The following is a 55272-nucleotide window of genomic DNA, read 5'->3' on the forward strand; positions in this document are numbered from 1 at the left end:
TCGACCACGACTTCGACGCGCTGGCCGCCCTCGGTGATGATGAGCACCACGGCGGCTGGATCGGTGTTGGTGATGGATGCCGCATTGACCGCCGGCGCGGCAAGCAGCGGGACAAGCAGAACGGCGGCAAATCTTGCCATCATATGCGGCGGCGCTGACGCGCCCTCCCCTCGAAAGATCGGTGCTGCCCTCGGCAGCGATCCCGATGGAAGGGATCATGCACATAGACCTGTGAATGATGGCTGAATAAGCTGTTCAGCTCTCCGCTGCCCGCCCGCGCAGTTGGCGTACCGGCCGCTCTTCTTCCTCCACCGGTCTATCCTTGGAATTCTCATCGCCGCCAGCATGCTCCTTAACCGCATTGGGAAAGACGGGGGCAGCCTCCCGATGGATGGTAAGGTTGCTCTGTGGCAGCGGGATTTCTATGCCTTCCGCCTTGAAGCGCTTGAGGATCTCGATCCTGAGATTGTTGCGCACCGTCAGGCCGTCGCCCATGTCGGCGAGGAAGAAGCGAAGCTCGAAATCGAGCGAATAGGGGCCGAAGCGCAGGAATTCGACATGCGGCTCGGGATTGCGCATGACGAGCGGAATCTTCGCGGTCAACTCCAAGAGAATATCCATCACCATCTGCGGATCGGCGTCGTAGCTGACGGAGACCGGGATTTCCGAACGGCCGATCTTGTTGCGATGCGTCCAATTGCCGACGAGGCCGTTGATCAGTTCCGAATTCGGCACGATGATCGCCTGCTTGCGGAAAGTCTCGATCTCGGTGGCCCGCACCGAGATCCGCTTGACGATACCTTCGGCCGTACCGGAGACGACGTGATCGCCGACCTTGAACGGCCGCTCGACCAGCAGGATCAGGCCGGAGACGAAGTTGGAGACGATGTTCTGCAGGCCGAAACCGATACCGACCGAAAGCGCCGAGGCGACAAGCGCGAAGCTCGACAGATCGATGCCGGCGGCGGAAACGCCGATGATCGCGGCAATGCCGACGCCGAGATAACCGATGCCTGTCTTGACCGAATTTCGCACGCCGAGATCGACATGGCTTCGCGCCATGACATTGCCGTCGAGCCAGCGCTGCAGCCAGCGCGTCAGCAGGTAGACGCCGGCAAAGAGCAGGACGCCGGTGCAGATTCCGAGCAGCGAGATGCTGATGCCGCCGAGCTTGACCTCAGTGAACAGCCGGAAGGCGATAAGCTGCAGATCCTGTACATGGAAGCCCCAGAGCAGCAGGATCAGCGGAATGCCGACGAGCAGCGCCACCGCATACATGGCAAGGCCGACGAGCAGGCCGACCTGGTCTATCGCCACCGGCCCGAGGTTGAAGCGCCGCGCCAGGAAGCGCGCGAAGAAGGTGTCGCCGAAGCTTTCCTGCCGCGAGATCGCCTTGCCGGAGAGCAGGCCGACATACATGGTTGCGACGACTGCGCCGGTGATGATGAGCTGCGTGGCGACGAAGCGGGCAAGTCCGACGTAGCCGGCAAGTGCCGTAACGATCAAAGCGGCACCGACGACGCGCAGGATGATCGCCATGCCGCGCGGCCAATGTCTGCCAGGCGCGTCGGGATCGCCGCTTCTCGCCAACATCGGCTTGCCGAAGGAGACCGCGATCAGGATGATGCCGATGATGAGCGCGGCGATCAGACTTCTGACGACCGTCAGCACCAGCGGTGAGCCCATCGCTTCGCCGATGCTGCTGAAGAGATAGTCGAGCCCGTTGATGACTGCCATCGCCAGCAGGCAATAACCGATTGAGCGCGCGCCGAGGTTGGAAAGCTTGACGAGCCGCCAGCGCGGTTCGTGCGGCGCAAAGATGGCATTGATGAAGCGACCGACAAAATAGACGAGTCCGATTGTTCCGAACAGCGCGCCGATGACCGGCGCGATATCCGGCCGCAGCACGTTGAAACTGTTGAGGAAGAAGAAGGAGGTGACGAGCAGCACCGCCAGCGCCAGCGTGCGGATCAGCGTCGACCAGAAGGCGATCGACAGCCGGCCGATATAAGAAGGGTTCTCGACCGCCTCGTCCCGGCGCAGATAAGAGCCGAACAGTCGGTAGCTGCCGGAAAGCAGAATGAGCGCCGAAGCGAGCGACAGGAAGATCGCCGCGAACAGCGGGAAGCGCTTGAACTTCCAGACGAAGGTGGCCCAGCTCGACAGCGCCGTGGCAAATTCGCCAGTCTCCCGTACGAAGGCAGTCGCAGCATCGTCAAGGACGGAAACCGAGATTTCGGTGCGCCTGAAAAGCGTATCGGCGAAAAGCTGCCGCCGCATCTCGATGATCTCGTTCATGAGCTTCGTCACCGCGATCGACAGGTTTTCGGCGTCACCGGTCACCGCATTGATCTGCGCGCGCTCGGCGGCAAGCGCGTTACGCTCGTCGGTGACGATCTGCGCCTCGGGCGGCTGCCCATCCTTCGGCGGCTCGCCGATCTCGGTCAACCGGTTCTTGATCTGGTCGAAACGCGGCCTCAGGTTGACCGATATGGTGATGACGGCGCGGCTGAGTTCGTCGGCTTTGGTCGCAAGCCCGACCAGCGCATCGTCATTATCGGCGTTCTCCTTGACGCTGTCCTGCAGCGAACCAAGCTGGACCTTCGCCTTCTCGATCTCCTTCGCCGCCTGGGCGGAAGGAGTATCGACAGGCGGCGTCTCTGCTGCCGCCTGCGGCTGCGGTTCCTGCGCGAAGGCTGCTGCGCTCTCAAAATGCGCACCGGCGAGCGCCAGCGTCATGAGAAGAATGGTGCGAAGCAGGATGGATCTCAGCCGCAAAAAGGCCTCCGGAAAGGTTGTCATCGAAATTGAATGCTCGCTTTTCATCGCAAAGAAAGGCGACAGAAAGGCGGGAGATGCCTAAAGCGCCCTGCACCGAGCCTGTTCCATGCCGCGCACGTTCGTCCAAACAGCTCAGAACCCCGCGCCAGGCTTGGAGAGATAGTCGAGTTCTGCTGCCGTCGATTCCCGCCCGAGCATGGCATTGCGGTGAGGAAAGCGCCCGTAGGCGGCGATTATCTCATGGTGGCGGATCGCATAATCGAGATATTCCTCGTCGCCAAGCGCGGTGAACAGTGCCACCGAACGCGCCTGCTCATCGAGATTCTCGGCATGTTCGAAGGGCAGATAGAAGAAGGTCCGGCATGCATGTTCCACCGCCTGGTCGGCGCCGGCCGCAAGCGCAAGCTTGGCTTCCCGAAGCGCCAGCCCGTCGGTAGCAACGGCAAGCCCAGTGCCGCGATAGATGTTGCGGGGAAACTGATCGAGCACGATGACGGCCGCCAGCCGGCTCATCGGATCGGCCCGCCATTCGTCGCCGACGCCTGCGGCAAGCGCCAGATGCGTATCGCGGAATATATCACGGATCTCGACATCGAGTTCCGGCGGCGGGCGAAACCATAGCTCGCGGCCGCATCGAACGAACCAGAAATCGTAGACTTCGCGAGGTGTGCGGATCGTTGTCATGCTTTCCTCCCGTCGCGTTAGGTTCATGATGTTATGCCGGCAAGCTCTTGTAAAAATAGGACAAGGGGGCACCTTCTCCCGTTGGGTAGAAGAGGGAGTCGAGACGTTGCCGCGAATCTCTTCTCCCCTCGGGGAGAAGGTGCCGGCAGGCGGATGAGGGGGCCGCGGGCACACCCTTTATCGTGACCTTCCACCTCTACCTACTTCTCCTCATGCAACGAGAACACTAGCATCGCCCTCGTCCCTTCATGCCTGGGGTCGTAAGCGAAATCCGATTTCAAGCTCGCGGCCATCGCCGTCAAAATGCGTGTTCCGAGCCCCGTTCCCCTGGCTGAGCCCTCTGGATCGAACCCCGCTCCATCATCCTCGACGATGACGTGCAATTCTCCGTCCGTCTGGTCGACAAAAACGCGGATCTCGCCCGAGACGCTCTCGGGATAGGCATATTTGAAAGCATTGGTGACGAGTTCACTGACGATCAACCCGAGCGTGATCACCTTGTCAGTCGCCAGATTGACCGGTTTTGCGGTCAGCACGATACGGTGCGGCCGCTTGTCGTCGCGCATCGAAGCTTCGAGTTCGGTCAGCAGGCTGTTCAGATATTCATCCACCTGCACCGAGCCGACCTGCCGGTTGGTGTAGAGCCGGCGATGCACGCTGGCGATGGCGTTGATGCGCATCTGCGTCTCGTGCAGCGCGTCGATCGCCACCTGGTCCCTGGTCATGGAAGATTGCATGCGGATCAGCGCGCCGACCAGGCCGAGGCTGTTGGCGATGCGGTGATTGACTTCGGCAAGCAGCAACTCGGCATGGTCGCGCTGCTGGCGGATCACCTCCTGCGCCTGCGCCGTCTCGCGGCGGAAGCGCGCCCGCTCCAGCGCCTGTTCGAGGGCGGCGGCGAGCAGGTCGAAATAATCGGCCGAAATCCCCTTCAGCATGTAGTCATCGGCGCCCGCCTTCAGCGCCGCGACCGCGATGCTGGTGTCATCCGACCCCGTTGCATAAATGACCGGCGGATGATCCGGCACGGACGTGATGCAGGGCAGAATGTCGAGTCCGGTCTCGCCGCTCAGGAGATGATCGAGCACGACGGCGTCGATGCTGCCCTCGGCGATCCGCGCAAGGCCGGCAGCACCATTCTGCGCCCACTCGACCGAAAAGCCGCGCCGCGCAAGGTTCTTCTGCATCAGGAGGGCGAGCCCTTCGTCGTCGTCGATATAGAGGATGTGGATCAGGCCATCCGCATCGCCGCTAGAATTGCTCATTCGGTCTCCCGGCGTTCTCTCTAAGCAACGACGGCCGCAAGGGTCCGAGTCGTCGGCATGGGCACTGTCGTATTGCATTGACCGCCTGAGGTAAACATCGCTGATCCCTCGCTCATGTCGCAGGTGGTTAGCTCTTCTGGAATTTCCGGTGGCCGGAGACTTCGGCGCCAGCCTCCTTCGGCAATTGCAGGAAACGCAGCGACGAGACGATGCCGATCGCGCCAATCACGACGAAGGCCCAGCGGAAATCGGCCAAGACGGGATTGGCCGCACCCCTGAGAGCAGAGGAAATGTTGAGCACGGCGGCGGCCACCGCAACGCCGAGCAGCATCGACATCTGCTGCAGCATGCTCGACAGCGTCGAGGCCGAGCTTCGCTGCGCCGGGCCGATGTCGGCAAAGGCGAGCGTGTTCAGCGCCGTGAACTCCATCGACCGCGACAGGCCGGCGAGGAAGAGCAGCGCATGCATGAAAAACGGCGGCGTGTCAGGCGTCAGGAAACCGCAGGCAACGATCGAAAGGGCCGCGATCAGCCCATTGAGCCCGAGCACGGTGCGGAAGCCGAAGAAGCGTAAGAGCGGCGTCGTCACCGCCTTCATGCTGAAATTGCCGAGAAAATAGACGAGCAGATAGGTGCCGGCGGCAATCGAGCTCAGCCCGAAGCCAAGCTGGAACAGAAGGGGCAGCAGGAAAGGCGTCGCATTGATCGCCGTCCGGCATGCCGTGCCCGCCGAAAGCGTCGACATCGAGAAGGTCTGGACGCGGAAGGCCGAGAGGTCGAGCAGCGGATTGTCGACGGCGAGGAAATGCCGCGTCGCCATGACAGAGAGCATCATGCCCGCCGCCAGCAATGAGATGACGGGCCAAAGCCCGCCTTCCCATTTGACCGAAAGCTCCAAGGCCGCGAGCAACAGGGTCAGTCCGGCCGCGCTCAGGATAAAGCCGAGAATATCCAGCCGGCCGGGATTGGCCTCGCGCTGTTCGGGCACGAAGCGCAGCACCAGCCCCATACCGATGATGCCGATCGGGATGTTGATCAGGAAATTCCAATGCCAACTGGCATAGGTGGTGATGAAGCCGCCGAGTACGGGCCCGACCACGGGCGCCGTCAGCGCCGGCCAGGTGATCAGCGCGATTGCCTGCACGAGTTCAGACTTGCGGGCGTTTTTCAGCACGATGATGCGACCGACCGGCGTCATCAGCGCGCTGCCCGCCCCCTGCAGCGCACGCCACAGCACGAATTCCGTGAGGCTGCCGGAGAGCCCGCAGAACAGCGAAGCGCCGGTGAAGACGCCGATCGACACCAGGAAGACGCGGCGCGCGCCGAAGCGGTCACCGAGCCAGCCTGACAATGGAATGAAGGCCGCCATCGTCAGCATGTAGACGGTGATGCCGATGCTCATCGACACCGGCTGCACGCCGAAGCTTGCCGCCATCTGCGGCAGCGAGGTGGCGACGATGGTGCCGTCGAGGATCTGCATGAAGAAGGAAACGGCAACGACCAGAGCCACGATCTTCGCCTGACGGCCAGTTGCCACCTCTTGCCCGTTCTCGCTCGTCTCTGCCGTTGTCATGAAGCTGCCAATGAAAAATCCGAATGACGCGACAGGCAAGCGGGAAGGAAGCCGATCGGAGATCTGCCGCGCGGGGAGCGTGGATGTGAACCACACATTGGCTGAATACGCCCGTTGCATCACGCCGGAAAGGCTAAATCTAGCACTGGGCGGGAATATTCCCCCGCCCAGCCAAGAAAAAAGCCCCGCCGAAGCGAGGCCCAAGTTTGATCCGCTCCCGGGAAAACAGGAGCGGCGTCGAGGTCCATATCCTGCTGCCCATCCGCCAGCGAGGCCAGATTTCACCGTAGCGGTACGCCCTGCAAACGAAATTTGAGGGATCGGCGTAGGTTTCAGCTGCGAGACTTTGCGCGCTTCGTATTCGGGCGGCCACGCATGGCCGCAGCACCGAGGCGGAAATTCGAGACATTCTTGAGACGGCCGTCCGCCCCCCCGAGCGGGTGAAGCTCGGTTCGTTGCTGGCATCCATCGCTCGCGAAGCGGAGCTGACCGATGCCGAGGCGGAACTGTTCGACCAGTTGCGCGACAAGACGCCGGCAGATCCGATGAGGTTTGAATGATCCTCATCGATACCAACATGATTTCGGAACCATGGAAGCTCACGCCCGATCCGCGTGTGCTGGCGTGGATAGACGCCCAAGCTATCGAAACCCTCTATCTCTCGGCCGTCACAGTCGCTGAGCTGCGTTTCGGCATTGCGGCCATGCCCGCCGGCAAGCGCCGCACCACTCTGCATGACCGGCTGGAGGGCGACGTGCTGCCGTTGTTCGAGGGGCGCGTGCTGCCCTTCGACCTCGGCGCCGCACAAGCCTATGCCGCCCTGATGGCGTAAGCCAAGCCCGCAGGCAAAGCAAACGGCAAGGCCGACGGCTACATCGCCGCCACAGCCGCCGCACACGGCCTCATGGTGGCCACACGCGACACCGGCCCCTTTGAAGCCGCCGGCATCCCCATGATCAATTCATGGGAGGACCGCGGCTGACATCTCCCGCGACCGGCAGAGCGAAAAAGCGGACGGGCTCACAGGGGTCAGATGTAGAGTGGCGCCATCTTTCGCCAGGCGCCGGCGCGGTGGGCGCGGCCGTCCCAAACATGCAGTTGATGGCGGATGTTCTTCTCGCCGAGCAGCCGGCTGAGATAGCGGTTGTTGTCGAGGAAGGGATCGGCATCGCCGATGGTCAGCACGATCTCGATCTCGCGCAGCCGCTCGAGCCGCCAGTCGGCGCCGAGGCCGGGCAGAAAATGCGTCGGCGTGTGGAAATAGATGCTGTCGTCGTAGTAGCCGTCAAACAGGTCGCCGAACACGTCCACCTTCATCGTCAGGTCGTAGCGCCCAGAAAGGCGACGAGCTTACGGAAGAGATGCGGGTGGCGGAAGACAAGGCTCGCCGCCTGGAAGGCGCCGAGGCTACATCCATGCACGACGGTGCAATCATGCGGGTTTTTCGCCGCCATCAGCGGCAGCACCTCGTGGAGGATATAATCCTCCAGCGCCGCATGCCGGCGGATGCGCTCGGCCGGATGATGGTGGAAGCCGTAGAGGCTGTCGGCCGCCAGTCCCTCGATGCAGTAGAGCTGGAGATGGCCGGCGGAGAGCTTATCGGCAAGGCTTCCGACCAAGCCGAGCTGTTCATATTCGAAGAAGCGTCCTTCCCGCGTCGGAAACACCAGCACCTTGGCGCCGGCATGGCCGAACACCAAGATCTCCATCTCCCGATGCAGGCGCCGACTATACCAGCTGAGATATTCGCGGTTCATGTCACCCTGAAGAACTGTCCGATCTTATCGCGGAGAACCGCCTCTTGCTCTGCGCTTCCAGGGTAATCGAAATGACCGGCGTCCAGGATGAAGATTTCATTATATTTCCGTATCGCATTTGCGACAGCGAACTGGCAGGGCGGCGCGACGGCGGGATCGAAAAGCGCCACTGCCGTCAGCATCGGCACATCGATCCGCCGCGCCGCCGTCGCCGCATCGTAGAAGCGCAGCGTCTCCAGCACGTTTTGATGATCCGTCTGATATTCCTGCACCCCTTGCGCGCTGCCGACGCTCGGCAGCTTCAGCCGCAGCGGCTGGTGGCCGAAGCTCGGCAGCGCCAGATGGCCGCGGTCGATGCGCCCGTCATAAGCGATCGCCATTGCCCCGACGCCGCCGCCGAAGCTGATGCCGCTATAGCCGATATGGCCAAAGAGCCAAGGATAGAACGCGACAAGTGTGGAGACGGCAAGCCAGATATCCTCGACGCAGCCGCCGATGATATAGGAGTCCCGATTGTCGATATCGTGCAACACATGCCAGGACGGATTCTGAGAGATCGGCGGATGGCTGCTCAGCGACAATCCACGGCAGCAGGGAAAGATCAGCGCCGTTTCTCTGACCGGCAGATCGAAATCAGGCTGATCCCGCCCGCCGTAACCATGCCCGACGACGAGGCCGCGCTTCACCTGCCCCTCACGCGGCAGCAGCAGCCAGCCGCCGATCCTGAAATCACCGGTCGAGCGATAGACGAGATCGAGCACATGCCAATCCGGATGGCTGAGCGGGCTGCGCGAAAGCATCGGCCGCGGATCGACCGTCAGCGCCCTCCGGTACCGCGCCTCCCAGAATGAGTCGAAGCCGTCGGGCTCCTCCGGCGGCTCGACTGCAAGAAGCTCCTGAAGCCGCATGCCGTAGGTCGGATCGAAGGCAAAGGGATGTATTTTGGGAATGCTCATTCGAGCCTTGTCCCGCGAAAAGGCGGGCCATGCAAGTTTTGCCGCGTACTTACTCGGGGCGACCATCAGCATCGCCACAACACCACCGGACCGCGGCGGAAGCCCGACGACACGTACCATTCGCGCCCATCTGCTGGAGCGGGGCTACCCACTCGCCTGGATCAAGGCATCCGGCTATTGGGTACAGGGTAACGCCGATGCGACTGAGAAATTTGGTTAGGCCGGAACAGCCGACCCGGCCGCCATCCTCTCACGGGGAGACGGCCGGGAAAAAGCGCGGGCTCGCCGGCATTTGCCGACATAAAGGAGAAGACGACATGCCTGAGATCGCGATGGGCGCCCTCATCGAGAATGGAAGCGTTCTCCTCGCAAGGCGAAGTCCCGGGCGCAGGCAGCATCCGGATCGTTGGAGCCTTCCCGGCGGCCAATTTGTGACAAAGTTCGGATGGCAAGGCCAATCCGCCACATCCGCCAGGTTCCATATCTATCGCATCGATCGGTGGCGAGGCTGCCCGCGACCGATTGACGACGAACACACCAAGCTGAAATGGTTTAGCGCCGCCGAAATCAAATGCGAAACGGAGCTGGCTTTGCCTGAGCTCAGTAAAATCCTTGAGTCTGACCATCCAGGGGAACAGCAAAGATTGAGCGCGCGATGGCGTTCTCGAGCTCAGCAGGCAAACCGGGCTGTCACTCAGCCCTGAAGACGGGCTGACACAACCGCGCTCAGACCTTCTCTTTCTTTCTGGTCTTTTCTTTCGGCTCCGCCGGCGCATCCGGTGTCGGCGCCAAAAGCTTGCGCAGTGATGCGATCTTGTCCTTCATCAGCGGCCGGAAGCGCGTCGCGCGATAGGGCATATCGGCGGCACCATAGCCCTCCGGTCCGTCATCATTGCCGCGATGGATTTCCGCAAGCTTCACGCCGATGAAGGTGCCATCGACATAATGGGTATATTCGCCGACCCAGCGGATCGTATAGATCTCGCCCTTGCGGATGAGCTGGTCGATGCTGACATGCTTGAAGGTATCATTGATGCAGACGACCTTCTGGCCGACATGGAATTCATAGCTCATGGATCAGACTTTCCAATAGCAATCCGCCTCGCCGGTCCATAGCGCGTCCGGCGGCCGGGATGAACCCTTTTCTTGGGGCAGGGCCGAATTGCCGCGGCTGCAGCCGCGCCCTCGCCTAGTCGCAATAGACCTTGCCGCTCTTGCGGGAGCGCAGATCGAAATGGAAGTGGTTCCAGTGTTCCGGGTTGCTGCCCGGTCCGAGCACCGTATTGAAATAGCGGCAGCTGTCGCTGCGCACCGCCTTCAAGAGCCGGCCCTCGCGATAGGAGAACAGGCCCTTCTTACGCACGTCGATCGCGTGGCCGTTCTTCAGCACGAACTTGCCGACGTCGATGGCATTGCCGCGGGCGTGTTCTGACATCGGATTATATCTCTGCCGGCTGTTGTTCATGCGGCGGCAGGAATAGCCGCCGAGCGGCTGGATCGTCCTGATGCCGCTCCAGTAGCGGTAGCGGGCCGACGGCGCCAGCTCGTTCTTCACCCACTTGGCGAAGGCAAGCGTCACCTGGCAGTTCAGCGTCACGGCCGGCTTCACGCCGATATTGCCGGAAAGCCCCTTCAACGACACCGGATAGGGCACCTGGCAGGCTGCTCCCTGCGAGATCGGCGGCTTCTCGTCGAAAAGCACACCCATACGCTTCAATTCGCGCCGGCAGGCGAGCTCGGAAGCCGGCATGACGCTCGGGTCGACCGGCGCTGCGGGCTGGCTCATCATCGGGTTGTTCGGCCGGAGCATCGCAACTTCTTCGCTCTCGTCCTCTTCGGGAACGCGGGTCGGTTCCAAGACAGGGCTGCCGTCATTCCAGGCGGGGGCTCGGCTCATCTCAGCCTGGGCTGCCGGCTGCGGCATTGCCCGCGGCGCCGGCCGGCGCACTGGCTGATTGATCTGAGCCGGGTTGTCGGTGCCGATGCCGTCGACGACAGGTTCGCTGGCGTTGCCCTCGGCGATCTGCTGCTGTTGTTCCTGCGCCAGCCCGACGACCGGTTCGGCCCCGAGCTCCTCGTCCATGTTGACACCGCCGGACGGGACAGCAAGGTTCTGCGTGCCGCCCCAGTTGCCGTTCGGCTGGCCTGCCGCCAGCGCCTCATCGCTGTCGATCATCGGCAGCTTTCGGCTCTGGGATTCCGGCGCCGTCAGCGTCCGCGGCGCCTGCGCCGCGTGCCCGGTGCCGGCAAGGTTCGGCGTATCGAGATAATCGACCGAGCCCTGGCTGCTGCCGACCGGCCCGCCGGAAACGGGATATGAGGCTTGAGTTTCCGCAGGCGCAAGGCGCTCCGCCCGCGCCATACGCATGGCGGGCGCCATACGCGCTGCACCGCGAGACGGTGAAATCGAACTGACCCGGGTGCCGTTGTCGACATTGGCCGGTGGCACCAGCCCGTCGCTGATCGAACAAGTGGTCAGCGCCGCCGAGAGCAGAACGGGCAGGAAGGCTCGCCGCGGAAAGGAAACAAACGCCATACTCTTATCGCTTCCATGGGCCGGCCGCAGAGTGACCGAAAAAACTCGGTCCAATTTTAATTAAAAACGGTGAATGAAAACTTACCGGCACAATCTGAAGGCGGTGGAAATGAAAAAGGCCGGTCGCCCGGCCTTTGATTTCTGCTGTTTCTCACGCTGCCCGTGTGTATCGGGTCTCGGCCCGCCGCCCCGCCTCGCGCAGGCGGAAATTCGAAAGCAGCGTCTTCAGCTGCGTGCTTTCGTCGGCGAGCGTGCGGCTGGCCGCCGTCGTCTCCTCGACCATCGCAGCGTTCTGCTGCGTCATCTGGTCCATGTGATTGACGGAGCTGTTGATCTCGTTGAGGCCCGTAGACTGCTCGCGCGCCGCCGTCGCGATCGAGGCGACATGGTCGTTCACCTGGTTGACCAGTGCCTCGATCTCCAGCAGCGCGTCACCTGTCGAGCGCACCAGCGCAACCCCGCCTTCGACTTCCGCAGCCGAGCGGCTGATCAGTTCCTTGATCTCCTTGGCCGCATTGGCGGAACGCTGCGCAAGTTCGCGCACTTCCTGGGCGACGACAGCGAAGCCGCGGCCAGCCTCGCCGGCCCGCGCAGCCTCGACGCCGGCGTTCAGCGCCAGCAGATTCGTCTGGAAGGCGATCTCGTCGATGACAGAGATGATCTGGTTAATGCGGCTGGAGGATTCCTCGATCCGGCCCATCGCGGTCACGGCGTTGCGGACGATGTCGCCGGAGCGGCCGGCGCTCGCCTTGGTTTCGGCCACCATCTCGCGCGCCTCGTTCGCCCGCTCGGACGCGGTCTTGACCGTCGCGGTGATTTCGTCGAGCGCTGCCGCCGTTTCTTCGAGTGCGGCCGCCTGCTGCTCGGTGCGCTTCGACAGGTTACCGGTCGCCTCACTGATGTCGGATGCGCTGTCGTTGACTACCCGGCTTGATTCGGAAATCGCGTGAATGACGCCGTTCAGCGCATCGACGGCCGCGTTGAAATCATTCCTGAGCTTGGCGTAGTCCTCACCGATGTCGCCGATTGCAACGGTGAGGTCGCCGCTTGCAAGCTTCTCCAGGCCGACGCCGAGCGCCTGCATGGCGCGGTTTTGCCGCTCGGAAGCCGAGCGCAGGCTCGCTTCGTTGCCGCGGCGCTCGTCCTCGATCTGCCGCTGCCGCTCGTCTTCGCGGCCGCGTAGCGCCCTGCGTTCGTCGACGGAGTCACGCAGCACCAGCAGCACTTTGGCCATTTGTCCCACCTCGTCGCGGCACTCGCTGCCGGCGATCTCGACGGATGCTTCCTCGGCAGCAATCGCGTTCATCGCCGTCTTCAGCCGGGCAATCGGCGCCGTTACACTGCGGACGATGGCATAGGCGATCGCAATGGTGGCGGCCGCACCAAGCAGGCAGAGCACTGCCGCCCAGATCGCATTTTGGCGATAGAGCGCCGCCAGGTCATCGGCATAGACGCCGGTGCCGACGATCCAGCCCCAGGGTTCGAAACCGGCGACATAGGAATATTTCAGCACCGGCTCATCGGCGCCCGGCTTCGGCCAGTAATAATCAACGAAGCCCTTGCCGTCCTTCTTCACCTTGTTGACGAACTCGACGAACAGGAACTTGCCGGTCGGGTCCTTCATCTGGGAGATATCGGTGCCGTTCAGTTGCGGTTTGATCGGGTGCATCACCATGGCGGGGCGCATGTCGTTGATCCAGAAATAGCCGTCGGCGCCGTAGCGCATGGCGCCGATCACGTCCTTGGCGGCCGCCTGCGCCTGCTCGCGGGTCATCGTGCCCGCCTGTTCCATCTTGTAATATTTGTCGAAGATGCCGAGCGCCGTGGCCTCCATCTTCTCCAGCCCCGCCTTCCGCTCCGCTTCCAGCTCGGAATAGGAAAAGTTCAGAAAGAAGACCATCGTCGCCGCAAGCACGGCAAGCGTGAAGCCGACGAGGCAGTAAAGACGGGTGGAAATCTTGACGTTACGCATGAGGGTTCCCGGCGATTCTTGGATATGAGACCGCTTTCATTGTGAACCACCTCAATTACTGGAGCGTAAAGTTTTATTAGAAGATAATTAAATAACGCAAGCTGAAGTGTCGGTTGTAAAATTCAACTAGCTGAAATCGATTGAGATTTCAGCTCGGTGACGGTCGCGATATTTGCACCGCCGCCTTCGCTGGCACCGAAAGGGATTGGTCGACACAACGAGTTCGCCTAACGTGGCTGCAGAATCGTAACACCCAGCCTGAGGGAACCTTCCATGACCGATGCCGCCAAGCCGAGAGGCGAACTGACGCTGCGCACGCTCGCCATGCCGGGCGATGCCAATCCGGCCGGCGATATTTTCGGCGGCTGGGTCATGGCGCAGATGGACCTTGCCTCCGGTATTCGTGCCGCCGAGCGCGCCAAGGGCCGCGTCGTCACCGCCGCCGTCAAGGAGATGGCCTTCGAACTGCCGGTCAAGATCGGCGATACGCTGTCGGTCTATACCGATATCGACCGCGTCGGGCGCACATCGATTACGCTGATCGTCGAAGCGTGGGCGCACCGCTCGCGTTATGCCAAGATGGAAAAGGTCACCGCCGCCACCTTCATCATGGTGGCGCTCGACGAAGAGGGCAAGCCCAAGCAAGTCCCCGAGGAGTGACAGGCCGGGATCGACACGATGGAAACGGTCAGCTCGCCGGAAGTCTTCCTTCATATCAAGGTGGTGATGGGCATGGTCATCAGCCTTTCGCTTGCAAGGCTGCTCACTGGCGTTGCCGGCATCGTCCAGCATCCGGCCAAGGCGAAGGTTTATCCAATTCACCTCGGCTGGGCGCTGTCGCTGTTCCTCTTCATCATCCATATCTGGTGGTGGGAATATCGCCTGCAGGCCGTGCCCGCCATCGGCTTCGGCATCTATCTCTTCCTCGTCTGCTTCTGCAGCCTGTTCTTCCTGCTCTGCGCCCTGCTCTTCCCGGCGAGCCTCGAGGAATATGGCGGCTACGAGGAATATTTCATTTCACGGCGCAAATGGTTCTTCGGCATCCTCGGCCTGATCTACGCCGTCGATATACTCGATACGGCGATCAAAGGTCCGGAGCGTATCCTCTCGCTCGGCTGGGAATATCCCGCCCGCAATATCGTCTACATCCTGCTCTGCGCCATCGCCGCCTGGACCGCGAACCGCCGCTTCCACACCATCTTCGTCATCGCCAACCTGCTCTACCAGGTGAGCTTCATCTTCAGACTTTACGATGTGTTGGGGTGAGGAGCGATCGGGCGCGGCCCGAGCAATCGATCCAGTGAACCGATTGCAGCGACGAACGCCCTGAGCCTAAAGCGAAGGGCCGGGCAGCGGCTTGCTCCCTTGGCGAAGCACAGGCAAGAGCAGGCGGCCGCCCGACGCATCACCTCCCTCAGAGCGTCCGGCCCTGCAATTGGTTCACCGGCCGATCGATCCCGCTATGCGAAACCACCTCTCACACCTTCAAAAACTGCGACCCCCTATCAAACCCCAGCCCGGGAAATATCTTCCCCGTCAGATCATCCACGCCGACATCGAACTGCCGGTAAAGCATCGCCGCCGCCACCTCGCGCACGTCGGCGGTCGGCATCAGGTCGCGGTCGTCGAGCAGTAGCCCGTCGCCGAGCCCGGGCCAGCGGCCGAGGATACGGCCGCCGTCGATCGCGCCGCCGGCAAGTACGGCGCAGCCGCCGGTTCCGTGGTCGGTGCCGGCGGAGCCGTTCTGGCGGACGGTACGCCCGAATTCGGTCATGGCGAGTACCACCGTCTTTGACCAGATCTCCGAGCCCAGCGTCACCTTCAGCGTGTTGATCGCCTGGGCGAGATCCCCGGCCGGCCGCTTGAACTGGCCGGCCTGGCCGATATGGGTGTCCCAGCCGGTGATCGAGAAGCTGGCGATGCGGTAGTCGCCCTTCAGCATGTTGGCCGCGAGCGCCGCGACGTCGCCGATCTTCTCGCCGCGCTCGCCGTCCGGCTCGACCATCATCGCCGCGCTGTCGGCTCGCGTCGCCTCGGCAAGCGCCTGGGCGAAGGGCGGATCACCGGCATAAAGCCGCGCCAGGAACTGCATCTCGTCACGCGCCGGCGCCAGATTGGAATCCGACGCCCAGACGTCGACATTGTTCGGCCCGGAGAGGATCAGTTCCGTCGACGTGTTGACGTCGATCGCCTTGCGCGCATCCGACCGCGGGATGACGGCGAGCGCCCGGTTCAGCCAGCCAGTCTTTTCCTCGGCGACATGTTCGCCGCCAGACTCAAGCATGTCCTGCCCGTCGAAATGGCTGCGCTGGTCGCGATAGGGCGTCGACACCGCATGGACGAAGGCGAGTTCTCGGCTCTTCCAGAGCGGCATCAGGTCGGCGGCGGCGGGATTGAGGCCGAAATGCCCATCAAGATCGAGAAGTCCGCTGTCCGGCGTCAGCGCCAGGGTCGGCCTGAGCGCAGCAAAGCCGGCATCGCCGTAAGGCTGCACCAGGTCGAGTCCGTCCATTGCGCCGCGCAGGACGATGGTGACGAAACGATTATCGCCCGGCATCGCCGCAAAGGTGACCGGCGTGAAGAGGGGGGCGGCGGCAATACAGCAGGCCGATGTCAGAAAGCCGCGGCGGGAAAGCAAAATCCGGTTCATTGGGAGCCTCCTATCGGCGGTTGAATTCCGGCGATGCCAGCACCAGCGTCAAACCGCTGATCTTGTTCGGCGCCTGCGATACCACGCGGATCGTCTCGTCGCGGGCGGCATCGGCAAGCGTCGATCTCAGGAACTCGCGCGGATCCTCGTCGCGGCCGAACTGCGCCGCGGCCCGCCTTGCCCAGGCCAGGCGCTCGGCGAGCTGGCTGCCGCTGATCCAGGCGGAAAAGCCTTCCTCGAAACCGGCAGGGCTCGGCGGCAGCCAGGTCGGCTGGCCCATGCGCTTCAGCGCCCCCTGCCCCAACGCCCGCGCCGCCCGAAAGGCCTTGAGCCGCTTGTCCCTCGCCTCTCCGGCGGGGTCCGTCGTCACTGGCGCTCCCGCCATGCCGGGCGTATTGGCAGCCATATCGCCCTCATCCGTTCCCTGCTGATTGGCTGCCAGGAAGCTGCCGACGACGCCGTTGACCGGCCCCGCATTCAGCGCCCTCAGGCCGGCAACGATAAAATCGAATGGCTGACGCGCCTTGGCGCCCTCGTTTTGCCAGGCGGCCGGATGGTCGAGCATGGCGGTGTAGACGGCGGTGAGATCGCCATCTGTCTTTCTCCAAGCCGCCGCCATGTCAGAGACCATCCCCTCGTCTGGCTGGTCGGAGACGAAATGCACCGCGAGCTTGTGGCTGATATGCGCCGCCGTCTTCGGATGGACCGAGAGGTCATTGAGCATGTCGAGATAATCTTCGCGCGAGCGCCGGCGCCCGCCATAACTGACGCCGAGCACCTCATGCGTGCCGGGCTCCGAAATGGTCGGCCGAAAGGCGATATCCATCTCCTTGCGGTCGATGGTGAGGCCCGTCAGCACCATGGCCGCGGCGGTAACATCCGCCTGGGTATAGCCGCTGCCGGCCCCGAGCGTGTGCAGTTCCAGGAGTTCGCGTCCGAGATTTTCGTTCAGCCCCTTGTTGCGCTTGACGCCGCCCGCCGAATCCGGCCCGAGCGAATCCGCCTGGTCGAGGTAGATCAGCATGGCGGGATGAGCGGTGGCGCTGCGCAGGAGATTGCCGAACCTGCCCGAAATGAACGGCCGGATTGCCTCGGCCTCGTAGAGCGGCACGATAAGGCGCATCGGCAGGCTCTTGTTGGCGCTGGTGGAGAAATGATCGGTCCAGAAGGTCGAAAGCCGCTCGTAAAAGCCGTAGGGCGACAGCACCGCCTGCATCAGCCGCAGGTTTGCATCGTGCTGGAACTGTTGCTGCGCCTGGCGCTGCACAGCCTTGCGCATCTCGCGCCGCGTCGGATCGTCGGTGACCGTCTTGGCATCTTCGCGGATCTGCTTCAGCTGCGCCTGCAGGCTGAGGATCGCCCGGTGACGCATATCGGGGCCGCCGAGCGGAAAATCCGGCGTTGCCGCCGCGCCTTTGGACAATTGCCCGATCAGCTCGTCCTTGCTTTGCGGCGCCACCTCGCCCGGCCGGAAACCATAACCGAAACGGATCGCCGCCATCGTCGGGAAAGAGAGGCTCATGCCCGATCACCTCCTGATCACTTGATGGTGACAGGCTGACAGCCGATTGCGACGGGAATCTGTAGGAAATGCGGCGATATCACGACATGGACGATTTGTAATCTACTGAAAACGCTCAGGTTTCATGCGCGGAAAATGAAGGATGCTCCGATGTACTGCCGTAGCCGGCTTCAGTTTCAACCCGCCGACGGCTCTGGCATTTCATTCAGCGAGCACTTTCGAACGCGGCTCCCGCCAACGCCCCTCACGATGAGGCTCTCTCGGGCCTTTGGCGGCATCCTCCAGCTTTCCTCGTGCTGAGGTGTGCAGCCCGAGGGCGGAACTCGAAGCACGCGCCTCAACCTTGCTTTTTGCAACTTTTCGCCGCCGCAACACCCGCCTCGTCCTTCGAGGCACCTGCGGATGAGGCTCTTGAGCGCTGGCGCATGCCCTTGCGCCTCTTCATCGTAACAGACGCATCCGCCCGACCGTCTCAAGCCACCCTGCCCCGGCACGCCCACGCCACCGAAGCAAACGATCGCGGCCCATCCGGCTCGCCGGCCTCATAGGCGGCCCGAATGGCGGCGTCGACGGCCTTTTTCTTGTCCGGCTCGAGCCCCGCAACGTACCTGCCGAGCGGCCCTTCGCCGGCCGCGATCGGCTGCCAATAATCGTCGAAGGAAAGATAATCCATCCGCACCAGGAGCGAGGTTTCTTCGACATCGGAAAGGCCTTGCGCGATGAAGGTCTGTTTCATTTCCCCCGGCCGCATCATCGGCTGGAAACAATATCGGCGGCGCAGCGGCAGCGCGTCCTCGTCGAGCATGACGGCCGTATCCCACAGCATTCGCATATTCGACATACCGCCGTAATGGTCCCAGACGGCGGCGGCGACCACGCCGCCGGGGCGGACGACGCGGGCCATCTCGGCCACCGCCTTGCCGGCCTCCGGCACGAAATGCAGCATCAGCAGCGACATCGCCCTGTCGAAACAGCCGTCCTCGAAAGGCAAGGAGCAGGCATCCGCCTGTTGGATCGATATGCGTGGATCGGTATTGGCCCGTTTCGCCGCCTCGACGAAGACAGGAGAATAATCGATGGCGGCGATCTCCCGCAGGCCTGGCGTTTGCGCAAGCGTAAACGCCAGGCTGCCGGTGCCGCAGCCGACGTCGAGCACGCGATCGCCATCCGCCAGCCCGGCAAAATCGATGAGCATCGGCGCCAGCTTCCGGCTCCAGCGGCCCATCAGCCGCTCGTACCCATCCGCACTTTCGACATGAAAACTCGACGGCATGAAAGCCTCCTCCCCCAAGGACGATGGCTGATTATGAACGCGCCATCGGCGGCCGCAAGCGGATAATCGCTGTCGGTCCGCCGGACCTCCTTCTCCCGCATCCTCGGCCCTGCGCCGAGGATCTGCCACCCGTCAACCGCCGTGGAGCGCGTCAGCCGCCAGCTTTATCCAGAACGCTCCAATCAAACCCGCGTGCCCAATCGGCATAACGGTGCCAGCCGACATCAGGAAAATCGCGGCGAAGGAAGGCGATGTCGGCGTCGTAGCCGGTGCGATCGAACCATTCGTACATCCGCGCCGCATCCTCGCTCTGCTGCCGCATCGCGGCAATCGGCAATTCCTGATAGCCGATCGGGCGGCCGAGCACTTCCGATAGGATCTTCACCTGCTCCTCGCCGGACAATTCGTCGCCGGCGATGTCGAAACGCCTGCCGAACACCCGTTCGCGCCGTTCGGCCAAGGCCGCGACGAAGGCGCCGATATCGGCAAGGCAGATCTGCTGCAGCACGCGCCCGGACGGCAGGGCCGCGGCGTAGACGCCCTGGCGCAGCCCGTCGAGAGCCCAGGGCGCCACGGTGTTTTCCATGAAGGCGACGGGCGCGCTGATCGTGTAGGGAACGCCGAGCCCGGCAATATGCTGCTCGACCAGAAACTTGCTGTCGAAATGCGGAATGCCGGTCTTTCTATCGGCGTCGGCGACGGAGGAATAAATCAAGTGCCCGATACCGGCAGCCTTCGCCGCATTCGCGGCGGTGATGCCCTGGCGGGTTTCCGCATCCGTCCCCGCCTCGTAGCTATTGCCCATCAGGAACATCGTATTCACGCCGCTCGCAGCCTGCGTCACCGACCCGGCATCGTCGAGATCACCGGCGACGACTTCGACTCCCGCCGCGGCCAGGCGGCTGGCGCTGTCGCTCTCCGGATTCCGGCAGATCGCCCTGACGCGGTGGCCCCGCGCCAGCAATGCGCGTGCGACCGCGCCGCCCTGCTGTCCGGTCGCGCCCGTTACCAGTACACTTCTTTCCTTGCTCATGTCTCTGCTCCTTGTGGTTGGCGATGAGCCAGAGGTAAGGCTTGCCGCATTGAACCATAATAGCCTAAGAATGAGAAACATCGTGCCACTGGTGAATACAATGCTCGATCTCAACGATATCGTCGTCTTCGCCCGCGTGGTCGAGGCCGGCAGCTTCACCGCCGCCGCCCGCCTGCTTGCCATGCCAAAGACGACGGTCAGCCGTCGTATCGCCGCGCTCGAGCGCGAGTTCGGTGTACGGCTCCTGCAGCGGACCACCCGCAGCCTCAGGCTGACGGATGCGGGACGCCTCTATTACGAGGAGAGCAGTGAGGCGCTTCGCACCCTCGAGCAGGCGAACCTTCGGCTGGCCGAGGCGCGGACCGAGCCCGCCGGCACGATCCGGATCTCCGCGCCCGTCGGCTTCAGCGGTCATTTCCTCTCCGCCACCATGTTCGATTTCCTGGCGACTTACCCGAAAACCAGGGTGGAGTTGCACCTGTCCGACGACCGGCTCAACCTCATCGAGAACGGCATCGACCTCGCCTTCCGCACCGGCATTATGGAGGATTCGACGCTGATCGCCCGCAAGCTCGGCTCGACCTACCGGATTCTCTGTGCCAGCCCCGACTATCTCGCGCGCTGCGGCGCACCGGATCGGCCGGCGGACCTCGCCAGCCACGATTGCGTCATCGCCGGTCCGTCGGCGGCCAATGCGCACTGGGTGCTGGAGGGCGCGGACATTCGGGAAACCGTAGCGGTATCGGGACGCTTCGCCGCCAACGAGATGCAGGCGGTCATGGCCGCCGCGATCGCCGGCTACGGCATCGCGCAACTGCCGCACGGCGCCGCCGCAGCCTGTATTGCCGACGGCCGTTTGCAACGCGTCCTCGACGGCTACACGACCCCAGCCGGCGGCCTGCATGTCGTCTATCCCAGCAGTCAGCACCTGTCGCCGCTGGTCAAGGCATTCGTCCGATTGGCAATCGATCGGCTCAACGTCGGCTATGGCGCATTGAATGCGCCGGCGATCATATCGCAATAAGCCCTGGCCTCGGTGAAAATGCTGCCTGTTTTACCGCCAGAGGAAATCCGGCCCGGTCGTCTGCGAGGTCAGCTTGAGCGTTCCGTCCGGCTGAACGACATAGGTCTCGAAGACGCGGTAGCCGAAGGCGCCGAGAAAAGTGTGCTGGACCACCGTTCCCGGACGATAAGGTGAACGCACGAGTTTTCCGCCATAGGTGAGACTATCCGGAAGAGGCTGCGGTCCGCCGGCGGTGCTGGCGCACGCGGTAAGGGCGAAGAAAACGACAAAGAGCGCGTGCTTCATCCTGGCCTCCCGGTGATAATGGTAACGGAAGAATACAACTTTGCTCACTCAGAAAACAGCGTTTCTGCCTTCGTAGTCTCTGCGCAACGCCTGCGCCCTCGCCAGTGCGCCGGTGATCCTCTCGTCGGTGAAAGGTTTGGCGATCACATCGAGCGCGCCCTCAATGCCGTTTCCGACGCTTTCCGGACTGCCGGTCACGAAGATAACGTCGACGCCGTAGCGGTCGATCAGCCGGCGTGCGAGCTGCGCGCCGCTGACCCCGTCGGCGAGACTGAGATCGACGAGTGCGAGATCGCTTTTCGGAGCATAAGCGAGAGCCTGCTCAATGGTCGAAACCGGCCCGACCGTCTGGTGCCCGGCATCCTGCGCGATACGTTCGAGTTCCAGGGCAATAAAACCCTCGTCTTCAACGATCATGACTTTCATGGATCATCCTCCTCCCATGGCAGGCTCGCCGGTGGATACATCCCCGGTCACCGTCCTAACGCAACTCCCGCTCGAAAGTTTCCGCAGCGAAGGATGGGCGTGCGGAAAATGGTAAGCAATCCCGTAAGGCCATCGCGAGCTACCGCTCGGTGCTGCCGTTGCGCCGGATCTTCCGCTGCAGGAGCAGGATGCCGTAGAGCAACGCTTCGGCCGTCGGCGGGCAGCCGGGAACATAGATGTCGACCGGCACCACCCGGTCGCAGCCGCGCACGACGGAGTAGGAATAATGGTAATAGCCGCCGCCATTGGCGCAGGAGCCCATGGAGATGACATAGCGCGGTTCCGGCATCTGGTCATAAACCTTGCGCAGCGCCGGCGCCATCTTGTTGCACAGCGTACCTGCCACGATCATCAGGTCCGACTGCCTTGGGCTTGCGCGCGGGGCGACGCCGAAGCGCTCGATATCGTAGCGCGGCATGGACATCTGCATCATCTCGATGGCGCCGCAGGCAAGACCGAAGGTCATCCACATCAGTGAGCCGGTGCGCGCCCAGGTGATGAGTTCGTCGGTGCTGGTAACGAGAAAACCCTTGTCGGCAAGCGCGGCATTGATCTTTCCCATCATCGGGTCGCCCTGCCGCTGTTCACCGGGAAACCGGAAATTGCCTGGAGTCGGGTGCGGTTGCGTAAAGGGCGGCACCGTCTTCTCCTCTGAGCCGACCTCCAACGAAGCGGAGACGCCAAAGTTTCTGCCGCACCCGCCCCGGTACAATAGCGAACATTTGCTTCCTATGTTTTTCGGAAGTCCGACGCCGGCACCGGCAGCCGGGATCACTGATCCTTATCGAGGAACCCGCGGATCGCGGCGTCGTTGCGGCATCGCGAGAGCGGCAATTGCCGCACGGAGTGAATACGGGTGATCCCCTCCTCACCGTCCGTGTCAACATCCATGCAGGCGCAGGCATAACCATGCGCGGCATAGGTGTAGACAAATTCGCCGGCCGTCAGGTCGGGGATCTTGTCCATTCCCTCGGCCGCCTTGTAGCCGCTGCCATTGTCCATGATGGTCCAGCCGCCGCCGGCGTCCATGAGCAACCATTTGGCCATCGAGGGATTGTCCAGCCAGCCGCAGCGGCGTTCGGCATGCGCCGCGGCGGGCGCGAGAAGCACCATTAGAACAAGCGCATGCAATCTGGTCATCGGCCCCTCCAAGTCACCTCCCACTATGCATGGTCGGTGCCCGGCAAGGCAACTGGGGTTTTCCAATTGGCCTGGGACGACCTCCATCGGTGTCATCCACCCGCCCTTGCCCTTCGAGGCTCCGGCCTATGATTTCGCCTTTGCTGCTTCCTCCCTGAACGCCGCCTCGCCGGCATCTGACACTTCAACCCATTTCTTGTCTGGCTCGGCGTCGGCAACGTAACTGTCGTGCCAGTTCCACCATTTGTAGGTCGGGGTCTGTGGATAGCCCGCAGGCGAATCCTCCCAGACTTCCTGGCGCCCGAGCGGCGTGATGTCGAGATAATTCCAGGTGCCGCCCATCTGCTCGTCGCCGCGATTGTTGACGAAATAGGTGCGGAAGATGCGCTCGCCGTCACGGTAGAAGACATTGGTGCCGTGCCACTCGTCGACGCCGAAATCCTTGTCGAAGTCGTCGGTGATCGTCACCCACGGCACCGTCCAGCCCATCCGTTCCTTCAGGCGCTCTATGTCGGCCTGCGGCGCGCGCGAGGCGAAGACCAGCGTCGTGTCGCGGGCGTTGAGATGAGCGACATGGGCGACCTGATCGGCCACCATCGAGCAGCCGCGGCAGGCATGCTCGGGCCAGCCGAAGACGCCGGGCTCGTAAAAGGCGCGGTAGACGATGAGCTGGTGCCGGCCCTCGAACAGGTCAAGCAGGCTGATCCTGCCCCGCGGTCCTTCGAAAGCATATTGCTTTTCGACGGCCATCCACGGCATGCGCCGCCGCTCGGCGGCAAGCGCGTCACGGGCACGCGTATGCGCCTTTTCCTTCACGAGAAGCAGCCTGTGAGCCGCCTCCCAGTCCTCCTGCGACACGACGGGCGGCCTCCGCATGGCCTGTCCGCCCTTTCCATTCTGAACTGTTGCAGTCATCGCTTCAATCTCCTCTTTGGGGCGAGTTCCCGCGCCTCCTGTCCGAGAGCCGGTGCATCGCGATTGGTCGCAGATAGTTTCGCATCGGGCATCGAACAGTGGGAGTAACAACTGTGTCTGTTATCCCACGGCCAACGCAGTTGGTCCGTAGGCCAACGCAATGGCTCCGCCCGCGGCCGACGATACCTCCTCAACCAACACAACAGTTGCCAAAACCCACATGTTGACGGAAGCTTCACCAAGGCCATTGGATCACGTGACATGACGACAGAAACCACCTTCACGGAGCAGGCACGGCATGGCAGCGCCAGGATCTGCCGGGGCTGCTGGGATCAGATGCATATGCCGATCCCGATCGGCGGCCCGCTCGCGCTTCCCTTTCGCGCCTTCGGCATTACCCGCAGCAAGATGAATCCCGATATCTGCACGATTTGCGAGCGCTCCTTCCAATATGTGAAGAAGCAGCGCCAGATCACCGTTGACGCCACCATCCTGTTTGCCGATATCAGGGGCTTTACCGATCTTTCCGAGCGTATAGAGGCAGTGCGCTTGAGCGAAATCGTCAGCCTGTTCCAGGATCGCTGCGCCCAGGCGATCTGGGCGCATGACGGCATCGTCAACAAGCAAATGGGCGACGGCCTGATGGCGATCTTCAATTTCCCGATCATCCGCAAGGATCACGCCAGCGCCGCGATCAGCGCCGCCCAGGAGATCCAGCGCAACTGCGCCGCGGCGTTGAGCGGGCTGGCACTCAACGCCCTGTCCGGCCGCACCTTGGGCGTCGGCGTCGGCATCCATTCCGGCGAGGTCCAGATCGGCGAATTCTCGAGCTTCCGCAGCGATTTCACTGCGATCGGCGGCGTCGTCAACCAGGCCGCAAGGCTCGAATCCCAGGCGGCAGCCGGCGAGATCCTGATCTCGGCCGAAACGGCCGCGAAGGCGCCCGAACTCGCGGCAGACGCCGAAACGCGCATGCTGGCGCTGAAGGGCATCGAGCAGCCCGTGCAGGCACGCGTTCTGGTCAAGCGTTGAGCGACGGCGATTGCGGTCTTCTCAAAGCATCATCCCGCCGCCAACATGGCAGCTGCAGCCGGATCTCGTCGCCGGTCAAGTTTCTTCCGTCGATCGCCATGGCCGCCCGACGCCTTCACGACACATCAACCGAAGCGGGTGGTGGCAGCTTCTTGGACTATTAGTTCCCATTGGATCGGCTGTCGCGCTCGTATGGTACTGCAGGGCGTCGACAGCAGATGCTTCCAGGGAGGCCGTCTTCGCTTGAGCAAGGTGTGAGGATGGCCCTCGCGGGTTAGGTGTTGCCTTCGTGGCACGGCCTATCCGCTGAGCGCATTGCGGGATGCGCAGTCCGCTTCCAAGTATCACCGACAGTAAACCGGTGCCTGCCTTCTTAGTGGTCCTGACGAACCACTATCAGCCGGGCAGCTTGCAGCCCTTGCTCATGCCGGCGGACTGTATAGCCGAGACCTTGCCTTTGGATGCTGCAATTTCGCCTTCCTTGTCTCCGCCAGCGACACTGCCGATCGGAACGCCGACGAGGAAGACACCGAAAGCATCGCCATTCGCCGCGCTGATCTGCTGCTTCGACAGGTCGTCGAGCTTCGCCTTCTCTTTCCTCAATTCCGCGGCGAGCGCCCCGCAACTGAGGTTCGTATAGGCCGCCATCGGAATATCGACCTGAACGATGGCGTCAGGACGCTTGGCGCAGCCGGCCAGCGCCGCGGCAGCCGCGAATGCAATGAAAATTTTTCTCATGAAGAATCCCCAATTCCCGCATCAGCTGTAACATTGCTGCGCGCATCGCGGGAGGGGACACCCCCTTCAACCACAGAACTTTTATTTGTCAGGCATGCATTCAGTTGCCGCACGATGGGCTGCCGCGCGCCCTGTGCGTTGAAAAGGGACGGCCGCCGCCGCACGGCCGTTAGCGTGCGGCTCGCGCCTGGAGCTCATCTCCTACCCGCCCCTCGACCATTCGATGGGTTCGACACGTTCGACGACCTTCCTCGATGGGCGCTGGCGTAAGGGATCTCTGGTTCCGAGGATTCCGGAAGGGACCGGCGAGGCTGGCAGATGCCCCGGCTCCTCCTCAGTACTTCATTTTCCGCAGTTCCGGAAAATCATAGTACCGCAGCCGCCTATCGTGGCAACGAAGTTCGTTTTTTTTCACGCCCACGATCATGTTATGTTTTAAAGTAAACCCGATGTAAGACCAATCTGGATTGCTACGCTCCGTGGTCCGCGTACAGTAGGCGCAGGTCTGCTCTTGAGGTTTTAGCGGAACGACGCTGGAAATCTCAGCCCGCAGAAAGTTTCCCGGTTCTATGACGCCGCGGAGAGCGTCAACATTCTCGTGTCGAACGGCACTGGAGGGTGGACGCTGCGAGTCCGCAACGGATTGAGGCAGAGCGGTTTGGCAGCCGGTCAGCGCCAGCAGAGCCGCGCTCGCAAGTATTCTCATTTTCATTTGAATTCTCTGTATCAAAGTTGATGGGGTCATGGCTGCAGACGGCAATGACCCGTCCGAAGCCCTTTGCCCTCTGTCAGGTCTTCATGCCGGTCAGCTCAGGAAACGGGTGGTAGTGAAGCCGCTTATCCTTGCAACGATAGTCATTCGCAGTTGCGCCGAGGATTTGGCCATCCGTGAAGGAGACGCCGAGGTAGGCCCAGTCGCCCCAGCTGCGCTTGGGCACGACCCGCACACAGTAGGCATAGATCTTTTTCTCGGGCTCAAGCAGCACCACACTGGAAATCCGCGCCCAAACCACTTCGCCCGCTTCGTGTCTATAACTCCTCTTGAATACAATATTGATGAAGTTCTGCCGGACGTCACTGGAGGGAGCACGTTGGGAATCCGCAACGGATTGCGATACGGGGGCGTTGCAGCCGGCCAACATCAGCAGGGCAGCGCAAGCAAGGACTTTTATTCTCATTCAGGTGAATCTCCAAAGAATCGGATCGTGATAAACCCTGCGCATTCATACAACCATCGCGGGAATAATATTTGCAATACACAAAAAAACAGTATTTGACGCTGCGCGTTGATCGCGCACCGTGTAAATTTGATTGCATCGCTCTATTTATACAGGTGGGTTTGAAACGGAACTCGTGGTCCCATTCCCATCGTCATCATTGATCGCCACGCCAGCCTCCAGCGCCGCAAGGATGAAAGCCTGCCGCACCGTTTCCGCCGGCATGCGGCCGGCAAGCCAGGCGCGGCAGAAATCGATCGCCCTCTGCTGATGGACGCCGCCATTGACGGGCCAGTCGGAGACGAGTGTGTAAAGCGCATCCTGCGGTGAGCGGAGAACCAGCCGTTCGCCGGTATCAAGTTCGATCGAGATCGGTTTTTTCCAGAAGGCGGAATGGTCGCTAATGGCAGTCGCACCTGCAGCTGAATTGACAGGGAACTAACTGCCGAGGGCCGATACCGGTTCCAGTGCGGGCGAGAGGATGGCAACGGTGCCCCGCCCAAGAGAGCCCATCCTACGGCGCCCCTCCGGGGCCTCGAAGGACGAGGCGGGTGCTCCCGCGGTCAGCCACAAGCCGGGGGATTGTTGAGCCAATCCGAACGATTCATTCGTTTCCCTTTTGTACTCTTTGCCTCTTCCCTTTCGCGCTGACTCTCTCCATATTCGCGCCATGGCCAAATCTCCGAAGAAATCCGCCGCCCCGAATGGCTTCGAGGAAGCCCCGCAGTCGTCCTTCGAGGGAGCCCCTCTCTCCGGCTCCGTCGCCGATTGGGTGAAACAGCTGGAGGCGGACGCCGAAGCGTCCGGCGTCGAAAGCCAGCGCGAAATCGCCTCGAAAGCCGGCAAGCACCGCAAGAAGGTGGAGAATGAGGCGCGCAAGCATTCGGAAGCCGTCAGCGTCAACAAGAACGCGACGGTGAGCAAGACTGCGCGCGGCGTCTCGATCGGTGGTTCCTCCGATCCGAAGACCCGCGCCGCCGCCGGCCTGAACCCGGTGGCGGGTCTCGACATTTCGCTCGAGGATGCCGGCAGCATCTCGCCTGGCGGCGTCACCGCCACTGTCGAGGCGCTGTCTAAGCTGATCGAGAGCGGCAATCCGCTGCACAAGAACGGCAAGATCTGGACGCCGCACCGCCCTGCCCGCCCGGACAAATCCGAGGGCGGCATCACCATCCGCATGGACTCCGAATACAAGCCGGCCGGCGACCAGCCGACGGCAATCCGCGATCTCGTCGAAGGCCTGCAGAGCGGCGAGCGTAGCCAGGTGCTGCTCGGCGTCACCGGCTCGGGCAAGACCTTCACCATGGCCAAGGTGATCGAGGAGACACAGCGCCCGGCTGTCATCCTGGCGCCGAACAAGACGCTGGCCGCCCAGCTCTATTCCGAGTTCAAGAACTTCTTCCCCGACAATGCGGTGGAATATTTCGTTTCCTACTACGATTATTACCAGCCGGAAGCCTATGTGCCGCGCTCCGACACCTATATCGAGAAGGAAAGCTCGATCAACGAGCAGATCGATCGCATGCGCCACTCGGCGACGCGCTCGCTGCTCGAACGCGACGACTGCATCATTGTCGCCTCGGTCTCCTGCATTTATGGTATTGGTTCGGTCGAGACCTATACCGCGATGACCTTCCAGATGAATGTCGGCGATCGGCTGGACCAGCGCCAGCTGCTGGCCGATCTCGTCGCCCAGCAATACAAGCGTCGCGACATGGATTTCACCCGCGGCAGTTTTCGCGTGCGCGGTGACACCATTGAGATCTTCCCCGCCCACTTGGAAGACGCGGCCTGGCGCATAAGCATGTTCGGCGACGAGATCGACGCCATCACCGAGTTCGACCCGCTGACCGGCCAGAAGACCGGCGACCTGAAATCGGTGAAGATCTACGCCAATTCGCACTATGTCACGCCGCGCCCGACGCTGAACGGCGCCATCAAGGCGATAAAGGAGGAACTGCGGCTGCGCCTCGCCGAGCTCGAGAAGGCCGGGCGCCTGCTGGAGGCGCAGCGCCTGGAGCAGCGCACCCGCTACGATATCGAGATGCTGGAAGCCACCGGCTCCTGCCAGGGCATCGAGAACTATTCGCGCTACCTCACCGGTCGCGATCCCGGCGATCCACCGCCGACGCTGTTCGAATACATCCCCGACAATGCCATCGTCTTCATCGACGAAAGCCATGTCACCGTGCCGCAGATCGGCGGCATGTATCGCGGCGACTTCCGCCGCAAGGCGACGCTGGCCGAATACGGCTTCCGCCTGCCCTCCTGCATGGACAACCGGCCGCTGCGCTTCGAGGAATGGGACGCCATGCGCCCCGACACGATCGCCGTTTCGGCCACCCCCGGCGCCTGGGAGATGGAACAGTCCGGCGGCGTCTTCGCCGAACAGGTCATCCGCCCCACAGGCCTGATCGATCCGCCGGTCGAGGTCCGCTCGGCGCGCACCCAGGTCGACGACGTGCTCGGCGAAATCCGCGAAACCGCGGCCAAGGGCTACCGCACCCTGTGCACCGTGCTGACCAAGCGCATGGCCGAGGACCTCACAGAATATCTGCATGAGCAGGGCGTGCGCGTGCGCTACATGCACTCCGACATCGACACGCTGGAGCGTATCGAGATCATCCGCGATCTCCGCCTCGGCGCTTTCGACGTGCTGGTCGGCATCAACCTTTTGCGCGAAGGCCTCGACATCCCCGAATGCGGCTTCGTCGCCATCCTCGACGCCGACAAGGAAGGCTTCCTGCGCTCCGAGACCTCGCTGATTCAGACCATTGGTCGTGCGGCGCGTAACGTCGACGGCAAGGTCATCCTCTATGCCGACAACGTCACCGGCTCCATGCAGCGCGCCATGGATGAAACCGCCCGCCGCCGCGAAAAGCAGATGGCCTATAACCTCGAAAACGGCATCACGCCGGAATCGGTCAAGGCGAAGATCTCCGACATCCTCGACAGCGTCTACGAACGCGACCATGTCCGCGCCGACATCTCGGGCGTCTCGGGCAAGGGCTTCGCCGACGGCGGCAACCTCGTCGGCAACAACCTCCAGGCCCATCTCAACGCGCTCGAAAAGAGCATGCGCGACGCCGCCGCCGACCTCGACTTCGAAAAAGCCGCCCGGCTCCGCGACGAAATCAAACGCCTCAAGGCCGTGGAACTCGCCGCGATGGACGACCCGATGGCGAGGGAAGAAGCCCGCAACCAGGAAGGCGGCAAAAGGAACGGAAAAGCCAACCGCGAGTCCCTTCTCCCCACCGGGGAGAAGGTGCCCGGCAGGACGGATGAGGGGGCCACACCCTCCTACTTCTCCAAACCCACGCTCGACGACATGGGCCCCGGCACCGACACGGCCACCCCGCTGTTCCGCAAGCCCGACCTCGACGAAATGGGCCGCCACGTCGCCACCCCCGCCGGCGATGGCAAGAGCCTCTTCCGCCGCAACACCCTCGACGAAATGACCGTCGGCCGCACGGAAAAGCCGGTAACCCGCCACGTGCCTGACAAGCCCGACGCCGCCAAGGGCACGAAGCGCTTCTCGCCGCTGCTGGAAGGCCAGCCGGAGCGCGACGACGGTGTCAGGCCGGTGGTGCGCGGCCGGGTTGGCGCCGGGAGCTATGAGGAGCCCGGCGAGCAGAAGCGCAAGGGGCGGACGAAGGGGAAGACCGGGCGGCCGGGGCGGTAAAAGGAAGCATATTTCTAGTAGGACTCCGAACAAGCCATGAAAAATTGAGCTTATCGTTGTATAGGAGTCTTGTCTGGGTCCCCAGCAGCGCTAGCCTGCTACAGGGAGCGATCAAAACTATCAACCATTCTGAGCATCAGAACGCCGTACACACACGCAGTCCCCCCTCACCCATAAACAACCCTCTCCTCTCCCTTCGCCAAGGCAAAATAAATCCGCTCTACCCGGCAGGCCGCACTCCTGGCGCTCGCCTCGTACCCCGCAGCCGGCCAGCCGTGGCGCGGGCTGCCGTCGGCTGATATCAGCCAGTACCAGCGCTCGTCGGAGCCGGTGAAATCGATCTTGAAGATCCGCCCCATGCAGGTTTCGCCGTCAAAGCCGATGAAATCGTCGCCCGGCTTTTCCTTCCAGGCGTGGCGCCATTTGCCCCTCGGTCTCTCGCCGCTGACGATCACCTCCCAGTCCTTCCAGCCGTTATAATTCGATCGCGCCGTCAGAGAGCCGTCATAGTGCTTCTGGCCGAACGTCATGCAGCCTTCCAGGAAAACAGCGACGGACTCGCAGACGGTTCTCCACCCATCGTCGTCGCGGGATGTCAGCCTGTAGGCGAGATCATCGGGCACATTGCCCAGTGCCAGGGCGATGGCGAAGACCACGCCTTCCCTGGTCGCCGGTCGGCCGTTCGCCTTGATATCGAGATAGGTGCAGAGGAATTCGGCTACCTCGTCTGCGATCGCATCGATGACACCAGGCTGCCGGCGCTTGCCGATCTCATAGCCGCCGAAATCCCGGATCCGGCGCTGCGTCTGCCTGCGAAGGGCATTGTTGAGGAATGACCGTAACAGCGTTCCGGCATCGTCTGGCATGCGTTGCCCTTCTCCTCGTGTCTTGCCGCATGGTTTCGTGAATGGCTCCCGCCCGAGCCGGTGAAATCAAAGCAATTCCGGACGCAAAACCGCCACGGCCTTTGCCTGACTTGCCCTAGATCAACGTCGGCTCCGGATCGTCCTCGACTTCCTCGATGATCTCGAGCCCGTCATTCCTCGGCGAGCCGGGGCATCGGCCGATCTTCCACATCGTCATCAGCTCGGTCGGGAAAGATCTCAGATGTTCTTATTATGTTCCGTAACAGTATCCGGTCAACAAAGCGTCAGTTGTGCGCTGCTGGAATACGCTTCGCGTCCGGCAGATCGGTTGCGAAGCGGGCGAAATTGTCGGATAACAGCCCCGGCAACTGAAGCCATGAGCGAACGGGAGCAGCCATGCCAGACCTGCGCATCGACCCTTTTCCCCCGCCCGCCGAACTCACCAGCCTCTGGTCCGCAGCCTGGAACATGCCGGAAGCACCTGACTTCTCCCGCATCCTGCCTCGCAGCCTCGCTCACATTGGCGCCTATCACGATGACAGGCTCGTCGGCTTCGTCAATGTCGCCTGGGATGGCGGCATTCATGCCTTTATCCTTGATACCTGCGTTCACCCGGGCATGCGCCGGCAAGGCATTGCGACGCGGCTGGTCAGAGAAGCGACAACGATTGCCCGCGAGCGAGGCGCCGAATGGCTGCACGTCGATTTCGAACCGCACCTCGCCTCCTTCTATCGCAACTGCGAATTCAGGCCGACAGAGGCAGGCCTCATCAAGCTGGCCTGACATGCCGCCCTCCTTCGGTCTGCAAGGCCGGCTGTCACGTCGCGGCATCTCAGAAAATGCCGCTCCACCTCAACGCTCGTTTCGGCTATGATTCTCTGCTCATCGGAGGAGAGCCTGCATGCGTCTGCCAACCGTCATCCTCGCCCTCGCCATCTCGGCGTTCGCGGCCCTGCCCGCCTTGGCGGAGACCTACAAGACGCCGAAGGCGCTGCTCAAGGCGCTTTACAGCTACGACACCGACAGGAGCGACGCCGAGGCGCCCTCGCCCTATTCGATCTTCTTTTCCGACCATCTGAACAGACTTCTCCAAGCCGATCTCGACAACACGCCCGAGGGCGATGTCGGCGCGGTCGATTTCGATCCCGTCATTGCAGGCCAGGATGGCGAGGCAAGCAATGTCAGGATCGGGCAGCCGATCCCGTTGGACGACAAGGCCGAGGTGGAGGTGCAGTTCGACAACGGCAAGGAGGTAACGCTTTTCTACAGCCTGGTGCGCGAGCATGGCGGCTGGAAGGTCGATGACATCGCCGATCAGCAGGGCGACAATCCCTGGAGCCTGAGCGCATTGCTGGGGGATGCGCAGTAAAACCGCAGGCGTCAAAAGAGAGCCCTCATGGTGAGGGCCGTCTCGAACCACGAGGGCGGACGTGCAACTCCTTACCTGTATTCCACAAAGCCCCTATGCTGAATCGAACGCAATGGCGCCGGTGGCCGCCCCCGTCCTTCGAGGCTTCGCCCTGCGGGCTACGCACGTCAGGATGAGGGCCGGAGCAAAGACGGCGCCAAGAACACCGGAGGCAGGCTCTGCGATCCTCTTCACCTGAGGCCTGCCGCTCCGACCGCCGCTCCGCAAAATCCATAGCCGGCCACCGAAGCGACCCTCATCCCGTTTCGGGACGAAATCCCGATATGGCACAGGCGTGCAAGGATCTGCTAACTTTTCGTCAAGTAACTGAATCTTCGGCATTTCCTGTCACGAGAAAGGACATGCCACAATAATGGCGCTTGCATTTTGACCGAAATGATGGCACCAATCCACCTACTCGGGCATTTGCATGCCGGTGACTGGACTGATGTGGTACTCTTCCGTTACGGAAGGGGCGCGGGAATACCCGCCTGCGTAGACGTTCTTTCCCCGTACGTGACTTCTCCGACTGACCCTTCGTCCCAATCGATCGGGGCGAAAGCTAAAGCCGTCCGCTTCCTCTCGGGGGCGCGGATACTAGACAGACTAAGGGAAAAGGACTATCCCAATGGCCACCAAAGGCACCGTAAAATTCTTCAACCAGGACAAGGGTTTTGGTTTCATCACGCCGGACGGCGGCGCAAAGGACGTTTTCGTCCACATCTCTGCGCTGCAGGCTTCTGGCATCCAGTCGCTGCGCGAAGGCCAGCAGGTCACCTTCGACACCGAGCCGGACCGCATGGGCAAAGGCCCGAAGGCTGTTAACATCTCGGCTTCGTAAGCTAGATCATCGCTTCGGCGGCAGGAACGGCGCTCTGAAAAGGGCGCCGTTTTTGTTTGCCACGCTTGGATTTGTCGATCGCAAGGCCAGGTGCTATATGCGCCCTTAATGATGATCTCGCCCGAGCGGCGATGCAGGGCGCCAACATTGAGGCGCCGCGGCTACAAGGAACAATGGATCGTCGATGACTGAGAAGAGGCCGATTTTTGCGGTCGCCCCGATGATCGACTGGACGGATCGGCATTGCCGTTATTTCCACCGCCAGATCAGCCGGCAGGCGCTGCTCTATACCGAGATGGTGGTGGCCGACGCCATCATCCATGGTCCGCGCGAGCGGTTGCTCGGCCATGACGCCGCCGAGCATCCGCTGGCGCTGCAGCTTGGCGGCTCGGATCCGCTCAAACTCGCCGAGGCGGTGAAAATCGCCGAACCCTATCGCTATGACGAGATCAACCTCAATGTCGGCTGCCCGTCCGACCGCGTGCAATCGGGCACCTTCGGCGCCTGCCTGATGCTGACGCCGGAGACGGTGGCCGAATGCGTCGCGGCGATGAAGGCGGTCGCCACCGCGCCGGTGACGGTGAAATGCCGGATCGGCGTCGACGAGCAGGCGCCGGAAGAGGCGCTGCCGGAACTCATCACGCGCGTTCTCGATGCCGGCGCCGACGCGATCTGGATCCATGCCCGCAAGGCCTGGCTGAAGGGCCTGAGTCCTAAGGAGAATCGCGAGATCCCGCCGCTCGACTACGAGATCGTCTACCGGATGAAACAGCGCTGGCCCGATGTGTTCATCGGCATCAACGGCGGCATCCGCACGCTCGACGAGGCCGCCGAGCATCTCGCCCATGTCGACGGCGTCATGCTCGGCCGGGCGGCCTACCAGAACGCGACGATCCTCGCCGACGTCGACCGGCGCTTCTTCGGCGCGCCGGCGGCCGAGCCCGACTGGCAGGCGCTGTGCGACCGGATGATGGCTTATGCCGAGCGCCATATCGCCGGCGGCGGCCGGCTGCAGCAGGTGGCCCGCCACATGGTCGGCCTCTTCACCGGCCTGCCCGGGGCACGGCGCTACCGCCAGATCCTCTCTACCGACGCGGCAAAAAGCGGTGCCGGACCGGAGGTCTTGGCGGCGGCTTTCGCGGCAGTGGACTTTTCCGGCATGGAGACGGAGGCGGTCAGCGCCTGACGTGACGGAACGGTGTCTCTCTTTCACCGGCAAGTCATGGCTGGCGCCTGGAGCGCGCCTTCTCAACGAGCCAGTCGCGGTCGCGCGCTCATTTGGTAAGCTGCGGCTGCCGGCAACGTTCCGTGGCAACAGTCATCATGACCGCGGCATTGGCAGCAATGTCTTCTTCTCAATCCGGCCGGCTACCGAGAAAACCAAAATCTCCGTCTCCCTGCCGATCCTGCTGCCATCCATCAACCTGACGATATCGTCGACGCCGCCGACCGGGCTGCTGTCGATGGCGAGGATGTAATCGCCCTCTTGCAGCCCGCCCTTTGCCGCCGGCCCCTCCGGTTCGACCCTGCGGACGCGGACGGATGTCGTTTGAACCATACCCGCCGCGAGTGCGACCCGTCGCGGCAGCACGATCGTGTCGCCTGCTATGCCGATAAAGGCGCGCCTGACCTGGCCATAGCGAAGAAGCTCCGACACCACGAAATTGGCCGTGTTCGATGCGACGGCAAAGGCGATGCTCTGTGCACCCTGGATGACGGCGGTATTGACGCCGATAACCTCGCCGCCGGAAGACACCAGCGGCCCGCCGGAATTGCCGGGATTGAGCGCGGCATCGGTCTGAATGACATCCTCCATCAGCCGGCCGCTGGCCGCCCGCATCGACCGACCGAGCGCCGAGACGATACCGGCAGTGACGGTCCATTCGAAGCCCAGCGGATTGCCGATCGCGATCGCGATATGGCCCCTGCGCAGACGCTGGGAATCGCCGAGTCTCGCCCAGGCGCCGGTGCTGGCATTGGCCCGAATAAGCGCGATATCGGTATCGATATCCCGACCGAGCACCCGGCCTTCGGTGACGAATCCGTCAGGCGTCGTGATGCGAACCACCTTGGCGTCGTCGACGACATGGCTGTTGGTAATGATCAGTCCGTCGGGCGATACGGCAAAGCCCGACCCATGTCCCTGCCGGCCTCCCACCCGCTCGATCCGGCTGACCGCCGGGCCGACCATGTCGACTGCTCCTGCGATCGACTGCGAATAGGCATCGATCAGCGCCCCGTCTTTCTGGGGCACTATATCCTTATCCATGTAACCCATGTGTTGATCCTCAGGCGGCAGACTTCCCGCCGCCGGCAAAGCAATCGCGGATGCGATCGTCGCCATGACGTTGTTGTGAGGGATTAGATGGTTGGGCGTCGATCCCTGTTCAAGTGAGCGTCAGCGCGCTTCATCCGGCACAAGGTAATGGTGGGCGGAACACACCTACCCGAACGTATAGATTGAACGAACCGGAATAACGTGGCTCATTGCGGACATTGCCCGTTAGCTCGGCCGCCTATACTGCGCTGCCGAGCTACCGTGATCAAAGAATGTCGCGGCGCGAAAGCAGTCGGGTAAGGACCGCCCTATTGCGTCGCCGTCACCGGTTAACAGGGCTCTGAGGGTTCTGGCAACTGATCATGCAAACTTCTGTCATATCAATAGAGTAAAACGAGGCATTCAATAAGAACATCATCATATTGTCGCTTCCATCCCCCAGCGCGACTTTCTTATCCTGTCATTGGCGTCACGGCGCTCGTGGCGCTGCCAATCCCGCCTGCAGCAGCCTGTTTAGTCAGATCCAACCACAAGGAGCCATGAGATGAGCACAGTTACAACGAAGGACGGCGTCGAGATTTTCTACAAGGATTGGGGGCCGAAGAGCGCCCAGCCGATCATGTTCCATCACGGCTGGCCGCTGTGCTCCGACGACTGGGACGCGCAGATGCTCTTCTTCCTCGACAAGGGTTACCGCGTCATCGCCCATGATCGGCGTGGCCACGGCCGCTCCACCCAGGTGGCCGACGGCCACGATATGGATCATTACGCTGCCGATGCCGCAGCCGTCGTCGATCATCTCGATCTCAGGAATACCATCCATGTCGGCCATTCCACCGGCGGCGGCGAAGCGACCCACTATGTCGCCCGCCACGGCCAGCCACAGGGCCGAGTCGCCAAGCTCGTCATTATCGGCGCCGTTCCGCCGATCATGGTAAAAACCGATGCCAATCCCGGCGGCCTGCCGATCGAAGTCTTCGACGACCTGCGCAGACAGCTCGCTGCTAACCGCGCCCAATTCTATCATGACCTTCCCGCCGGCCCGTTCTACAGCTTCAATCGGCCGGGGGCGAAAGTGTCGGAACCGGTCATCAACAATTGGTGGCGCCAGGGCATGATCGGCGGCGCCAAGGCGCATTACGACGGTATCAAGGCCTTCTCGGAAACCGACTTCACCGAAGACCTGAAGATCATCACGGTTCCGACCCTCGTCATGCATGGCGACGACGACCAGATCGTGCCGATCGCCGACTCCGCGTTGCTTTCGTCGAAACTTCTGCAGAATGCGACGCTGAAGGTCTACGAGAAATTCCCGCACGGCATGTGCACGACCCATGCCGATATCATTAATCCCGACATCCTCGCCTTCATCAAAGGCTGATCCGACGTGTCGCCGGGCGCTGGGAAGGCGTCCGCCGGCCGCGCCGCATTTCGGCAAAACGGTTTTATCATGAAACCGTTTTCGTCGATTTGCGTTTAGCCGCCATGACAAGAGAACGTGAACCCTCATCAAAGGCTTACCGTCAGGATCGTTTCGAAAATACCGAGCGAGCCGCAAAGGAAACCATCGAGGCGGAGCAGCGGGCTCGCCGGGAAAAGACCAAACGCCTGAAAGAGTTGCGCCTGTCGCAGCAGGGCGGTAAGGATCCCGCGGCCAAATAGAGATCTTCTCCCCGCCTATTCCATCAGGTCGAGGCGCCGATTGATTTCAACTTGATCCCTTGGCGTCGCGCCTGCCGTGGCTGCCATATTGTTCTGATTTCGGACGTTCGCCCATCTTGCAGAGCAAAGGCTGCGAAATTATCTTTTTGCACAATAGCGATTCACGGCATCCCAAAAGGGCTGATTGCGATGTCAGACAAGCTTTTCAGCACGCGTGACGAACCACTCGCCTCCGCAGATCTGGATATTTGCAGGCGTGTGCATGAAGCCCTGTGTAGCGGGCTCGATATTGACAGATCAGGCGGGGACGCCGATCGTCTCGGAGCTCTGATCATCGAGCTTTATCGGCAGGGTGTGCATGATGAAGACCAGCTTCGACTGCTTGCTGGTGGGAAGCGCGTCTGACCGCGCGCGTCAGTTTCCTCGCGAAACCTCTGCCCATGATCCCCGCTTCAGACGCACAAAGGGCGCGCTAACACTCTGAATCTATGTATCGGCTCGAAAATCTATTCCGATTTCGAGCCGATACGCTAGCCATTTCCGGTGATTTAGAGGCCGGTCGCCTCGGTACTCGTTGCTGTGGCCGAGGTTTCGGTTGAATCGACAGCCGGCGCCGACTCGGTCGTTCCCGATAATTCTTCCGTGCTGCCCGTCTCGGCTTCCGGCGTTTCTGCGGTCGCGCTAGGATCTGTCGTCTCGCTCCCCTCGGCGGTTTCGCCAGTCGGAGTCTCGGTTGCCGGAGTCTCCGTCGTCGGGGTCTCCGCCACCGGTTCTTCCGCGACCGGCGCCGCAGCCGCCAACGCGTCTCTCATCTGATCGATCGTGCCGACAGCCGTGCCGATGCCGAGCGTATCCTTGGCCCAGGCCAAAGCTTCGGGGCTGAGCGTGCCCGTCTTGGTCGCCGAAGCCAGTGCTGCCGTCAGAGCGGCGTCGCCGAGAACAGGATCGTCCGCGGGCGGCGCAACGCCATTAGCCAATTCAGATTGCGCATAGGCGGTAGCATAGGCCGAAATCGCTGCCATCTTGGGGTCTGCGGTATTCATCAGCGCGTGGTAATTGCGCTTCAGCGAATTCAGTCCCGCGAGTTCCGCCGTGGGCTTCTTCGCGGGCCGAGTCGCAGGCGCTGCGGCGATAGTCGTCTTCTTGGCCGCGCCTTTCGTGCTGACGGTCTGCTTGGTCGTTTTCGTCTTGCCGGCTTGGACCGACTTGCCCGAAGTTTTCGCACTGCGGCTGCCGGTCGTCTTACCGCTGGAGCTGGCGCTATCCTTTCCGCCGCCGCTCTTGCTGCTGCCGCCACTGTGGCTGCCGCTGCTTCCACCGCCGCCGCCATGGCTGCCGCCGCCACCACCGCTGCCGCCGTTACCACCACCGCCACCACCCCCGCCGTGACCACCACCGCCACCGCCGTTGCCGCCACCGCCACCACCTTTTGCGAAGGCGGGCGATGTATCGGTAAAGACGATGTTGAGAGGCGCAAGCGCAAGGCTGGTGGATAGACAGAGAAGGCCGATGATTCTGGAAAGCTGCATGGTAGTCTTTCTGACATTAAGGTGACGCGTTACATGTCAGGTATTGAAGCAGCAGCTCCATAAGAACCAGTTTAAGATCTCCTTGCAATTTGAACTTCCTGCGAATTCCGGTCGTCCTGGCCGAGAGTGGGAGGCTTATCCCTTAGCAGATCCCATTTCCCCGCCCACGCCTCGACGCCTGGAAGACCTGATGCGTCCGCTCAAATGAGATAATGTCCGTTGCGCGCTTTCAGAGAGGCGCGGCCCTACCACCGTAACGATCGCAATAGCACAGCCGCCCAGTCTCATTGCGTTAGCGGATACGCACATAGGTCGCTGTTCAGAATTCCCAAATGAAACTTATTTTCTCAATCCGCGTTGTCCTTCCATGTGTCCTGGTGAGTGAGATGAAAAGATTGGCCATCATTGCTTTGTCGATAGGGACGGCATTCTCCGGAATGCCGGCATCCGCAGGCCCAAACTTCGTGCCGAGTCCGGTACAACAGGCGGCGCAGCCGGCACAGGCAACTACCGATGCTCGAATTATGACTGTCGGTTGCAGCAGGTTCTCGATCGTCTGTTCACACTACGGCGAGCGCCCCAGATATTATGGCGACCGACGTTACTACCGTGGTCGTCACGCCTATCGTGACGACCGCTACGGCTGGGACCACCGTTATCACCGCCACTGGCACCACCACGACAACACCGGCGCCATCATCGGCGGCCTGGCGGCAGGCGCCCTCATCGGCGGCATAATCGCCTCGCAGTCCGGCGCCTACAGTTCACGTGGTTACAGCTCGCATGCTGAATATTGCTACGCCCGCTATCGGTCGTACCGCGCCTCGGACAACACCTACCAGCCTAACTACGGCCCACGCCGCCAGTGCCAGTAAATTCAGTCAGCCGGTACTGAGAGAAGGCCCCGCCCGTTGATGCGGTGCTTTCTGCTGCCACGGAAACGCTTCGCATCAGCGCTCTGTCGTGCTTGTTTCCCCAAGATCTTTCCGAACGGCTGCATCTGCAAGGTGATCTATGACATCAGCAGACGCCATGACGCCGCCCGCCAGCCGCGTCGTCCTGCTTGCGCCCGAACTGGATAACCTCACGGGCTTCGAAGCCGCGCTCGCCGCCGGCTGGTCTTCAGATCCCCGTCGTGCCAGCGATCAAGCCTATATCCGCGGCGAACTCCAGCGGCTGCGCCAGGACCGACCAAAATTCCTCGACGATCTCAATGTCGGCGGCAAACCGCGCATTGTGTCGGGACCGCTGCTGACAGTCCTTCTCTTCTGGATTTGGGACGGCGAATTCTACGGCAACATGCCCTTCGCCTAAATCACGCCACCTCAGCCGCCATCTTCTCCCGCACCTCCAGAAACGCCGCCGTCAATCGCGTCAGCACCGGCGAGGTCACTGTCCCGTTCGCCCCGCCGATCGGATCAACGATGTGGATCTGCCGGAGATCCTCCATGAATTCGTCCCAGAGCGGCTGACCGCCCTCTTCCAGCAACTCGGCGCGGATGCTGAGATCCTCGCTCACCGGCAGGTGACGCCTGCCCCAGGCGCCGATCATGGCGAAGAGGGGAACGAGCTGGATCGCCGGCTCCGTCAGGCTGTAGATTGCTTTCTGGCTGTGGCTCGGATCGTCCCGCTTGCTGATGAAGCCGAGCGAGAGCAGCCGCTTCAGCCGCGCCGCCAGGATATTGGAGGCGATCCCCTCCTCCGAATGATTGAGCAGATCGCGGAAATGCCGGCGGTTGCCGAACATGATGTCGCGGATGATAATCAGACTCCATCGGTCGCCCAGCACCTCCATCGTCAGGTTGATCGGACAGCCGGACCGCAATTCTATATCCACGAAGCATCTCCTGCAGAAACCAGTTGCATTATAGGATCACTTGTGCGAGATAACAACTAGTTTCAATTCGCAATCAGATGGAGGAAAGCATGTCCAAGGTGCGCGTCGCGGGTTTTTCCGTTTCCGTGGATGGCTTCGGCGCCGGGCCGGAGCAGGGCCTGAATGATCCGCTCGGAAAGCGCGGATCGGAAATGTTTCAGTGGTTCTTCCACACGCGCACCTTCCGCGCGATGATGGGTAAGGACGACGGTTCCACAGGCATCGACGAGGATTATGCGTCCCGCGCCATGGCCAATTTCGGCGCCTTCATTCTCGGGCGCAACATGTTCGGCCCGATCCGCGGCGAATGGCCCCACGATGCCTGGAAAGGCTGGTGGGGGCCGAACCCGCCTTATCACGCGCCGACCTATATCCTCACCCATTATCCACGCGAACCGCTCGTCATGGAGGGGGGCACCACCTTCCACTTCGTCACCGGCGGCATTCACGAGGCGCTCAAGCAGGCGAAGGCGGCGGCCGGCGATAAGGATGTGAAGATCGGCGGCGGAGTGGCGACCGTCCGCCAATATCTGCAGGCGGGTCTGGTCGACGAGCTGCATTTCGCCGTCTCGCCCGTCGTGCTCGGCAAGGGCGAAGCGATGTTTGCAGGCATCGATCTTCCTGCGCTGGGCTTCCGCGTCACCGAGCATGTCGCCAGCGAAAAAGCCACGCATCTCGTGCTGGCGAAATAACCGAGCCGCCGGTTCAGTCCGGCGATCTCTCCGGCGCGAGCGCCGCCGGAAACACATTCATCCCGCCGCCTGGACGAGGCGGCTGTGCAAGGCCGTCTCGCCCGGTGTCAACGGCGTCACATTTTGCCCATGCTTTTCAGGGCGTTTTCCATGTGCATCTTGCAGTCGTCCATCTTGTTGGCCGTCATGGAATCCTTGGCCATCATCATCTCCTTGGACGCCATTTCCTTCTTTTCCTTCATGGTCGGATCGGTCATGGCGTCCATGTCGGACTGCATTTTCATCATCGACGCCTCGTCGCATTTCATCATCGCATCCTGTGCAAGGACAGGCAATGCGGATGCGGCGGCGACAACGATGGCTGCAGCTGTGCGTTTCAACATCGTATTCTCCTCCTTCTGGGCAGCATTGCCCGTTGCAAATGGTGAAATGCATGTGCCCAAGAAGGTGCCGCGGCGCGGGATGAAGTCATGCATAAATCAAGGACGTGAGATTACCCCGGCATCACCCGGTAGACGCATGCCATCCCTTCGACGCCCCGAAGCGGAGCCTCGAAGGCGACCGCCCTGTGTCCGGAGAGCAGCCGGCTGACGTCAGGCGCCGAAAACAGGGCTTCGGATAGACAGATCTCGCCGGCCTCGGCCAATGATTGCACCCGTGCCGCGACATTGACGGTCTGCCCGAAATAATCGAGGTTGTCGTTCAAGGTCACGGCGATCGACGGACCGCAATGGGCCCCGATCTTCAGGATGATGCTGGGATCGCCATGCTCGCCGTTGAAGCGCTCGATTTCTTCAAGCATATGCAGAGCAGCCGAGATGGCGTCGCTCGGGCGGGAGAAGGCCGCCATCACCGCGTCTCCGATCGTCTTGACGATTGCGCCCGAATGCTCCTGCACCGTGGCGCCGAGCAGGGCGAAATGTTCACGCACCAGTGCATAGGCATTGAGATCGCCGAGCCGCTCGTACATCGCGGTCGAACCCTTGAGATCGGTGAACAGAAGCGTCACCTGGCGGATGCCGAGGCCCTCCCTTTCATCAACGCATTCGGAGCGAAACAGCCGCCGAAAGGTCTGGCGCGCAAGCAGCATCCCGCCCGACATGTAAGGATCGAAATCGAGAACAGGCTTGGTGGTCTGCGCCAGAATCTCGGTCGGCCAGTTGATGAGAAGCAGCGAGCCGCGCACGGCAGCCGAGTTCTCGACTTCGACGATGACCGGACCGGGCCGAACCGCTGAGGACGAAGGGCAAAAACACCGCCCGTCATACCCGATCCGGAGGAGTGCCGGCGCCGCAACGGGCTCGCCTGCCACCGGCAGCGCAAAGCTCGCCTGGGTCTCTACATTGATGCCGGCGAGCGCACCTGGGCCGAGTTCAGCCCTGATCGTCGTGACTGAACCCGGCGCGAGGAAGGAAAGGCCGCGCACCAGCCCTTTCAGGACATCGAGAAAGCGGACCTGCTGACCGGGCAGTCGAGCATCGCTGAGAAACCGTGCCTTCCAGTGAAAATCCTCTATCGAGAGCGAGCCCGGATCGTGAAAAGACAGCCGGCGCAGTTGCGGCGACACTGTGAAGGTGACCTCGATGAAATCGTCGAGGTCGGTTTCGCCGGAGACGTCGCACAGGCCGCAGACATAGTGCGTCTTCAGCGTTCTCAAGGCGCCGAAACTGTCGAGCACCATTCCGGATTGGGGACACACGACGTCCCAGCGCATCTCGAACAAACCGCTGCGCGTCGCATGGAGAAAGAGATCGATGCTTTCCGCCTCCGAAATGGCGCCGTCGTGCGCGAAAGCCAGCGGGTTGATGCGGTAGAGGGACAGATCGTCACCGCTGCGGATCAGGCTTTCGAATTTGGCGATGCCCCGCGGACTCCAGGACCGAGCCTGCCGGATCTCGGTCATCTTGCTCTCAAGGAGCCGTTCCTGAACGTCAGTCATCTGACGCCTCGCAAAGTTCGGCCGGTCCATGCGACCGGGATCGCCGCGATTATAACAGACGCTCGTCCGGGCGGATCAAACGGAGCCTGGCCAAGCAGAAGTCTTACGGATTAGCCCGGTAAGGCGACGCCAGGGTTTCAGAAGCTTTTCCCGCTCGACATCGCCCAATCTCGGCATTCGCTGTCTGCGACATCCTACCTGCGTCAGCGGACCAGAACGCTCGGCAGTCCTGTTCTCGACTTGTCGTCAACCAAGCGTGTCCAAATAGCTGTGGCATTGCTGCAGAATGAGCGTAGAGTACGCGTCATCGGCCCATCGGATCATCGGCACGACCGCTTTTGAGACCGCCGTGCTCTTGCCGCTTCATACAGGGTACGAAGATGCTCTTGTCGCTTATTTCACTCGACGACAGCCAAATAACCATCGTCACCGATGCCGTTCGGCAATGGTGCTGCGAGAAAAAGCTCGATATCGACAGCATCGAAGGACGCCGCGCCATCACCGTTGCCATCGATCTCGTTCAGATGGACATCGCCCAGGACGGGCTTTTTGTCGAACTGTCGAAGCAGTTGGACCATCAGTAGAAAGCAGAAATCGGTCCATCAGGGCTGCCCCCTGCGCCGTGATAGGGTTGCGATAATCCGTGGGCGGCTCGCAGAAAGCCTCTCATTGCCGTGATGCGGTCCTTTGTTAGGAGTTCACAGTGTCCCGGCCGGATTCGAGCTTTTCAAGGTAGGCTGCGAACATCTCGGCCATGGCTTCGGCGTAGGATTCGATCTCGCTCAAGCTTCGGGGAGCCTCCGAGAACTGCTTGCCCACCGTGGCAAGCGTCGTGACGATCAGGTCACCGGCAAGTGCCCGGCTTGCCTCCGAGACCGATGGCAGCACCTCCTCCATGAACAGCCCGATGATGCGGTCTCCCGACGCCCTCGCCGCCTGCGCCTCCGGCGCATCGCGATAGAGCGGCGCTGTGTCGTGAAGCGCCACTCGCATCGCCGCCTCCTCACACTCGGAGCGAAGAAAGGCGTGAACAAGGCTGCGCAGCCGTTCGAACGGCGGTCGTTGTGCATCGGCAAGAATATCGGCGAGCATGCCGTTCGTCTGCCGCCATTCGTCGCTCTGCAGCCGGAAGAGGATTGCCGCCTTGTTGGGGAAATATTGGTAGAGCGAACCGATACTGACGCCCGCCCTCTCCGCTACCCTCGCCGTGGTGAAGCGATGGGCTCCCTCCCGCGCCAAAACCTGAGCAGCAGCATCGAGGATCGCCGCCACGAGCTCCGTCGAGCGAGCCTGCTTCGGCTGCTTTCGTGAAGAAATCCGGGGACTTGGCCGGTCGCTCATGGCAGTGCTCCGCAATGCGATTGGAAAATGCGAGGGATTATTCGTATTTTTCACCCAGCGCAAGAACTCATCATTCCAAGGAGCCCTCCAATGACGACACTCACCACCGCGCCGCTCGCGCCTCTCCTCCACCGCCTGTTCGAAGAAGCCGCTGCGGCGACGAGCCCCGCCATATCCGAGCTTTCCAGCGAGGAGAGGATGCGCCTGATCAGCAGCAAAACGGAATATCTCGACCTTTACGGGCGACTGAGGGATCTCTGGCTTCCGGTCTCGCGCGAGGCCGGCACGCTGCTCTACATGCTGGCGCGCAGCTGCCGTGCTCAAACGATCATCGAGTTCGGCACATCCTTCGGCATCTCGACCCTCCACCTTGCTGCAGCACTGCGCGACAATGGCGGCGGCCGGCTGATCACCAGCGAGTGCGAACCGTCGAAACTGAGGCGGGCGCGCGAAAACTTGACGGCTGGCGGCCTCATCGACCTTGTCGAAACCCGTGAGGGAGATGCCCTCCACACCCTCGGCACCGATCTTCCTGATACCATCGACCTCCTGTTTCTCGACGGCGCCAAGGGCCTCTATCGTGACATCCTGGAGCTGGTAGAAGACCGACTTCGACCGGGTGCCCTCATCGTCGCTGACAATGCCGACCTCAGTCCCGAATATCTCGCCCGCGTTCGCTCCGCCGCCGCTGGCTATCTCTCCGTCCCGTTCGAAGAGGACATCGAGCTGTCGATGCGCGTCTGAGGATATTCGCAACAGGCTTCGCGCCCTCACCCTTGGATGTCCCGCAACGCCATCAACGGTGAGGCCGCGCCGCCGCGCACAAGCGTCGCACAGCACCAACGCAGCCATCTCAGGACAAAGCTGGTCCCGCTCAAAGACTTTTTTCGAAGAACGTATCCGGATATGGATCGTCATTGAACCGCTCGATCTCGGTCCAGCCGGTACCGCGATAGAGCTGCTGCGCCTCGGCAAGAACGCTGTTGGTATCCAGACGCAGGAGCCGGATGGACAACTCGCGGGCGATCGTCTCGGCAGCCGACATAAGCCGTTTTGCCATCCCGAGGCCACGCGCGGAAGGGGCGACCCAGAGCCTCTTGATCTCCGCCACCTTGCCGCCACTGCCCTTCAACCCGACACAACCGATCGGCAGGCCGTCGGACATCGCGACCAGGAACGCGCCGCGCGGGCGGATCATGTCCTTGGCGTCAGGATCGCGGGAAAGCGAGACGTCGAAACCCTTGTCGAAACGGCGTGCGAGTTCGCCGTAATATTCGTTCAGGCAATAGCGGGCATCGTCGTGCCGAGGATCTTTCTCCTCCAGCACGATCTGGTCGCGTCCAAGCGAGCAGGCGACCATATCCATGGCGCGCAGGAGTTCGTCCGGGCGGCGATGACGCGCCAGAAACGCTTCGGCCTGGGCATTGGAAAGTGCTTCATAAGCCTGAAACTCGCACTCGCCGGTGCTGGTCAACCTGGTGATGCGGCGACGGGCATCGCGATCGTTCGGGATGGTCTCGATCAGCCCCTCCTCCTCCAGCCCGCGCAGCAGACGGCTCATCAGGCCCGAGTCAAGACCGAGATAATTGCGGATTGCCGCAACATCCGATTGGCCACGACCGATCGAATTGAGGACGCGAGCAGCACCGAGCGGACGACCGCGTCCAAGGAAAGACGTATCCAGAGCGCCGACTTCGGAGGTGACGGCGCGGTTGAAGCGACGGACGCGGGCGACAGGATCGCAAGCCATATTATCTGACTTAAGTCAGATAAATTCCGCTGTCAATTCCGGCTGCCAAAATGGACCCGAAGTGCTCGAAGTGTCAGCCGGGTGCGCCGACCGTCTTGCGTATCCTCACTCCCTCCCTCACGTATGGCAATGCAACTTCCCCTCCACAGGGCTGCCCCGTGCTCCGCTTTATCCTCCACGCTCTGATCGTCATCATTCTGACGCTGCTCACCCAGATCGGCGGCCTCGCCTATTTGATAACGCTTGCCGTCGCACGCGCCTTGCGCCTGCGCCGATTTGCGGCCAGCCTCGCGCTCTTTCTGCTTCTCTACGCCGGCGCCACCTTCGTCGCGCACCTCACCGCACCCACATTCGGCCGGGTTCCGCTTTCCTGCTTCGCCGGCACCGCCGATCCGCTGGTCATCCGCTCGCCAATCTACTGCGCGCTCAACCGCAACTACGTGACGCCTGAACTGCGCGATCTGGCAGGGGCACTCGCCGCCCACATGGATAAGCAGTTTCCCGGTACCGTTACCGTCGCGCTGGATGCAAACTTTCCCTTCGTCAACGGTTTTCCGCTGCTGCCGCATCTCTCTCATGCCGACGGCAAGAAGCTCGATTTCGCCTATTATTACAAAGATGCCGACGGCGCCTTCCTGAACGGCGCCACACGCTCCCCGATCGGCTATTTTGCCTTCGAGGAGCCTGCCCCGGGCGACGAACTACCCTGCGCGGGTCGCCACGACTGGCTCACCACGCGTTGGGATTTTGATACCCTGCAGCCTCTCTTCCCTGTCTATGGGATCGAGGAGCAGCACACCGCGGCAGCGATCGCCTGGCTGACGACGGTAGGCGTCGCACGCTTTGACCTGCAGAAGATCTTCATCGAGCCGCATCTGAAGAATGCGCTTGGCATCACCGATGCCCATGTCCGCTTCCAGGGCTGCCGAGCCGCGCGTCATGATGACCATATGCATATCCAGATTGAATGAGCGGCTCGCTTGCACACGGCAGGAAATCCCCCTACGCCATGTACTCCGTCCCGCCGGGGTGATGCCTGACCTTTTGATCAGGCACCACCAACCATCGGAAGAGGCGCCCTTCCCGGCTGTCGCCCGATTGGATATTCTTGCCAGCCATTGTCCCTGAATGAGAGGTTTGCTTGTGAGTGTCGGCCTGATTGCCCTCCTTGATGATGTCGCAGTGCTTGCAAAGGCGGCCGCCGCTTCTCTGGACGACGTAGTCGCCCAGGCGGGCAGAGCCGGCGCCAAAGCCGCCGGCGTCGTGATCGACGACGCAGCCGTCACGCCGCGTTACGTGACCGGCCTCTCGGCGGCACGCGAACTGCCGATCATCGCAAAAATCGCCATTGGTTCTCTCAAGAACAAACTGGTGTTCCTCCTGCCGGCCGCACTCGTCCTCAGCCTTCTCATGCCGCAGGCAGTGACGCCGCTGCTCATGCTCGGTGGGCTCTACCTTTGCTACGAAGGCGCCGAAAAGGTCTACGAACTCGTCGTGCCGCACGCGGCCCATGCCCACGAGAACGCCCTCGAGACGATCAGCGTCGACCCCAGAACCTTCGAGGACGAAAGGGTCGCGAGCGCCATCAGAACCGATTTCATCCTCTCGGCCGAGATCATGGCGATCACCCTCGGCTCGCTGTCGGAGTCGGGTCTGGCGATGCAGGCGCTGGTCCTCGCGCTGGTCGGCTCTCTGATCACGGCTGCTGTTTACGGCGTCGTCGCCTTGATCGTGAAGGCGGACGACTTCGGCCTCTGGCTTGCCCAGCGCTCTTCCCGCTCGCGGACAGGCGCGTTCCCGCGCTTGCTCGGGCGCGGCCTTGTGCGGGGCATGCCCTATCTTCTCAAGGTACTGGGTCTCATCGGGACGGCGGCGATGATCTGGGTCGGCGGCGGCATCATTGTGCACGGCGCCGAAGGCTTTGGCTTTGCCTGGCTGAGCCATCTGCTCCACGATGCCGGAGAAGGCGCCGCGCATGCAATGCCGGCCGTTGGCGGCGTGGTTTCCTGGCTGGTCCAAGCTGTCGGCTCAGGTCTCGTCGGCATCCTCCTCGGCCTTGCAGCCATCCCGGCCGTCGGCTACGTCGTTGCGCCTGCATGGCGGTGGTGCGCAGCACGCCTGCGCAGGATGAGGACCGCGTAAGCGAGTGACAGCAGATGTTGCGGCGACATCACGCGTTGTGCAGAAGGCGCCATGATGGCTCGCAAATCTTCCTTGGCGCGAACCAGCCCTGCGGCGCGGCGCAACCAGATGCTTCGAAGTGCCGGCACCATCAACCAGTGTCCCTTTCATCGTAAGCATGCTGCGCCGCAAAGATTGCGTCCATGTTCTGCTCCGCCCAGTGAGCGGGTGCCGAAACCGCCGCCATCCTCTCCGAAGCGATCGGCAAGCCTGTCGCCTTGCTGCGCCCCGTCAGTTCCATCATTTCAGCGTTTCGGCTCTGCTTCCGGGGGGAGCCGTACTCCGGGATTCTCGCTCACGCCCAGGACAGCTAAGGTTCCCATGGAAAGGCTATGCCATTTCAAACGATTTTAAAAATCGCCGACGCAGGGCTAATCGATTTTAATTTTGGGATTAAAACTTTCTTATTGCGACGCAAAAGAATCTAACCATTACTTCTGCCGATGCTCGGTCTGTTCGTTGGAGAACTCGCATGACGATGACATTTCCGCTAACCGAAAAGCGCAATGCCGATGCGTTGCTGAAACACTTGACGTTGCACAAACTCAGCTATCCCGGAAACTGCGTCGTGTCGCTCAAGACGTACGTCGCATACGTCACGTCGTCTCACACGACAGCACTCGGGACCGCCCGCACCGCCTGGTAGGAATGTCTCGGAATTTCGGGATGTCTGTGCCCTTCGCTTATGCTCAAGGCGCCCGTCGAATACTCTTCACCCTTATCTGCCCGATAGGCGCCTCTCCCCGCCGGAGAGAAAAGAAGTAAGCCGCGCAGCTTTCGTTCTCGCAACGGAGGTCTCACGGAGGGGCGAGACGTTGCCGTACTTGCAAAAATTCCTATTCTGGTCGCCGCCGATGCGATGAAAAGCTGAGGCATTCCAGAGTTTGCGATAGGAATTTCAGGCCACAACATGACGACTCTCGGCCGCCCGGATCTCGGCGACATCCCACCATGGCGACTGGGGGGATCGCCGGTTACCGGCCGCGTGGCGGCCATACACGCGGCTGGCGCAGATTGGCCTGTTCTATGCTCTGGCGGTTGGGGCGTGGTCGCTCGGGGGCTGGCTGTTGGAGATGCCGCCGCCATCTGCGGTCGGGATGCTGATGATCGCCCATTTTTTCTGGCAGACGCGGCGGTTAGACCTTGCCCGCCCGGATCTGAATTTCGCCTGTTCCTCGCCAATATCCTGACCGGCGTGCTGCTCGCCGGCACCGCGTTGGCGGGCACATGGTGAGCGGTTCGAGGACGAAATGCGAATGATCGATCTAAAACAAGGCGTGCTCGCCGCGGCCATGATGCTGGCAGCAGCGATGGCGTCCGGACATCAGGCGTATGCCGAGCCATGCGAACCGGAAACCTTCGAAGCGGCAAAATATGTCGTCTGCACGCTGGAAGGAGGAAAGGCCGACCTGCGCCTGTTCTGGAAGGGCGCCGATGGCGCGCCATACCGCACTTTTTCGAGCCTTGCCGAAGCCCTTCGCACCGAGGGGAAAACGCTGGTACTGGCCGTCAATGCCGGAATGTACCGAGCCGATTTTTCGCCGATGGGGCTGTACGTCGAAAACGCCACGGAATTGAAACCCGCCAATACCACAGAGACGGGAGGCGCCCCCGGTCAGGTCCCGAATTTCTACAAGAAACCGAGCGGCGTGTTCTTTCTCGGTGAAGCAGGCGCCGGCATACTTCCGACCGATGAATTTCTGACGCGTGCCCTAAAAGTGCGGTTCGCCACGCAGTCCGGCCCGATGCTCGTCATCGCGGGAAAGCTGAATCCGATCTTCATCTTCGCATCGACAGATCGAACCCGCCGGAGCGGGGTCGGCGTTTGCGCGGACGGCGTGGTTCGCTTCGCAATCAGTGAAGACAGGGTCAATTTCCACGATTTCGCACGGCTCTTCCGGGACCGGCTGCAATGCGCCGACGCCTTGTTCCTCGATGGCGGACGAGGTGTTGGGCTTTACTATCCGGCATTGGGCCGCAACGACTGGTCCTGGCACGGCGGCTACGGCCCCATTTTCGGACTTGTGGAATAAGCTGATCTCCCCATCGATCATTTCGACGGGCTGGACACATTCAAAGACCTTCCCTCCGACGGGCGCTGCGTACGCGATCTCTGGTTCTGACAGGCTGGCACCTGTCGGCCTCGGGCAGGCAATGGCGCCTCAACCGCGCCGAGCCGCCTCGATCGCCGCGACATCGATCTTTCTCATCGTCATCATCGCGTCAAAAGCACGCTTTGCCTGATCACCACCCGCCGAGAGCGCTTCTGAGAGGACGCGGGGGGTGATCTGCCAGGACAGACCCCATTTGTCCTTGCACCAGCCACACTCGCTTTCCTGGCCGCCATTACCGACGATGGCGTTCCAGTAGCGATCGGTTTCTTCCTGATCCTCCGTGGCGATTTGAAACGAGAAGGCTTCACTGTGTTTGAATGCAGGGCCGCCGTTCAGACCGATGCAAGGAATACCCGCGACGGTGAATTCAACAACCAAAACGTCTCCCTGTTTGCCGTCAGGATAATCTCCCGGCGCCCGAGTGACAGCACCCACCGCGCTGTCGGGAAAAGTCGCAGCATAAAAGCGGGCGGCATCCTCGGCGTCTTTGTTGTACCATAGGCAGATCGTGTTTTTTGCCATTATGCGGTCCTTCCCTCTTGGTTTGCAATTCCTGTTCAAATAAGAGGGAAACCGCCTTTCTCCAGCCCATACAGCTTATTTCGGCGAGGGCCTTGTTCGGCTTGATCCACGCACCCGGCGAAGGCGATCGCCGCGCAGGCGATACGCGCAGATCGCGGATGCATATCGATGCCTGGCTTGACGGCGGCTCCGGCGCCACGACATCCATAAAGATCTGGAACCATCGCTTGCTGTGTCCGGCCGCAAAGCGTGTCAGACTGTGCAGGCTGCGCATCGTCTGCGCGCCGATTGAAAGGTACGAAGCCAATGCACAAGTTCACCGTTACCCTCACCCGCGAGATCGACGCCGATACCGCCGAGGAGGCAGCCTTGCTCCTGTATCAGGAACTTTCGAAGGGACCGGTCCCTGACCGCTACTCGGTCACCGACGAGAAGAAGGCGACCACGGAGATAAATCTCGACCGGAACAAGGCTGATGAATTCGCCAGCATCGATCACACCGCCGATCCCGGCAACTGGTAAGGCCAGGCGTTCACAGGGACGGTGGCAACAAATCCCCTGCTTTGCGCCGGGAGCGCAAGTGCGGTAGGTGCAGAATGCCGTTCCGGCGCGAATGCCGGATGCAAGCGGCCGCTCCATCGGAAATATGCCAGTCAAGGAAAACAAGTGAGCTCACCTGTCAAAATAGCCGTCGCCGGCGCGAACGGCCGCATGGGTCGCACCATACTGCCGCTGCTCGCGGCCGATCCGGCTTTTGCGGTCATCGGCGGTATCGGCCGTCCCGGCTCCGCCGGTGAAGGGCTGATCGACCGTGCGGCCGCAATCGCAGCCGCCGACGTGATCCTGGATTTCACGACGGGAAATGCCGCCGCCGAACTCGCCGGCCTCTGCGCCTCGTCAGGCGGGCCGGCCCTGGTGATCGGAGCGACAGGTTTCGAGCCGAATGAGATCCAACGGATCGCAGCCGCCGCCCGAACGATTCCGATCCTGCGCTCCGGCAACTTCTCCATTGGCGTCAACATGCTGGTCGGCCTCGTCGCCCAGGCTGCGCGCGCTCTTCCCGCGCATGGCTGGGACATCGAAATCCTCGAAGCCCACCACAACAGAAAGATCGATGCACCATCCGGTACGGCGCTGATGCTCGGCGAAGCAGCCGCTGAGGGCCGCGGCGTTTCCCTCGCATCCGTCGAGCGGCGTGGGCGTGACGGCGTCACCGGCCAGCGACCGCCCGGCGAGATCGGCTTTGCCGTCGTGCGCGCCGGCGGGCTCGTCGGAGAACACAGCGTCCTGTTCGCCGCCGCCGATGAAGTCGTGACGCTGTCGCATTCGGCTCTCGATCGCGGCATGTTCGCCCGCGGCGCGCTTGCCGCCGCCCGCTGGATCGCAGGGCGCGCACCCGGCGAATATGGCATGCGGGATGTGCTGGGCCTGACGGCAGAAGGCGCGAATAGACCGAGTGAAGAGGCTTGAGCACCTTCTTGAATCAAAATCTACACCGACACACTCTCCATCAGGATTTTCATCACGGCAGCCTCCGATTCAGGCGGCATCCTGCAACCCCAATCCTGCTGGAGGTCAAGAGGCCGGATGGCCCGCCGCGCGGCCCCGGCCTAACCCACCAGCCGCCGCGCCATCATCACGTCGTCGATCTCTCTGCCATCCTCCAGCACGCCGCCGGGGATACGGCCGATCTCGGCAAAACCTTGCCGCTGGTAGAACCGCATCGCCGCCGAGTTTTCGGCGCTGACGAAGAGTTCCAATTGACGGATGCCGATATCGCGCGCGTGATCGGAAATCGTCTCCAGCAGTTTGACGGCAAGGCCCGTTCCGCGAAGCTTGGCGCAGACATAGACCATGACGATCGTGGCGCGGTGGGCCATCTTGCTCGGCCGCTGCCGAAACAGGCCCATGATGCCGACGGGTTCGCCTTCCTGAAAGGCGATGAAAACCGGTTCGCTCAGCCGATCGCGCCACTCCTGCAGAGACAGGATTTCCCAGTCTTCGTAGCGGCTGGCAAAGGAAGACGGATCGGCGCGAAGCGCTTCCAGGCGGATACGCCGAAAAGCCTCCACCTCGTCTCCACCTATGAGCCTGATCGTCACGCCGCCTGCATCCATCGCCACCTCCCGGAATATCGGAGATATGTCATCGCAGCCGGCTGCATTGGATGCAATCGGGAAAGCGGCGGGTTCGGCTTCTGTTGTCCCGTCGCGGCACGCCAAGGCTCGAGAGAACCTCGTCATGAGGGAGGTTGGAGGGCACCGCACCAACGAGGCTGGGAGAACCGGGCGCGAACGCTGCTCCCAATTCCCTCATCCCTGTCCTCGGGTCAGGCCCGAGGACAGGGATGAGGGAGGGGAAGTGGCGTCCGTCAAAGGTGCCCAAAGGACAAGCGTCCCCATGCAACAAACCTAACGACAGCACCATCACTGCGCCGGAGTTCCCACCCTGCCACCCTTGCGAACAGTCGGCTCGCCGGTTGGGCGGAGATCCCATTGATCGGTGCGGACCGATGGTCCTTGGGTTGGTTGCTGGCCGCTCGCCCCCGGTGCCGGTTCGCGGGTCGACCGCACGACCAGATCATCCGGTTCGAAGGCCGTCTGATCCCCAGGCCTCTCCATCTGAAACGATGCAATCTGATGGATGACGACGAGAAGAACTATCCCGACCGCCGAGCACACGAGCGCATAGAGAATGAAATATTTCAGTGCACATCCCTCGCTGATCGACAGAGCGGCCTTGACAGCAGCGCGAATGATATTTCGCACATCATTGATGGATACTTAGAGAGAAGGCAATAGATTTTAGCAATTCCTGGAAAATTTCAAAAATAGACAGCATGAAATAGAACTTTATTGGAGAAAATCGCGCAATGCCTCACGCATTGCTTGATTTCTTCAGCATCCCGGCCAAAGGCGAGGAACCTATGGCTGCAACAGCTCAACCCCGCTTGAACCGCATCCGGAATTCACGGGGGCTGCAGCCCTCGCGCTCTCGAAAGACGCGAGAAAAATAGAACGGGTCTTCGATGCCGACCATGGCTGCGACGGTTTCGATCTTCTCGTCTGACGTGGCGAGCAGTTGCTTGGCCTGGTCCATACGCGCCCGAAGCTGGAAGTCCTTGGGCGGCATGCCCGTTTCGGCGATAAATTTCCGCCGCAGCGTCGCGGGAGATATGCCATGCTCGGCGGCAAACGAGGCAAGGTCGAGCGGCTGCAGCGCCCTGCCCCGCAACGTCTCGACGAGATCCCCAGTCGCGCCCTCGCCTTTGCGACCTGCCGCAGCGCTCGCCTGCCGCGCAGCGGTGATGACGATGCGATGGAGCGCCAATGCCGCCGAGGCCTGTCCGAGATGGCTGTCGTCGATGAGATCAGCATGCAACTGCGCGAAGAGCCGCACCACCTCCTCGATATGGCGCAGAGTCACGAGGGGATGGCGCTCGTCAACCAGCCGCATCCGCACGAAATCGCGCGTGAACGAACCTTCAAACAGCGCCCAGCGCTCATCCCATCCGCCTTCGTCAGGCCCATAGGAGTGCGGGCGGTTCGGAAACAGCCAGAAGAGCGCCGGCCCCTCCACGGGCTGGCGCCCGCCTGCAGCGGTTTCGAGAAACCCCTGCCCGCGCTCCACCAGCACGGCTGCAAAACTCGGCAGCTTCCTGTCCTTGACGGCATGGCGCGCATGTTGCCTGCCGCTGCCGGCCACGGCAAGCCCGCCGGCGGCGGCAAGGGGAGATCGATAGATGGCCTCGG

Annotated in this window: 58 protein-coding genes and 7 pseudogenes (2 of these 65 running past the window's edge); 30 read left to right on the forward strand and 35 right to left on the reverse strand. The window is 61.9% G+C overall.

Annotated elements, in window-relative coordinates; all coding sequences use genetic code 11:
- The 5 genes from NL154_RS11845 to NL154_RS11865 all read right to left on the reverse strand — a co-directional run.
- Positions 1–143 carry the 5' portion of a hypothetical protein gene (locus NL154_RS11845; RefSeq protein ID WP_210630942.1) on the reverse strand. The gene continues 124 nt to the left of window position 1, outside the view, so only the first 143 of its 267 coding nucleotides appear in the window; its start codon is at positions 141–143; its stop codon lies beyond the left edge, outside the window.
- A gap of 112 nt (positions 144–255) precedes the next feature.
- The gene (locus NL154_RS11850) at positions 256–2778 is read right to left on the reverse strand and encodes a mechanosensitive ion channel domain-containing protein (RefSeq protein WP_434732709.1); all 2523 of its coding nucleotides are present in this window, start codon (positions 2776–2778) and stop codon (positions 256–258) included.
- A 135-nt stretch (positions 2779–2913) separates the two neighbouring features.
- A complete protein-coding gene (locus NL154_RS11855; protein WP_210630940.1) occupies positions 2914–3465 on the reverse strand; it encodes a DUF924 family protein in 552 nt (183 codons plus the stop codon).
- Between the two features lie 200 nt (positions 3466–3665).
- The gene (locus NL154_RS11860) at positions 3666–4730 is read right to left on the reverse strand and encodes a sensor histidine kinase (RefSeq protein ID WP_210630939.1); all 1065 of its coding nucleotides are present in this window, start codon (positions 4728–4730) and stop codon (positions 3666–3668) included.
- 127 nt (positions 4731–4857) lie between these two features.
- Complete coding sequence (locus NL154_RS11865) at positions 4858–6303, reverse strand: MFS transporter (protein WP_221145315.1); 1446 nt, start codon at positions 6301–6303, stop codon at positions 4858–4860.
- 359 nt (positions 6304–6662) lie between these two features.
- Between NL154_RS11865 and NL154_RS11870 the strand changes: the two genes are divergently transcribed.
- Positions 6663–6863, forward strand: coding sequence for a FitA-like ribbon-helix-helix domain-containing protein (locus NL154_RS11870; protein WP_434734089.1), 201 nt, complete (start codon positions 6663–6665; stop codon positions 6861–6863).
- Positions 6860–7285 (forward strand): annotated as a pseudogene (locus NL154_RS11875) (type II toxin-antitoxin system VapC family toxin). The gene NL154_RS11870 and the pseudogene NL154_RS11875 overlap by 4 nt, the downstream one beginning before the upstream one ends.
- A 47-nt stretch (positions 7286–7332) precedes the next feature.
- Here the strand turns inward: NL154_RS11875 and NL154_RS11880 are convergent.
- Together NL154_RS11880 and NL154_RS11885 are read right to left on the reverse strand one after the other, a co-directional pair.
- Positions 7333–8060: pseudogene (locus NL154_RS11880) on the reverse strand (esterase family protein).
- Positions 8057–9016, reverse strand: a complete 960-nt coding sequence (locus NL154_RS11885) for an acetylxylan esterase (protein ID WP_434732710.1) — start codon at positions 9014–9016, stop codon at positions 8057–8059. Before NL154_RS11885 ends, NL154_RS11880 begins: the two are co-directional and overlap by 4 nt.
- A 109-nt stretch (positions 9017–9125) precedes the next feature.
- Between NL154_RS11885 and NL154_RS11890 the strand changes: the two are divergent.
- Positions 9126–9236: pseudogene (locus tag NL154_RS11890) on the forward strand (siderophore-interacting protein); the annotation flags it as partial.
- Positions 9237–9333: 97 nt separating this feature from the next.
- Positions 9334–9720 carry an NUDIX hydrolase gene (locus NL154_RS11895; protein ID WP_434732711.1) on the forward strand — a complete coding sequence of 129 codons (387 nt, stop codon included), beginning with the start codon at positions 9334–9336 and terminating at the stop codon, positions 9718–9720.
- A 22-nt stretch (positions 9721–9742) separates the two neighbouring features.
- On the opposite strand, the gene NL154_RS11900 is transcribed toward NL154_RS11895, so the two are convergent.
- The 3 genes from NL154_RS11900 to NL154_RS11910 form a co-directional block, all read right to left on the reverse strand.
- Positions 9743–10090 (reverse strand): CAP-Gly domain protein, encoded by a 348-nt coding sequence (locus tag NL154_RS11900; RefSeq protein WP_210630935.1) that lies wholly within the window; start codon positions 10088–10090, stop codon positions 9743–9745.
- A gap of 115 nt (positions 10091–10205) precedes the next feature.
- The gene (locus tag NL154_RS11905) at positions 10206–11552 is read right to left on the reverse strand and encodes an extensin-like domain-containing protein (protein WP_434732712.1); all 1347 of its coding nucleotides are present in this window, start codon (positions 11550–11552) and stop codon (positions 10206–10208) included.
- A 151-nt stretch (positions 11553–11703) separates the two neighbouring features.
- Positions 11704–13524: a methyl-accepting chemotaxis protein gene (locus NL154_RS11910; RefSeq protein ID WP_210630933.1), complete on the reverse strand. Its 1821-nt coding sequence runs from the start codon at positions 13522–13524 to the stop codon at positions 11704–11706.
- 273 nt (positions 13525–13797) lie between these two features.
- On the opposite strand from NL154_RS11910, the gene NL154_RS11915 reads away from it, so the two are divergent.
- Together NL154_RS11915 and NL154_RS11920 are read left to right on the forward strand one after the other, a co-directional pair.
- On the forward strand, positions 13798–14184 hold the full coding sequence (locus NL154_RS11915; protein WP_064803309.1) for an acyl-CoA thioesterase: 387 nt from the start codon (positions 13798–13800) through the stop codon (positions 14182–14184).
- 18 nt (positions 14185–14202) lie between these two features.
- The gene (locus NL154_RS11920; protein WP_210630932.1) at positions 14203–14790 is read left to right on the forward strand and encodes a hypothetical protein; all 588 of its coding nucleotides are present in this window, start codon (positions 14203–14205) and stop codon (positions 14788–14790) included.
- Between the two features lie 211 nt (positions 14791–15001).
- Here NL154_RS11920 and NL154_RS11925 read toward each other — a convergent pair whose 3' ends face one another.
- The 4 genes from NL154_RS11925 to NL154_RS11940 form a co-directional block, all read right to left on the reverse strand.
- The gene (locus NL154_RS11925; protein WP_210630931.1) at positions 15002–16174 is read right to left on the reverse strand and encodes a DUF1501 domain-containing protein; all 1173 of its coding nucleotides are present in this window, start codon (positions 16172–16174) and stop codon (positions 15002–15004) included.
- A gap of 10 nt (positions 16175–16184) precedes the next feature.
- Positions 16185–17696 (reverse strand): DUF1800 domain-containing protein, encoded by a 1512-nt coding sequence (locus NL154_RS11930; RefSeq protein ID WP_434732713.1) that lies wholly within the window; start codon positions 17694–17696, stop codon positions 16185–16187.
- 472 nt (positions 17697–18168) lie between these two features.
- The gene (locus tag NL154_RS11935; RefSeq protein WP_210630929.1) at positions 18169–18969 is read right to left on the reverse strand and encodes a class I SAM-dependent methyltransferase; all 801 of its coding nucleotides are present in this window, start codon (positions 18967–18969) and stop codon (positions 18169–18171) included.
- Positions 18970–19120: 151 nt separating this feature from the next.
- The gene (locus NL154_RS11940; RefSeq protein WP_434732714.1) at positions 19121–20002 is read right to left on the reverse strand and encodes an NmrA/HSCARG family protein; all 882 of its coding nucleotides are present in this window, start codon (positions 20000–20002) and stop codon (positions 19121–19123) included.
- A gap of 100 nt (positions 20003–20102) precedes the next feature.
- On the opposite strand from NL154_RS11940, the gene NL154_RS11945 reads away from it, so the two are divergent.
- Positions 20103–21026 carry a LysR substrate-binding domain-containing protein gene (locus tag NL154_RS11945; RefSeq protein ID WP_434734090.1) on the forward strand — a complete coding sequence of 308 codons (924 nt, stop codon included), beginning with the start codon at positions 20103–20105 and terminating at the stop codon, positions 21024–21026.
- Positions 21027–21056: 30 nt separating this feature from the next.
- Here the strand turns inward: NL154_RS11945 and NL154_RS11950 are convergent, their stop codons facing one another.
- From NL154_RS11950 to NL154_RS11970, 5 genes are all read right to left on the reverse strand, one after another.
- Positions 21057–21311, reverse strand: a complete 255-nt coding sequence (locus NL154_RS11950; RefSeq protein ID WP_210630927.1) for a hypothetical protein — start codon at positions 21309–21311, stop codon at positions 21057–21059.
- A 48-nt stretch (positions 21312–21359) separates the two neighbouring features.
- Positions 21360–21737, reverse strand: coding sequence for a response regulator (locus NL154_RS11955; RefSeq protein ID WP_210630926.1), 378 nt, complete (start codon positions 21735–21737; stop codon positions 21360–21362).
- Between the two features lie 139 nt (positions 21738–21876).
- Positions 21877–22437 (reverse strand): NuoB/complex I 20 kDa subunit family protein, encoded by a 561-nt coding sequence (locus NL154_RS11960; protein WP_434732715.1) that lies wholly within the window; start codon positions 22435–22437, stop codon positions 21877–21879.
- 131 nt (positions 22438–22568) lie between these two features.
- Positions 22569–22937 (reverse strand): DUF4087 domain-containing protein, encoded by a 369-nt coding sequence (locus tag NL154_RS11965; protein WP_210630925.1) that lies wholly within the window; start codon positions 22935–22937, stop codon positions 22569–22571.
- A 126-nt stretch (positions 22938–23063) separates the two neighbouring features.
- Positions 23064–23852: a DUF899 domain-containing protein gene (locus NL154_RS11970; protein WP_210630924.1), complete on the reverse strand. Its 789-nt coding sequence runs from the start codon at positions 23850–23852 to the stop codon at positions 23064–23066.
- A gap of 261 nt (positions 23853–24113) precedes the next feature.
- On the opposite strand from NL154_RS11970, the gene NL154_RS11975 reads away from it, so the two are divergent.
- Together NL154_RS11975 and NL154_RS11980 are read left to right on the forward strand one after the other, a co-directional pair.
- The gene (locus tag NL154_RS11975) at positions 24114–24884 is read left to right on the forward strand and encodes an adenylate/guanylate cyclase domain-containing protein (RefSeq protein ID WP_434732716.1); all 771 of its coding nucleotides are present in this window, start codon (positions 24114–24116) and stop codon (positions 24882–24884) included.
- A 56-nt stretch (positions 24885–24940) separates the two neighbouring features.
- Positions 24941–25131, forward strand: a pseudogene (locus NL154_RS11980) (DUF805 domain-containing protein); the annotation flags it as partial.
- Positions 25132–25280: 149 nt separating this feature from the next.
- On the opposite strand, the gene NL154_RS11985 reads toward NL154_RS11980, so the two are convergent.
- The 4 genes from NL154_RS11985 to NL154_RS12000 all read right to left on the reverse strand — a co-directional run bounded on the left by NL154_RS11985 (position 25281) and on the right by NL154_RS12000 (position 27244).
- The gene (locus NL154_RS11985; RefSeq protein ID WP_210630922.1) at positions 25281–25622 is read right to left on the reverse strand and encodes a lipoprotein; all 342 of its coding nucleotides are present in this window, start codon (positions 25620–25622) and stop codon (positions 25281–25283) included.
- Between the two features lie 334 nt (positions 25623–25956).
- The gene (locus tag NL154_RS11990) at positions 25957–26334 is read right to left on the reverse strand and encodes a hypothetical protein (RefSeq protein WP_434732717.1); all 378 of its coding nucleotides are present in this window, start codon (positions 26332–26334) and stop codon (positions 25957–25959) included.
- 76 nt (positions 26335–26410) lie between these two features.
- Complete coding sequence (locus NL154_RS11995; RefSeq protein ID WP_434732718.1) at positions 26411–26800, reverse strand: hypothetical protein; 390 nt, start codon at positions 26798–26800, stop codon at positions 26411–26413.
- 147 nt (positions 26801–26947) lie between these two features.
- Positions 26948–27244, reverse strand: a complete 297-nt coding sequence (locus NL154_RS12000) for a DUF982 domain-containing protein (RefSeq protein ID WP_434734091.1) — start codon at positions 27242–27244, stop codon at positions 26948–26950.
- A gap of 265 nt (positions 27245–27509) precedes the next feature.
- Between NL154_RS12000 and uvrB the strand changes: the two genes are divergently transcribed.
- On the forward strand, positions 27510–30521 hold the full coding sequence (gene uvrB, locus NL154_RS12005; protein WP_434732719.1) for an excinuclease ABC subunit UvrB: 3012 nt from the start codon (positions 27510–27512) through the stop codon (positions 30519–30521).
- A gap of 167 nt (positions 30522–30688) precedes the next feature.
- Here the strand turns inward: uvrB and NL154_RS12010 are convergent, their stop codons facing one another.
- Positions 30689–31387 (reverse strand): hypothetical protein, encoded by a 699-nt coding sequence (locus tag NL154_RS12010; protein ID WP_221153499.1) that lies wholly within the window; start codon positions 31385–31387, stop codon positions 30689–30691.
- Positions 31388–31783: 396 nt separating this feature from the next.
- Between NL154_RS12010 and NL154_RS12015 the strand changes: the two genes are divergently transcribed.
- From NL154_RS12015 to dusA, 4 genes are all read left to right on the forward strand, one after another.
- The gene (locus tag NL154_RS12015) at positions 31784–32170 is read left to right on the forward strand and encodes a GNAT family N-acetyltransferase (RefSeq protein ID WP_434732720.1); all 387 of its coding nucleotides are present in this window, start codon (positions 31784–31786) and stop codon (positions 32168–32170) included.
- Between the two features lie 118 nt (positions 32171–32288).
- Positions 32289–32756, forward strand: a complete 468-nt coding sequence (locus tag NL154_RS12020) for a DUF3828 domain-containing protein (RefSeq protein WP_434732721.1) — start codon at positions 32289–32291, stop codon at positions 32754–32756.
- A 667-nt stretch (positions 32757–33423) separates the two neighbouring features.
- Positions 33424–33636 (forward strand): cold-shock protein, encoded by a 213-nt coding sequence (locus tag NL154_RS12025; RefSeq protein ID WP_003540801.1) that lies wholly within the window; start codon positions 33424–33426, stop codon positions 33634–33636.
- A gap of 184 nt (positions 33637–33820) precedes the next feature.
- Complete coding sequence (gene dusA, locus NL154_RS12030; protein WP_210630916.1) at positions 33821–34822, forward strand: tRNA dihydrouridine(20/20a) synthase DusA; 1002 nt, start codon at positions 33821–33823, stop codon at positions 34820–34822.
- Between the two features lie 135 nt (positions 34823–34957).
- Here dusA and NL154_RS12035 read toward each other — a convergent pair whose 3' ends face one another.
- Positions 34958–35914, reverse strand: a complete 957-nt coding sequence (locus NL154_RS12035; protein ID WP_221153497.1) for a S1C family serine protease — start codon at positions 35912–35914, stop codon at positions 34958–34960.
- Between the two features lie 544 nt (positions 35915–36458).
- On the opposite strand from NL154_RS12035, the gene NL154_RS12040 reads away from it, so the two are divergent.
- The 3 genes from NL154_RS12040 to NL154_RS12050 all read left to right on the forward strand — a co-directional run bounded on the left by NL154_RS12040 (position 36459) and on the right by NL154_RS12050 (position 37981).
- On the forward strand, positions 36459–37295 hold the full coding sequence (locus tag NL154_RS12040; protein ID WP_434732722.1) for an alpha/beta fold hydrolase: 837 nt from the start codon (positions 36459–36461) through the stop codon (positions 37293–37295).
- Between the two features lie 47 nt (positions 37296–37342).
- The gene (locus NL154_RS12045; protein ID WP_405047651.1) at positions 37343–37576 is read left to right on the forward strand and encodes a hypothetical protein; all 234 of its coding nucleotides are present in this window, start codon (positions 37343–37345) and stop codon (positions 37574–37576) included.
- 189 nt (positions 37577–37765) lie between these two features.
- Complete coding sequence (locus NL154_RS12050; RefSeq protein WP_210630913.1) at positions 37766–37981, forward strand: hypothetical protein; 216 nt, start codon at positions 37766–37768, stop codon at positions 37979–37981.
- A gap of 143 nt (positions 37982–38124) precedes the next feature.
- Here NL154_RS12050 and NL154_RS12055 read toward each other — a convergent pair whose 3' ends face one another.
- Positions 38125–39105, reverse strand: coding sequence for a hypothetical protein (locus NL154_RS12055; protein ID WP_434732723.1), 981 nt, complete (start codon positions 39103–39105; stop codon positions 38125–38127).
- A 386-nt stretch (positions 39106–39491) separates the two neighbouring features.
- On the opposite strand from NL154_RS12055, the gene NL154_RS12060 reads away from it, so the two are divergent.
- Positions 39492–39980, forward strand: coding sequence for a BA14K family protein (locus NL154_RS12060; protein WP_210631606.1), 489 nt, complete (start codon positions 39492–39494; stop codon positions 39978–39980).
- Positions 39981–40119: 139 nt separating this feature from the next.
- Positions 40120–40407: pseudogene (locus NL154_RS12065) on the forward strand (GNAT family N-acetyltransferase); the annotation flags it as partial.
- 13 nt (positions 40408–40420) lie between these two features.
- Here the strand turns inward: NL154_RS12065 and NL154_RS12070 are convergent.
- The gene (locus NL154_RS12070; RefSeq protein WP_210630910.1) at positions 40421–40942 is read right to left on the reverse strand and encodes a winged helix-turn-helix transcriptional regulator; all 522 of its coding nucleotides are present in this window, start codon (positions 40940–40942) and stop codon (positions 40421–40423) included.
- An 89-nt stretch (positions 40943–41031) separates the two neighbouring features.
- Here NL154_RS12070 and NL154_RS12075 point away from each other — a divergent pair, with 89 nt between their 5' ends.
- Positions 41032–41673 carry a dihydrofolate reductase family protein gene (locus tag NL154_RS12075; protein WP_221157888.1) on the forward strand — a complete coding sequence of 214 codons (642 nt, stop codon included), beginning with the start codon at positions 41032–41034 and terminating at the stop codon, positions 41671–41673.
- Between the two features lie 116 nt (positions 41674–41789).
- Here the strand turns inward: NL154_RS12075 and NL154_RS12080 are convergent, their stop codons facing one another.
- Complete coding sequence (locus NL154_RS12080; protein ID WP_434732724.1) at positions 41790–42056, reverse strand: hypothetical protein; 267 nt, start codon at positions 42054–42056, stop codon at positions 41790–41792.
- Positions 42057–42166: 110 nt separating this feature from the next.
- Complete coding sequence (locus NL154_RS12085) at positions 42167–43612, reverse strand: DUF5939 domain-containing protein (RefSeq protein WP_434732725.1); 1446 nt, start codon at positions 43610–43612, stop codon at positions 42167–42169.
- Positions 43613–43992: 380 nt separating this feature from the next.
- On the opposite strand from NL154_RS12085, the gene NL154_RS12090 reads away from it, so the two are divergent.
- Positions 43993–44196 carry a hypothetical protein gene (locus tag NL154_RS12090; protein WP_434732726.1) on the forward strand — a complete coding sequence of 68 codons (204 nt, stop codon included), beginning with the start codon at positions 43993–43995 and terminating at the stop codon, positions 44194–44196.
- Positions 44197–44302: 106 nt separating this feature from the next.
- On the opposite strand, the gene NL154_RS12095 is transcribed toward NL154_RS12090, so the two are convergent.
- Positions 44303–44953, reverse strand: coding sequence for a TetR family transcriptional regulator (locus NL154_RS12095; protein ID WP_434732727.1), 651 nt, complete (start codon positions 44951–44953; stop codon positions 44303–44305).
- A gap of 90 nt (positions 44954–45043) precedes the next feature.
- Between NL154_RS12095 and NL154_RS12100 the strand changes: the two genes are divergently transcribed.
- Positions 45044–45697, forward strand: coding sequence for an O-methyltransferase (locus tag NL154_RS12100; RefSeq protein WP_434732728.1), 654 nt, complete (start codon positions 45044–45046; stop codon positions 45695–45697).
- Between the two features lie 130 nt (positions 45698–45827).
- Here the strand turns inward: NL154_RS12100 and NL154_RS12105 are convergent, their stop codons facing one another.
- Positions 45828–46703, reverse strand: coding sequence for a bifunctional helix-turn-helix transcriptional regulator/GNAT family N-acetyltransferase (locus NL154_RS12105; protein ID WP_434732729.1), 876 nt, complete (start codon positions 46701–46703; stop codon positions 45828–45830).
- A gap of 95 nt (positions 46704–46798) precedes the next feature.
- Between NL154_RS12105 and NL154_RS12110 the strand changes: the two genes are divergently transcribed.
- The 6 genes and pseudogenes from NL154_RS12110 to NL154_RS12135 all read left to right on the forward strand — a co-directional run.
- Positions 46799–47674 (forward strand): hypothetical protein, encoded by an 876-nt coding sequence (locus tag NL154_RS12110; protein ID WP_434734092.1) that lies wholly within the window; start codon positions 46799–46801, stop codon positions 47672–47674.
- Between the two features lie 172 nt (positions 47675–47846).
- The gene (locus NL154_RS12115; protein ID WP_210630904.1) at positions 47847–48845 is read left to right on the forward strand and encodes a DUF808 domain-containing protein; all 999 of its coding nucleotides are present in this window, start codon (positions 47847–47849) and stop codon (positions 48843–48845) included.
- 511 nt (positions 48846–49356) lie between these two features.
- Positions 49357–49530, forward strand: a complete 174-nt coding sequence (locus tag NL154_RS12120) for a hypothetical protein (protein WP_210630903.1) — start codon at positions 49357–49359, stop codon at positions 49528–49530.
- Positions 49531–49897: 367 nt separating this feature from the next.
- Positions 49898–50118, forward strand: a pseudogene (locus tag NL154_RS12125) (4-hydroxybenzoate octaprenyltransferase); the annotation flags it as partial.
- A 22-nt stretch (positions 50119–50140) separates the two neighbouring features.
- Positions 50141–50917 carry a phosphodiester glycosidase family protein gene (locus NL154_RS12130; RefSeq protein ID WP_434732730.1) on the forward strand — a complete coding sequence of 259 codons (777 nt, stop codon included), beginning with the start codon at positions 50141–50143 and terminating at the stop codon, positions 50915–50917.
- Positions 50918–50923: 6 nt separating this feature from the next.
- Positions 50924–51007 (forward strand): annotated as a pseudogene (locus NL154_RS12135) (GFA family protein); the annotation flags it as partial.
- Between the two features lie 39 nt (positions 51008–51046).
- On the opposite strand, the gene NL154_RS12140 reads toward NL154_RS12135, so the two are convergent.
- On the reverse strand, positions 51047–51520 hold the full coding sequence (locus tag NL154_RS12140) for a VOC family protein (protein ID WP_210630901.1): 474 nt from the start codon (positions 51518–51520) through the stop codon (positions 51047–51049).
- 306 nt (positions 51521–51826) lie between these two features.
- On the opposite strand from NL154_RS12140, the gene NL154_RS12145 reads away from it, so the two are divergent.
- Both NL154_RS12145 and dapB read left to right on the forward strand, forming a co-directional pair.
- Positions 51827–52042: a hypothetical protein gene (locus tag NL154_RS12145; RefSeq protein WP_210630900.1), complete on the forward strand. Its 216-nt coding sequence runs from the start codon at positions 51827–51829 to the stop codon at positions 52040–52042.
- Between the two features lie 144 nt (positions 52043–52186).
- Complete coding sequence (dapB, locus tag NL154_RS12150) at positions 52187–52990, forward strand: 4-hydroxy-tetrahydrodipicolinate reductase (RefSeq protein WP_210630899.1); 804 nt, start codon at positions 52187–52189, stop codon at positions 52988–52990.
- A gap of 140 nt (positions 52991–53130) precedes the next feature.
- Here dapB and NL154_RS12155 read toward each other — a convergent pair whose 3' ends face one another.
- The 3 genes from NL154_RS12155 to NL154_RS12165 form a co-directional block, all read right to left on the reverse strand.
- A complete protein-coding gene (locus tag NL154_RS12155) occupies positions 53131–53637 on the reverse strand; it encodes a GNAT family N-acetyltransferase (RefSeq protein WP_221153483.1) in 507 nt (168 codons plus the stop codon).
- A gap of 309 nt (positions 53638–53946) precedes the next feature.
- On the reverse strand, positions 53947–54276 hold the full coding sequence (locus NL154_RS12160) for a hypothetical protein (protein ID WP_311043516.1): 330 nt from the start codon (positions 54274–54276) through the stop codon (positions 53947–53949).
- A 184-nt stretch (positions 54277–54460) separates the two neighbouring features.
- Positions 54461–55272 carry the 3' portion of a helix-turn-helix transcriptional regulator gene (locus tag NL154_RS12165; protein ID WP_221122696.1) on the reverse strand. The gene runs 10 nt beyond the window's last position, so the window shows 812 of its 822 coding nt (coding positions 11–822); its start codon lies beyond the right edge, outside the window; the stop codon is at positions 54461–54463.

Origin of the sequence: Rhizobium sp. YTUHZ044 (assembly GCF_051123975.1) — a bacterium.
Classification (GTDB): domain Bacteria; phylum Pseudomonadota; class Alphaproteobacteria; order Rhizobiales; family Rhizobiaceae; genus Rhizobium.

Coding starts and splice junctions, on each gene's coding strand:
- NL154_RS11935 (WP_210630929.1), bottom strand. CDS start 18,969: ATGCCGTCGAGTTTTCATGTCGAAAGTGCGGATGGGTACGAGCGGCTG.
- NL154_RS11945 (WP_434734090.1), top strand. CDS start 20,103: ATGCTCGATCTCAACGATATCGTCGTCTTCGCCCGCGTGGTCGAGGCC.
- NL154_RS11965 (WP_210630925.1), bottom strand. CDS start 22,937: ATGACCAGATTGCATGCGCTTGTTCTAATGGTGCTTCTCGCGCCCGCC.
- NL154_RS12060 (WP_210631606.1), top strand. CDS start 39,492: ATGAAAAGATTGGCCATCATTGCTTTGTCGATAGGGACGGCATTCTCC.
- NL154_RS12020 (WP_434732721.1), top strand. CDS start 32,289: ATGCGTCTGCCAACCGTCATCCTCGCCCTCGCCATCTCGGCGTTCGCG.
- NL154_RS11915 (WP_064803309.1), top strand. CDS start 13,798: ATGACCGATGCCGCCAAGCCGAGAGGCGAACTGACGCTGCGCACGCTC.
- NL154_RS12120 (WP_210630903.1), top strand. CDS start 49,357: ATGACGATGACATTTCCGCTAACCGAAAAGCGCAATGCCGATGCGTTG.
- NL154_RS12105 (WP_434732729.1), bottom strand. CDS start 46,703: ATGGCTTGCGATCCTGTCGCCCGCGTCCGTCGCTTCAACCGCGCCGTC.
- NL154_RS11985 (WP_210630922.1), bottom strand. CDS start 25,622: ATGAGAAAAATTTTCATTGCATTCGCGGCTGCCGCGGCGCTGGCCGGC.
- NL154_RS12085 (WP_434732725.1), bottom strand. CDS start 43,612: ATGACTGACGTTCAGGAACGGCTCCTTGAGAGCAAGATGACCGAGATC.
- NL154_RS11955 (WP_210630926.1), bottom strand. CDS start 21,737: ATGAAAGTCATGATCGTTGAAGACGAGGGTTTTATTGCCCTGGAACTC.
- NL154_RS12010 (WP_221153499.1), bottom strand. CDS start 31,387: ATGCCAGACGATGCCGGAACGCTGTTACGGTCATTCCTCAACAATGCC.
- NL154_RS12100 (WP_434732728.1), top strand. CDS start 45,044: ATGACGACACTCACCACCGCGCCGCTCGCGCCTCTCCTCCACCGCCTG.
- NL154_RS12140 (WP_210630901.1), bottom strand. CDS start 51,520: ATGGCAAAAAACACGATCTGCCTATGGTACAACAAAGACGCCGAGGAT.
- NL154_RS12075 (WP_221157888.1), top strand. CDS start 41,032: ATGTCCAAGGTGCGCGTCGCGGGTTTTTCCGTTTCCGTGGATGGCTTC.
- NL154_RS11940 (WP_434732714.1), bottom strand. CDS start 20,002: ATGAGCAAGGAAAGAAGTGTACTGGTAACGGGCGCGACCGGACAGCAG.
- NL154_RS12040 (WP_434732722.1), top strand. CDS start 36,459: ATGAGCACAGTTACAACGAAGGACGGCGTCGAGATTTTCTACAAGGAT.
- NL154_RS11950 (WP_210630927.1), bottom strand. CDS start 21,311: ATGAAGCACGCGCTCTTTGTCGTTTTCTTCGCCCTTACCGCGTGCGCC.
- NL154_RS11895 (WP_434732711.1), top strand. CDS start 9,334: ATGCCTGAGATCGCGATGGGCGCCCTCATCGAGAATGGAAGCGTTCTC.
- NL154_RS11855 (WP_210630940.1), bottom strand. CDS start 3,465: ATGACAACGATCCGCACACCTCGCGAAGTCTACGATTTCTGGTTCGTT.
- NL154_RS11910 (WP_210630933.1), bottom strand. CDS start 13,524: ATGCGTAACGTCAAGATTTCCACCCGTCTTTACTGCCTCGTCGGCTTC.
- NL154_RS11975 (WP_434732716.1), top strand. CDS start 24,114: ATGACGACAGAAACCACCTTCACGGAGCAGGCACGGCATGGCAGCGCC.
- NL154_RS11925 (WP_210630931.1), bottom strand. CDS start 16,174: ATGAACCGGATTTTGCTTTCCCGCCGCGGCTTTCTGACATCGGCCTGC.
- NL154_RS11930 (WP_434732713.1), bottom strand. CDS start 17,696: ATGAGCCTCTCTTTCCCGACGATGGCGGCGATCCGTTTCGGTTATGGT.
- NL154_RS12015 (WP_434732720.1), top strand. CDS start 31,784: ATGCCAGACCTGCGCATCGACCCTTTTCCCCCGCCCGCCGAACTCACC.
- NL154_RS11905 (WP_434732712.1), bottom strand. CDS start 11,552: ATGGCGTTTGTTTCCTTTCCGCGGCGAGCCTTCCTGCCCGTTCTGCTC.
- NL154_RS11900 (WP_210630935.1), bottom strand. CDS start 10,090: ATGAGCTATGAATTCCATGTCGGCCAGAAGGTCGTCTGCATCAATGAT.
- NL154_RS11860 (WP_210630939.1), bottom strand. CDS start 4,730: ATGAGCAATTCTAGCGGCGATGCGGATGGCCTGATCCACATCCTCTAT.
- NL154_RS11865 (WP_221145315.1), bottom strand. CDS start 6,303: ATGACAACGGCAGAGACGAGCGAGAACGGGCAAGAGGTGGCAACTGGC.
- NL154_RS12145 (WP_210630900.1), top strand. CDS start 51,827: ATGCACAAGTTCACCGTTACCCTCACCCGCGAGATCGACGCCGATACC.
- NL154_RS11970 (WP_210630924.1), bottom strand. CDS start 23,852: ATGACTGCAACAGTTCAGAATGGAAAGGGCGGACAGGCCATGCGGAGG.
- NL154_RS11920 (WP_210630932.1), top strand. CDS start 14,203: ATGGAAACGGTCAGCTCGCCGGAAGTCTTCCTTCATATCAAGGTGGTG.
- NL154_RS11995 (WP_434732718.1), bottom strand. CDS start 26,800: ATGAGAATAAAAGTCCTTGCTTGCGCTGCCCTGCTGATGTTGGCCGGC.
- uvrB (WP_434732719.1), top strand. CDS start 27,510: ATGGCCAAATCTCCGAAGAAATCCGCCGCCCCGAATGGCTTCGAGGAA.
- dusA (WP_210630916.1), top strand. CDS start 33,821: ATGACTGAGAAGAGGCCGATTTTTGCGGTCGCCCCGATGATCGACTGG.
- NL154_RS12155 (WP_221153483.1), bottom strand. CDS start 53,637: ATGGATGCAGGCGGCGTGACGATCAGGCTCATAGGTGGAGACGAGGTG.
- NL154_RS12095 (WP_434732727.1), bottom strand. CDS start 44,953: ATGAGCGACCGGCCAAGTCCCCGGATTTCTTCACGAAAGCAGCCGAAG.
- NL154_RS12055 (WP_434732723.1), bottom strand. CDS start 39,105: ATGCAGCTTTCCAGAATCATCGGCCTTCTCTGTCTATCCACCAGCCTT.
- NL154_RS12035 (WP_221153497.1), bottom strand. CDS start 35,914: ATGGGTTACATGGATAAGGATATAGTGCCCCAGAAAGACGGGGCGCTG.
- NL154_RS12025 (WP_003540801.1), top strand. CDS start 33,424: ATGGCCACCAAAGGCACCGTAAAATTCTTCAACCAGGACAAGGGTTTT.
- NL154_RS11885 (WP_434732710.1), bottom strand. CDS start 9,016: ATGAGCATTCCCAAAATACATCCCTTTGCCTTCGATCCGACCTACGGC.
- NL154_RS12050 (WP_210630913.1), top strand. CDS start 37,766: ATGTCAGACAAGCTTTTCAGCACGCGTGACGAACCACTCGCCTCCGCA.
- NL154_RS12130 (WP_434732730.1), top strand. CDS start 50,141: ATGATCGATCTAAAACAAGGCGTGCTCGCCGCGGCCATGATGCTGGCA.
- NL154_RS11990 (WP_434732717.1), bottom strand. CDS start 26,334: ATGAAAATGAGAATACTTGCGAGCGCGGCTCTGCTGGCGCTGACCGGC.
- NL154_RS12080 (WP_434732724.1), bottom strand. CDS start 42,056: ATGTTGAAACGCACAGCTGCAGCCATCGTTGTCGCCGCCGCATCCGCA.
- NL154_RS12090 (WP_434732726.1), top strand. CDS start 43,993: ATGCTCTTGTCGCTTATTTCACTCGACGACAGCCAAATAACCATCGTC.